This is a genomic window from Nocardia abscessus (assembly GCF_015477775.1).
Lineage (GTDB): Bacteria > Actinomycetota > Actinomycetes > Mycobacteriales > Mycobacteriaceae > Nocardia > Nocardia abscessus_A.
Window position 1 is genome coordinate 286590 of sequence record NZ_JADLQO010000004.1, and the last position, 57671, is coordinate 344260.

Below are 57671 nucleotides of genomic sequence, written 5' to 3' on the forward strand. Positions count from 1 at the left end.
GCGGGCAACAACCGGGTATCGTTCATGGGATAACCCGGTGCACACCCCTTTTGCCGGGGAATCGACTGGGAGAGCCGAAATGACTGACCTCGTGGACCGGATGACGTCCCGTAGATCGTCGTCCGAGGCCATGGCACCCGCCAAACGCGGTACCCGGCTTCCGCGCGACGAGCGACGTCAACAGCTACTCGCGGCGGCAAGCGAAGTCTTCGTGCAGCGGGGCTACCACGCCGCCGGCATGGACGAGATCTCGCAATGCGCGGGTGTGAGCAAGCCGGTGCTGTACCAGCACTTCAGCAGCAAACTGGAGCTCTACCTCGCGGTGCTGCAGAACTACGTCGACATTCTCGTGTCCAGCGTGCGCCAGGCGCTGCGCTCCACCACCAGCAACAAGCAGCGCGTGCGCGCCGCGGTGCAGGCGTACTTCGATTTCGTCGACAACGAGATGCAGGGTTTCCGCCTGGTCTTCGAGTCCGACCTGACCAGCGAGCCGCAGGTGCAGCGCCGGGTCGAGCAGGCCACCGAGGCCTGCGTGGACGCGGTCTTCGACCTGGTGGCGCACGACTCGGGCTTGGACCCCTACCGGGCCCGCATCCTGGCCGTCGGCCTGGTGGGCGCGAGCCAGTTCACCGCGCGGTACTGGCTGGAGGCCGATCGGCCGATCCCGAAGGAGGAGGCGGTCGACACCACCGTCTCGCTCGCCTGGGGCGGCCTGAAGCACGTGCCGCTGCACCCGATCGACTGAACGGGTACGACGACGAACGAGCCCCTGTCCCCGAGCGATCGGGGGCAGGGGCTCGTCGCGTATGTGGCCGGGGCCGGGGTCAGACGGCGGCGAAACCGACGCGACCGCCGGTGGTCGAGCCGATCTCGACGTAGGCGACCTTCGCCGCCTGGATCAGGAACTTGCGGCCCTTCTCGTCGGAGAGCGACAAGACTCCACCGTCGCCGCCGAACGCACCGGACACCAGCGCCTCGACCTCTTCCTGGGTCTGCGCGCTGTTGATCACCAGCTCGCGCGGGCTATCCGAAATACCGATCTTGACCTCCACGGCCAACCTCCGAACCTGAGAGTCCTGTGCTGTCGAGTCCAGGCTAGTGCTCCCCCGCCTCCCCGAATCTTCAGGCCGTACTAGTGAGTGCGCTGTCGTCGCGTTCAGGGCCTGCGTCGAGTGCCGCTCGGGTGCTGGGCGTACCCGGTGAGTTACCCATGTACCTGCGAAATCGGGTGGTGCGTTTCTGGTTCGGGGAGGGTAGCCGGTCGGTGTTCGCCTTTCGCGAACACCGTTCGGCCGTGGTGTTACTTCGGCTCGATGAGCTGGATTTCGAGTTCGATCTTCACGGTGTCGCTGAGCATGCCGGGGAGGGGGCCGCCGACGCCGAAGTCGGTGCGCTTGATGGTGCCGGTGGCGGAGAAGCCCGCGTGCCGGTCGCCGGTCGGGCCGAAGTCCTGCACGCCGCCCCACTCGACCTCCAGGGTGACCGGCTTGGTGATCGCGCCGAGCGTGGCTTCGCCCTGCACCTCGAAGGTCTCCGCGACGACTACCGGGTGGGTGGCGCGGAAGGTGAGCGTGGGGCGATTGGCGACGTCGAGGAAGTCGGCGGTGCGGATGTGCGCGTCGCGGTCGGGGTTGCCGGTGTCGAAGGAGTCGAGGTGGATCGTCGCGCCGATGGTGGCCGCGCCCGACTCGTCGACGACGAATTCGGTCTCGAACCGGGTGAACCCGCCACGCACCTTGGAGATGCCGAGATGGCGAATGGTGAAGGCGACCGAGGAGTGCGCGGCGTCCAGCGCCCACGATCCGGATTTCAGCGTGGTGGATTCCGAAGTAGAAGTCATGCCTCCGACAATGACCGGACCACGGTCCGTTAGCCAGACCGCCGTTATCCTGGACCTGACAGGGCGCGGATAACCGTCCCCGGACCGGGCACGATGGGACGTATGGCTCGTAACGGATTCGCGGAATTCCTCATCGCGCGGCGCGCCGAGCTGCGGCCGTCGGATGTCGGCATGCCCGAGGGCGGACGCCGCAGGACGCCCGGTCTGCGCCGTGAAGAAGTCGCCGTCCGCGCGGGAGTGAGCGCCGACTACCTGGCCCGGCTGGAGCAGGGGCGCGACACCAACCCGTCGGTCGCGGTGATCGACGCCTTGGCCGACGCGCTGCTGCTGCGCGGCGGCGACCGCCAGTACTTCAGCATGCTGGCGCTCGCCTCCGGCAACGAATCCCGCTGCCCTGGGAACGAATCCGCCGAGGAGCGCCTCGCCCCGACGATCGAGACGATCCTGCACGCCCTGCACCCGACGCCGGCGTTCGTGGTCGGTCGCAGGCTGAACGTGCTGGGCTGGAACCAGGCGTGGGCCGATTTAGTCGCTCCGCTGGGGCTGCTGGACGGGCCCGATCAGCCGAATCTGGCCTGGTACACGTTCATGCATCCCGCCGCGCGGCGCGTCCTGCTCAACTGGGAACAGGCCGCCGACGCCTTCGCCGCCGCGCTCGGCCGCGCCAAACTGCACTGGCCGGGCGACGACACGCTGCGGGAGACGATCGAGGCGCTGCGCGAACTCCCGGATTTCGCGGCGCGCTGGAAACCGCATCGGGTGGCCGCCGCCGGCTCCGGGATGCTGCACCTCGACCATCCCGTGCACGGCCCGGTCGAAGTACCGTTCGAGACCCTGGAGGCCGACCGCGATCAGAGCGTGGTCGTCTGGCTGGTCGACCGGGCGAGCACCCACGCGCCCGGGTTGCGGCTGGTGGCCAACCGCGCGGCGAACGAGTAGCCGGGCTCGGACTCAGATGCCGAGTGACTCAGATGCCGAGTACCGCCATCCGCTCGGCGTGACTGTCCTGCATCCGCTCGAACAGCGCCGCGATGCCGTTGAGGTCGCCGGTCGCGGTGAGCACCAGATCGGTGAGCTCGTCGCGCTGCGCCATGACGTACTGGGCCTGCGTGATCGCCTCCCCGAGCAGCCGCCTGCCCCACAGGGTGAGTCGGTCGCGCTCCGAGCGGCTTTCGGTGACCGCCCGGCGCACCTCCTCGACGACGAACTCCGAGTGGCGCGTCTCGGCGAGCACGTCGCGGACCACCGCGGCGACGTCGGGGGTCAGCGCTCCGGCGATCTCGGTGTAGAAGTCGGCGGCGATGCCGTCACCGACGTAGAACTTCACCATCGACTCGAGCCACGTGGAGGGGTCGGTGGAGGTGTGGTAGTCGTCCAACGCGCGCACGAACGGCGCCATGGCGTCGAACACATCGGAGCCGCGGGCGGCGAGCGCGGATTCGAGCGTCTTGAAATGCTCCATCTCCGCCGCGGCCATCTTCGCGACCGCCACCTTGCCCCGCAGGTTCGGTGACAGCTTGGCTTCCTCGGCCAGCCGGTAGAACGCGGAGATCTCGCCGTAGGCGAGCACCGCGAACAGATCGGTCACGCCTGGATGACTCGCGGGGATGGAGAGGCTTGCTGGGTCGGTCGACGAAACACCTAACGCGGCAGGTGACTGTGCTCCCATGCGCCCCAGCGTAATACTCACCGCCGTTCACGCGGTTTCGGCCAGGAACTTCTCCAGATAACTCCATGTCGTGTCACGCGCGGTCCGGGCGGCCAGGATGCCCAGGTGGCTGCCCGGCGCGGTTTCGTAGCGGACCGTGGCCGCTCCGGTGAGGACGCGGGCGCCCGCCTCGACGGCGGGGGCCGGGGTGATCACGTCCGACGGCCCGCCGACCAGCAGCACCGGCGCGGTCACCTTCGCCAGCTCGATCCGGCGCCCGCCCAGTACAACGACACCGCGACCGATGTCGTTGTGCAGAATGAACCGCCCCCACAGCTGGCCGTAGAAACGCCCCGGATATCCGGGCATACCGGCCATGAACCGATCGATCGTCTCCATCTTCGCCAGCGCCTCGGTGCGCGCGATATTGCTCGCGACGAACCACGGCCGGGTCAGTTCGCGATCCCAGGCGGTGACCTTGTAGCCGATTCGAGTCAGTGTCGCAGGAACGCCACCGGCCGCCCGGATGACGGTGGAGGTGGCCCGGCCGCCGGTGAGTCTCGCGACGGCGCGCAGCTGCGGAACGCCGGTCATCCGGTCGTAGTCCAGCGGCGAGCCGACGGCCGTGATCGACCGGATGGGCAGCTCGGGGTGCGCTGCCGCGGTCAGCAGGGAAAGCGTGCCGCCGAGGGACCAGCCGACCAGATCGACCGGCTGTCCGTCGCGATCGGCACTGGTGCGCAGCACCGCCTCGGGCAGGATGTCGTCGATCCAGTCCTCGAAGCCCATGCGGCGGTCGGCGAAGGTGATCTCGCCGTAGTCGACCACGTACGGGCTGCGGCCGATCTCCAGCAGGAAACGCGCCAGGCTCTGGTCGGGCCGCAGGTCGAAACAGGTGGCGGGCGCGGCGAGCGGCGGGACCAGCAGGACGGCCGAATCCCCTTCCGCCACATCGCCGTCGGCTCGTTCGAACCGCCGCAGTTGCCGATGCGGCTGGTCCCACAGCACCGTCGCGGGAGTCGGGTCCGGCGCCTCGATGCCGGAGCCGAAGGTCAGCGCCCACGCGTTGCGTGCGGCGAGGGTGACAGTGTCGGCAAGGCTCACAGCGAAAAGAATCTCACATGCCGGTACCGCTGGTAACAGGCAACTCCTCGGCCGCGCTACCTGGGTCCCATGCCGACCGGATTGAGCGGCGGCACCACCGCCTCCTGCACGTCGCGCACCAGCGGCGCGAGCGACGTGGTCAACTCGGTGATCGCGTCGGCCGACAGCACCGCGAGCGCTCCGGTCCACGCCGCTTCGTCGGTCTCGGCCTCCACCGCCGCCAGCAGATGCGCGCCGCTGCTGGTCAGCGTCGGCGTGACCGGCTCACCCGTGACCACGCCACGCGCGCGCAACTCGTCGAAGGCGGCCGCCCATTCCGCTTCCGACACCCCGCGCGCGGGCCGCATCACCGATTCCGGCGCCTTGCCCGCGGCCACCTGCGCGACCAGCGCCTGACGTCCGCTCAGGCCGTGGGTGACCAAGGCTGCGACATGGCCGTCGCCCCGATGCTCGCGCAGCGACGTGCTCAACTGCCAGAGCGCGGCCACCGGATCGGTGGGCAGCGGCAGCGCCGCGTTCGCCGCGAACAGCGCCCGCCCGGTCGGATCGGCCGCCCGCTGGACCGGCGCGAGCAACTCGACCGCGCGAGCGCACACCGCGTCACCCGCGCCGACGCCGCGCAGCAGCCCGGCGGCCAGGTCGAGCCGGGCGGACAGGCAGCGCTGCGGCGCGGCCCGCTCCCACGCCTCCGGCAGCGCCCGTCGCACCATGTCGGGGTGGAATCCGGCGAAGGTGGCCAGCACCGTCGCGGGCGTCACCGCGCCCAGCGGCGCGGCGCGAAAAGCGAAGTAGGTCTGCCAGTAGCCGCGCAAGCCGATCCCGACGCCCGCCTCCTTGACGCCGGTTCCGAAATAGACGACATCGTGTAGCGGTTCGAGCGTCGCCCAGATTTGCCGCGCCGGATGAATTCCCATGTGGCGCAGCGTACGTCGACCGTCGGCGCGGCGAAAGCACACCGCGGTCCGGCGGATTTTCATAGCGCGCCGCAGTGGCAATTCGAGCGACGCACAATATCACGCTACAATCTCCTCGGACAACGAAAAGTTTCGCTCGACAGAGTTGCCGGACGTCGCGCTCACGCACACCGCGAGGACGCCGCCACGACCGCCGACCGGTTGGCGAGTGCGAAGTTTTCGTTGGACAGGAAAATGTGCGCGCACCAGATCCGCGTCACCAGTGCGCCGCGCCGATGTTTTGCGAGGTAGCCGCCGCTTTTCGCGGCAGGCGCCCGGCATCCGGAGCGTGGCCGGGTGAAGTATCGCCTGCGGAGTCGTGGTCGTCGTGGACCGCCCGGTCCGCCCCACCTCGTGCGCGCGGGACGTGATTACGAGGAAGGCACGAACCCTGAGCAAGATCACAGTCGATCAGGAACCAGGTCTGGCGGAGACCCTGTTGACGGCCGAACTGGACGCGACACACACCGCCCCGACTTTCGCCGAATTGGGCGTGCGCGCGGAAATCGTCCGCGCACTCGGCGAGATCGGAATCGAACGTACTTTCGCCATTCAAGAACTGACCCTCCCGCTGGCGCTCGCCGGTGAGGATCTCATCGGTCAGGCCCGCACCGGTATGGGTAAAACCTTCGGATTCGGCGTGCCGCTGTTGCACCGGATCGCGACCGCGGAATCCGGCACCACACCGCTGGACGGCACGCCGCGAGCGCTGATCATCGTGCCGACGCGCGAGCTGTGCATCCAGGTCACCCAGGATCTGGAGAACGCGAGCAAGTACCTGACCAACCACCAGGGCCCGCTGCGCGTGGCGTCCATCTACGGCGGCCGCCCCTACGAGGCGCAGATCGCGGCGCTGCGGTCGGGTGTCGACGTGGTGGTCGGCACGCCCGGCCGACTACTGGACCTCGCCGACCAGCAGCACTTGATCCTCGGCAAGATCGGCGTGCTCGTGCTGGACGAGGCCGACGAGATGCTGGATCTGGGCTTCCTGCCGGACATCGAGCGCATCCTCGGCATGGTTCCGGACAAGCGCCAGACCATGCTGTTCTCCGCGACCATGCCCGGTCCGATCATCACCTTGGCGCGCACCTTCCTGACCCGCCCCACCCATATCCGGGCCGAGGAACCGCACGATTCCGCGGTGCACGACCGCACCGCGCAGTTCGTCTACCGCGCTCACGCGTTGGACAAGAGCGAGCTGATCGCGCGCATCCTGCAAGCCGAGAGCCGGGGCGCCACGATGATCTTCACGCGCACCAAGCGCACGGCGCAGAAGGTGGCCGACGACCTGGCCGAGCGCGGGTTCTCGGTCGGCGCGGTGCACGGCGACCTGGGGCAGATCGCCCGGGAGAAGGCGCTGACCAAGTTCCGCAAGGGCGCCATCGACGTGCTGGTCGCGACCGACGTGGCGGCGCGTGGCATCGACATCGACGACGTCACGCACGTCATCAACTACCAGTGCCCGGAGGACGAGAAGACCTACGTGCACCGGATCGGGCGTACCGGCCGGGCCGGACGCACCGGCGTCGCGGTGACGCTGATCGATTGGGACGAGCTCAACCGCTGGTCGTCGATCGACAACGCACTCGGACTCGGCATCCCCGAGCCGGTCGAGACGTACTCGCGCTCGCCGCACCTGTACGCGGATCTCGGCATTCCCGAGGGCGTGACCGGTGTGATCCGCAAGGCCAAGCCGGAACGGGATCCCGAGGCGGTCGTGGTCGAACGCCCGGCCCGCGCCCCGCGCAAGCGCAACCGCAGGCGTACCCGCGGCGGTCAGCCGATCGACGGCACACCGAACGTCGCCGACGCGGCCGACACCGAGGCGCTCGCGGATGCGGACGCCACGCCTTCGGAGCAGGCACCGGCCGATGCCGACGGGACCGACAAGCCCGCCCGCCGTCGGCGCAGGCGGCGCAAGCCGACCGGCGACGCGACCGACAACACCGCGAGCGACGAGTCGAGCACCGAGGTCTCGGACGACGACGTCGCGGAGGAAACCGGCGCTTCGGACGAAACCGGCACCGAGCGGCCCGCTCGCCGTCGGCGCAGGCGCCGCCGTTCCGGAGAGGGCGACGCCCCGGCCGAGGACACCGGGAGCACGGCCGAGCCCGCGGCCGCCGCGTCGGCCTGATCGGCCGGATCGGCTAGTCTCGCACTCGTGCTCGCACCCGAGCGGCGGACGCGCGCCGACATCATCTCCGCGGTCGCGATCGCGGTTCTCGTCGTGATCGCCGGGGCCGTGGTGTGGGTGCGCGGGGACGCGCACGGCACCGAATCGGTGACCGCGTCGTCCACCGTGCCGACCCCGGCCGCGGCCGACCAGCTGCCTGCTTCGCTGCGGGAACTGTGGCGCGCCCCGGCCGGCGCGAGCGCGCGAGCGCTGGTGTCCGGCGGCGCCGTGGTGACCGCTGACGGCGACACGGTCACCGGGCGCGATCCACGCACCGGCGATCAGCTGTGGAAGTACCGGCGTGACATGCCACTGTGCGGGACCGAGGTCCAGTACGGCATGGTGATCGCGGTCTACCACGACGAGCGCGGTTGCAGCCAGGCCACGATGCTGGCCGGTGACAGCGGCGCTCGCCGCACAGCGCGCAGCAGCTACATGGACGGGGACGTGCGGCTGTCGGTCGACGGCACCTACCTGCTGGCGCAGGGGCCGCGGCGGCTGGAGATGTGGCGCTCGGACCTGGTGCGCACCGTGGAGTACGGCTTCGTCGACGCACCGGTGAACGTCAAGACCCAGCCGCGCAAGGGCTGCACCCTGCTGTCGTCCGGTTCCAGCCCGGCTCGGCTCGCCGTGCTGGAGCGCTGCCCCGCGGACCCGGCCGACCGGCTCACCGTGCTCAACCCCGCTCCCAAGGACAACACCGTGCCCGAGGAGTACGGGTCGCACGTATTGACCGGTCCCGGAGCGGATTCCACCGAGGCCCGGGTCGTCGCGGTGTCCGACAGCCGGATCGTGCTCTACTTCCCCGGTATCGCGCAGGGCGCCGAGCCGTTGCCTCCGCGCCTGGCCGTCTACGACGGAAACGGTAACCCCATTGTGGTGCACCAGCTTTCGGCGTCGCTGAGCGAGACCACCACGACCACCCGCATCGGTTCGGCCTACCTGGTCTTCACCGGCAACAGCGTGATCGCGCTGAACGGCAGCACATTCGACCCGCTGTGGACCTCGGGCGGAGCCCTGGGATCCCCCGCGCTCATGGCGGGCAAACTGCTGCTGCCCGTCACGGGCGCGCTCGCGGTCCTGGACCCGGCGACGGGAGCCGAAGTGGGGCGCATCCCCGTGGAACGGCCCGGCCATTCCGGAAGCCCCATCTCCCTCGCCGTGATCGGGAACACCGTGCTGGAACTGCGCGACGGAGAGCTCCGCGCCCTCGGCTGAGGCACGGCAGATCTGTCGGTGCCGTGGCGCACACTGAGGGAATGAGCGAAAATCCCTCCGCTGCAAACGAAAACACATCCGCCGTCACGACCTATGACGACCCGGACGCACCGTGGAACCAGAAATACACCGACGAAGAGATAGCGCGCTGGAACGACGGCGTGATCCAGGAGTTCCGCGACAACGCGGGCAAGGTCGGCGGCGCCTACGAGGGCGGTGAACTGGTGCTGCTCACCACCACCGGCGCCAAGAGCGGCAAATCGCATGTGGTCCCGCTCGGCCTGTTGCGCCGCGGCGAAACCCTGTACGTGAGTTCGTTCATCGAGGACCGATACCCGGCTTGGTACTACAACGTCAAAGCCAATTCCGACGTCACCATCGAGCTGGGGGCGACCGTCCACCGAGCTACGGCACGGGCGCTGGAGGGAGCCGAGTACGACGAGTTCGCGGCTTGGGTGACGGCGAACAATCCACTGCTCGCGGACTACCAGGCCAAGGTTTCGCGGCCGCTGCCGCTGGTGGTGCTGGAGATCGGCGAGCCGATCGGGTCGTAGCCCGGTGCGCCACCGGCGCGAGCCGGCCCACAGGCGTCCGGACCGGCGCACCCCCATGATCATCGGTGGACCATCATGGAGGCATGTCCGCACTCGACGATGCCCGTGTTGTGCTGCTCCGCCACGGCGAGACCAGCTGGTCGACGCAGCGGCGGCATACCGGCCGCACCGATCTCCCGCTCACCGAGCGCGGCGAAGAACAGGCCGAGGCCGCAGGCGCCTTGCTCGCCACGCTCGAACTGCGAAACCCTTTGGTGCGCACCAGCCCACGGCTGCGCGCGATGCGCACCGCGGAGCTGGCCGGGCTCACCGGCGCCGTGGTCGACGACGACCTCGCCGAGTGGGACTACGGCGCCTACGAGGGCCTGACCACTCCACAGATCCGCGAGTCCGTGCCCGGATGGACCATCTGGACCGGCACGGCGCCGGACGGTGAGACCGCGCAGCAGGTGCGCGAGCGCGCCGACCGGGTGCTGGACGCCGTGACACCGATGCTGCCGGAACGGGATATCGTGCTGGTGGGGCACGGCCACTTCTCCCGCGCGCTGATCGCCCGCTGGGCCGAATTCGAAGTCCGGGAGGGCCGCCGGTTCGCCATGTCGACCGGCGCGCTGACCGTGCTCGGCTACGAACACGACGCGCGCGCGATCCGCGCGCACAACTTGGTACCCCACGGAGCGTCACTGTGACTCGACCTGCCCCCACCGCCGACACCACCGCCGTCGACCTCGGCGCCGCCGTCCTGCGCCGCGCCGTCGCCTCGGACATTCCCGCCCTGGTGGGCCTCATCTACGACCTGGCCGAATACGAAAAGGCCAGGCACGAGTGCACGGTCACCGCCGAGCAACTGCGCGCCGCGCTGTTCGGGCCGGAGCCCAAGGTCTTCGCGCACGTGGTGGCCGACGGGCCGGAGCTGCTCGGCTGCGCCATCTGGTTCCTCAACTTCTCCACCTGGGACGGCGTGCACGGCATCTACCTGGAGGACCTCTACGTCAAGCCGGAGACCAGGGGCAAGGGCTACGGCAAGGCGCTGCTCGCGGCCCTGGCGAAGGAGGCGGTCGACCACGGCTACAGCCGCGTGGCCTGGTCGGTGCTGACCTGGAACAAGCCCTCGATCGACTTCTACGAGTCGATCGGCGCCGTGGCCCAGGACGAATGGGCCGGCTACCGGCTGGCCGGCGAGGCGCTCGGCGAGCTGGCCGCCGAGGCGCGGTAGCGCGTGTCCTGGTTTCCGTCGCTCGATCCCGGGTCCTGGCCCGCCACTGCCGAAGCGGCGATGGCGCTGCAGGACGAGTTGCGGCCGCTGGTCTCCCCGATCACCCCGCCGGGCACCCGGTTTCGCACGGTCGCCGGGCTCGACTCCGCCTACGACGACACCGGCGCCGTGGCCGCGGCCGTCGTCGTCTTGGCCGCGGACACGCTGCACCCGGTCACGTCCGTCGTCGCGCATGGCGTCGCCGACTTTCCGTACGTGCCCGGTCTGCTCGCCTTCCGTGAGATCCCGGCCACCCTCGCCGCACTCGAAAAGCTCGGCAGCGCACCGGATCTGCTGGTCTGTGACGGCCAGGGACTCGCGCATCCGCGGCGCTTCGGCCTCGCCTGCCACCTCGGACTGCTCACCGGTGTGCCGACCATCGGCGTCGCGAAGACCGTCTGGGGCGACTACGCCGAGCCGGACCCCGAACGCGGCGCATCCACCGACATCACCATCGACGGGGCGGTGGTCGGGCGGGCACTGCGCACCAGAACCGGCGTCAAACCGGTGTTCGTCTCCGTGGGGCATCGCATCGACCTCGACACCGCCTGCGCACAGGTGCTCGCGCTCACCCCGCGTTACCGGATACCGGAGACGACTCGGCACGCCGACCACCTCTGTAGGGCCGCGCTGCGCACCGCGAGCGGGGACTATTCCGGCTCGACCCCGTAGTCCTCGGCCATCCAGCGAGTCGACGGCGGCGCGAACAGCAGCACCAGCGCGCCGACCGCGGCCACCCCGAGCAGAGTGCCGTAGACCGGCTGGTGCGAGTCGGTGAGCAGCGACCAGGTGACCGGCAGCAGCAGCAGCTGCGCGATGACCGCGATGGCGCGCCCCCAGCGTTTACCCAGCAGCAGCCCGATGCCCGCGGCCAGCACCGCACCGCCGAGGATGCCGAACCAGGCGGCCGTGCCGTACCCGCTCGTGGCGGACTGGTCGTGACCGAGGAGCCCGCGCACCACCAGGACGATCGCGACGACCACCGCGACGACCCCTTCGAGGGTCACCAGAGTGCCTGCCGCCCGCACCGTGGCCGGAACGGCCCCCGCCGAGCGCTTGTCGCTCACGACCGCGCCTCGCAGGCACTCGACTCCGCCGTGCCCGACAGCGCACGGTATCCACGCTTGCATCGCTGACGCTCGTTCACGCGGCAAGCCTACGACCCGTTCGACGCGCGTCGTCGTCCTGGCGTCTGCCCCGGCAAGCGGCGCGCCGGGCGCCGCTCGCCGCTTTTCCGGCGCAAGTCAGCGGCCAACTAGGCTGCCATCGTGCGGACGCTGCTGATCGTGAACCCGAATGCCACCTCGACCACACCGGCGACCCGGGACCTACTCGCGCACGCGCTGGAGAGCCGCACCCAGCTGACCGTTGCGCACACCCAGCACCGCGGCCACGCCGCGGAACTGGCCCAGTGGGCGGCGACCAACGAGATGGACCTGATCGTCGTGCACGGCGGCGACGGGACGGTCAACGAGACGATCAACGGCTTCCTGCCGCTCCCGGTTCTGGACGACGGCCAGGCCTGGCTGCCGCGACTCGGCGTGATCCCCGGCGGCTCGGCGAACGTCTTCGCCAGGGCGCTCGGCATCTCTCCCGATCCGGTGACCGCGACCAATCAGCTCATCGATCTGCTCACGATGGACACCGACCGCCGGATCGGCCTCGGACTGGCCGACGACCGGTGGTTCTGCTTCAGCGCTGGGGTCGGCCTGGACGCCGACGTCTGCGAGGCGATCGACGCCAGCCGCGCCCGCGGCCGCACCGCCACCCCGGCGCGTTATGTTCGAACAACTGTGCGACAATTCTTCCTGGCCAAGCGCAGGGAACCTAGCGTTCGGGTGGAAATTCCGGGCCGCACGTCCGTAGACGGTGTGCATTACGCCTTCGTTACCAACACCACACCCTGGACCTACTTGAACGCCACGCCGGTGCACACCAATCCCGGCACCCGGTTCGAAACGGGCCTCGGCGTGTTCGCGGTGCGCTCCATGGCCGTGGTCCCCACCCTGCTGCTCGCGCGGCAACTTCTGACGCCCAACGGGAATCCCAAGTCTCGCAATTTATTTCGTGAAGACGACGTTCCGACCGTACGAATCGAGTCCAAAGAACCCATCGGCCTGCAAATCGATGGCGACTTCATCGGGAAGCGCAACGTGGTGGATTTCACGGCGGTGCCCGACATCCTCGCCGTGATCGCACCACGCCCGCACTGAGGGCGAAACGCGGCGAAAAACATCGCAGTTGTGCTGCGAAAACCAGGTGGAGCGAGTACAAAGGACCGGGCAGGCTCCCCGTGCGGGGGCCTTTGGAGCGTGACCTTCCCCACGGTGCACCGCGTGCCTATTGACATCTACGGTGTTCGTGAAAGCATTCACAAGCAACCGTGCGGAAACATTCGAGTCGCACAAGTGAACGAACCACAAACCATAGGCGCCCTGCGCGGCGCCCAGCAAAGGAGCAGAGGAATGGACTGGCGCCACAAGGCCATCTGTCGCGATGAGGACCCCGAGCTGTTCTTCCCGGTGGGTAACAGTGGTCCGGCGCTCGCGCAGATTGCCGATGCCAAGCTGGTCTGCGCTCGCTGCCCCGTAACCGCTGACTGCCTGTCCTGGGCCCTGAAGTCCGGACAAGACGCCGGCGTGTGGGGTGGTATGAGCGAGGACGAGCGCCGGGCGCTGAAGCGTCGCAACGCGCGTACCCGCACCCGCACCGTCGTCTGATCAGACGACCGGCATTACCGGGCCATTCAGCCCGGCCCGGTAACGCATTTCAGCCCGGCACCCAAAGGTGCCGGGCTGTGTTGTTTTTATGCGCACGACCGCGAACTGGAAATACCCGGTCTCGCTTCGTGAGGAAACGGACGCCGGACCAATGCCGTTGCCTGCTAGGGCAATAGCCGCGGCGCCGATTACGGTGTGACAGGGCCGCGGTTCGACTCGCCTATGAGCGCGACTTATGGGAAAGTGATGGGTTTCCGAGCCGGTCGGACGGTCACGAATCCGTTCGACACCCTCGCATTCCACCCGATACGGACATTAGGGCAACCGCTGCGAAGCAAACCGCGACAGCACCCGAGCAGCGGCCGCTCGCGACATCCGAGCAACAAGTCGCAGGGCATCGGACGCGACCGAGTGCCGGAGCGCCGGATCCGGCCCCGCCCGGTCAGCGGCCCGAGCGACGGCCCAGCGGAACGCGCAGGACGGCATCGGTGCCGATATCGGCGCCGGGATGCAAGCCGATGGAGCCGCCGAGTTCGGCCGTGACCAGGGTCCGGACGATCTGCAGGCCGAGCCGGTCGGAGGATTCCAGGCTGAACCCGGGCGGCAGACCGCGGCCGTCGTCGCTGATGATCACGTCGAGCCAGCGGGCCGAACGCTCGGAACGGATTGTCACCGTGCCGTTTTCGCCCGAATCGAAGGCGTGCTCGATGGCGTTCTGCACCAGTTCGGTGAGCACCATCACCAGCGGGGTGGCGCGCTCGGCGGAGAAGACCCCGAGCGAGCCCGCGCGGCGCACCTTGATGCGCGCGGTGTGCACGGTGGCCACGTCGGCCATGATCGGCAGCAGCCGGTCCACGACTTCGTCGAGATCGACCTCTTCGTCCACCGACATGGACAGCATCTCGTGCACCGACGCGATGGAGGTGACCCTGCGCACCGACTCGGTGAGCGCGACCTGCGCCTCCTCGTTCTCGGTGCGGCGGGCTTGCAGGCGCAGCAGCGCGGCGACGGTCTGCAGGTTGTTCTTGACCCGGTGGTGGATCTCCCGGATGGTGGCGTCCTTGCTCAGCAGCGCGCGATCGCGCCGCTTGACCTCGGTGACGTCGCGGACGAGCACGGCCGCGCCGGCCAGTTCACCGTGCGGGCGCAGCACGAGGGTGCGCAGCAGCACGGTGGCTCCCCGCGCCTCGACCTCCATCCGCCGCCCGGTCCGTCCGGCCAGGGCGGCCTGGATGTCGCCGACCACTTCCTGCGCGTCGAACGGGTCGGTGATCAGTGAACGAGTGGTGACCGCGAGGTCCTGGCCGGCCAAATCGGCCTGCAAGCCCATCCGGTGGTAGGCCGACAGCGCGTTCGGGCTGGCGTAGACCACGATGCCGTCGGTGTCGAGCCGGATGAATCCGTCGCCCGCGCGCGGGCTGGAATGGGTGGCGGCGCGATCCTCTGTGGTCGGGAAGGTGCCGTCGGCGATCATCTGGCACAAGTCGTCCGCGCAGGCCACGTACGCGCTCTCCAGCTGACTGCGGACCCGGGAGCGTTGCAGATCGGTGTCCCGGCTCAGCACCGCGATCACGTCGTCACCGCAGCGCACGGGGATCGCCTCGCGGATCGCGTGCACCGGATGCGGGTGGTAGACGCCGGAGGCCTCGACCTCGCTGTCGGCGCGGACGGTCGCGCCGGTCACCAGGGCGTCGAACACCTGCGGATGGTCGGCCTTGCGGGCAGCCGTGCCGACCAGGTCCTCCTGGTGCACGGTGGGCGCTGTGGTGGGACGGCACTGCGCGACGCAGACGATGTCCGCACCCTCCACTATCGGGCCCGCACCGACCCACAGCAGCAGATCGGCGAAGGACAGGTCGGCCAGCAGTTGCCAATCGCCCACTACGCGCTGCAGATGATCTACGGCGACGCCGGGTAGGTCGGTGTGCTCGGCCAGCAGCTCGCTCAGGGTCGCCATGCAGATCTACCGCTCAATCGTTCAGGAGATGACGGCGATCAGGTGGCCCGCCTTGATCGCGTCGCCTTCCTTGACACCGACCGACGTCACAGTGCCGCTGGACTCCGCGAGCACCGGGATCTCCATCTTCATGGACTCGAGGATCACCAAAGTGTCGCCCTCCTGGACCTCGTCCCCCTCCTGGACGACCACCTGGTACACGACCGATACCAGCTCCGCGAGCACTTCCTCAGCCATGGCACCCCATTCACTCGTTGGCCTGTATCCGCTGAAGGTACAGCCAACCACACGTGAAAGAATGGCCTTCAACCAGAAGGGAGACTACTCATGGGTAAGCGCGGACGTAAGAAGCGTAGCCGCAAGGGGAACGCAGCCAACCACGGCAAGCGGCCAAACGCCTGAGCGCGACGCTCGGCTCGAAAGCACGAAGCGGCACGCACTTCCGGCTGGAAGGCGTGCCGCTCGCGTTGCACGAACCGGCCAGGTCGCACGGACCGGCTAGTCGGAGGTCTCGACCGACGTCTCGCTGGTGACGACCGTCCGGCGGATCTCGATCGTCAAGCGCTCCCGCAGCGAATCGGGCGCGCGGTCGCCGCCGCACTTGCGGCTGAGCAAGCCCTTGATCTTCTCCTCGATGCCGTAAGCCTCGATACAGGGGCTGCAGTGCTCCATGTGGTGCTGCAACCGGGCACGAGTCGCCTCGTCGCACTCCCCGTCGAGCATCAGCCACACGTCGGCGAGTACCGCCGTGCAGTCGAGCTCCATGTCGGGGTCCCGCTCGGTACTCACTGCTTGACCTCCTGGCGTTCCCCCGAACGGTTGAATCCACGCTCGCGCGCCACATCGGCGAGCAAACCCTTCAGTTGTTTCCGGCCCCGATGCAGCCGGGACATCACCGTACCGATGGGAGTGCCCATGATGTCGGCGATCTCCTTGTACGGGAAGCCCTCGACGTCCGCGTAGTACACCGCCATCCGGAATTCCTCCGGCAGTTCCTGCAGCGCGGCCTTGATGTCGTCGTCCGGCAGCGCGTCCAGCGCCTCGACCTCGGCCGAGCGCAGTCCCTGTGAGGTGTGCTCCGCGGTCGCGGCCAGCTGCCAGTCGGTGATCTCGTCGGTCGGGTACTGCGCGGGCTGCCGCTGCTTCTTGCGGTAGGAGTTGATGTAGGTGTTGGTCAGGATCCGGTACAGCCATGCCCTGAGGTTGGTGCCCTCCCGGAACGACTTGAACCCCTGAAACGCCTTGACGTAGGTCTCCTGGACCAGGTCCTCGGCATCCGCCGGGTTCCTGGTCATGCGCAGCGCGGCGCCGTAGAGCTGGTCGAGCAGCGGGAGCGCGTCCCGCTCGAACCGTTGTGCCAGCTCGGCATCGTCGACGCCGGCGACATCGTCGGCCACCACGTCATCGTCGCTCGTCACACCTGTCCCTTCGATCGCCGTACCTGCCAAATCTACCGGCATCGGCGTATCGAGGGAGAACCCGCCTTCCGTCGGGGACACCTCGGTCCCCAGCGGACGGTCGTCGAGCAGTACGGGCACAGGCATCTCCTTCACGTCTCCATAGGGCCTGCTCACGGCGGTGAAAAGCATTCCGAGCGCTATGTACCGGCTACAACATGCGCGGGGCTCCGGGTGTTCCCGGCGGGGTGTTCCCGGCGCCGCCGCTAAGGTTTCGGCCATGGCAGCAGGCTCGACTCCGGCGATCCGCGCGTTGACCCAGGCGAAGGTGTCCCACCGCGTGCACGCCTACAAGCACGATCCGCGGGCCGACTCCTACGGCACCGAGGCGGTCGACGCGCTGGCCGGCGAACTAGGGGTCGTGGCCGGGCAGATCTTCAAGACCTTGGTCATCGAACTGGGTACCGGTTCGCTCGCGGTGGCCGTGCTTCCGGTGCCGAACACGTTGTCGCTCAAAGCCGCGGCCGCGGCGCTCGGCGCGTCGAAGGCGAGCATGGCGGACAAGACCAGGGCGGAGAAGACGACCGGATACGTGCTCGGCGGCATCTCACCGCTCGGTCAGCGCAAACCGCTGCCCACCGTGATCGATGACTCGGCGCTGACCTGGGATCGGGTCCTGTGCAGCGCGGGTCGGCGTGGACTGGAGATCGAGCTGGCGCCCGCCGATCTGGTCCGGCTCACCGCGGCGGTGACCGCGCCCGTGACATCCGCGTAATTCGGCCACCACCGCCGCGATCTGTGCGTTACTGAACAGGCCAAATCGATCCGACTCGAGGATGTGATGCGAATGATGTCCACGACCCAGCGTTTGCGCACTGTGATCGTCGCGTTGTCCGGAGCTCTCGTCTTGGCCCTCGGTTCGGTAACGCTCCTCGCACCCGAGGCCACCGCCGCACCGAACACCCCGCCGGTCACGCAGGTCAGCGATTCCGTCTTCGACTTCGACGGCCAGGGCTCGAAAAGCGACGACAAGGCAGGCAAGGCCGAGAAGCTCAGCGGCAATGTCACCACCAAGCTGATCGACCTGGTCGCCGGAATCATCAAATGCGGGCTGAACATCGCCTCACCCAGCGTGAAGTGCTCGCTGTAATTTCTTGCGGTGTTGTTTTTCCAGCGCCTGCGGCGCTGGGTGTTCGCGGCCCCTTGGTGGCTCGCATCCGAGCGACCGCCGCTGGCGACTTCGTCGCGGACGCGGCGGCCGCTCGGACGCGACCCGGGCCGCGAACGGCGCATGCTCGGTCTCGCTTCGCTCGAAACCGGGAGTCGGGCTGGCGTGTTGCGCGACGCGGTCACGTCGGCATCGAGCTTGCGGCGATCGCCGGACTACGGCTGGACGCTACCGCTGCGGACTCGGCCGATCGGACACGAGCCGGGAGATCTCCGTGCTCGTAACGGCGTGGGGGACGCGGTTGGGCAGCATGCGCTCACAGCAAGCTGATCTGCTCGGCTTCCTTCTGATCCTCCACCTGGGCAAGCAGTTCCGGGCCGTTGTTGCGCACACTGTTGACCAGCGCGGGCACCGGCCGGGGCACGATTGCCGCGACCACGTCCTCCGACGGTGTCTCCAGCAGGCTCGCGGGCGCCGGGTGATCCGGGTCCAGCCACGCCTCCCAGTGTTTCTGCGGCATGGGCAGCGGCATCCGATCGTGGATGCGGGTCAGGTCGCCGACCGCGTCGGTGGTCAGGATGGTGCACGACAGCAGCGGCTCGCTCTCCGGTTGCGACCGGTCGCGCCAGATCGACCACAGACCGGCCATGTAGAGACGTGAACCGTCCGCGTTGGCCATGTAGTACGGCTGCTTGGCGACTTTGCCTTTCGCGCCCTTTTCGCCGTTCGGCTCGACGACCCACTCGTACCAGCCGTCCATCGGCACCAGGCAGCGCCGGTACTTCACCGCGTCACGGAAGGACGGCGTGCTGGCGGCTTTGTCGGCGCGGGCGTTGAACAGCGGTTTTCCCTTGACCGGGACGCCGGGCTCGGCAGCCTTGGTCCAAACCGGGATCAGTCCCCAGCGCATGCGCCGGATACGGCGCTTCGGGTCGTCGTCCTTGCGGCCGTGGTCGTGTCGCTCGACCACGGTGAGCACCTGTGTCGTCGGAGCGACGTTGTAATTGGTGAAAGCGCTTTGGTCAGCGGCCTCGGTCTCATCGATCGCATCCAACTCGACCGCGAGCCCGGCCGGGTTGGTCGTGGTCGCATATCGTCCGCACATATACCGATAGTCCCACCCGTCACCGACAGAGTCGGAGACAATTGGTCCATAGCTGGTGACCTGTTGAGAGTTGTGGCATAGCATTCTCTCATCGGAAGGACGGGCTGCCGTCCACTCGGACTCGCGCATCGACCGTCCACCGCAGACGGCAAGAGGAGATCAACTGTGACATCCACCGACACCAAACCAGCCGACCACGACACGGCACTGACGTCGGTCAATCCGGCGACAGGCGAGGTGATCGGCACGCACGTCATCGCCGACGACGACGCGGTGGCCGCCGCGGTCGCCAAGGCCCGCGCAGCGGCCGCCACCTGGGGCGCGCTGAGTTTCGACGAGCGGCGCACGCACCTGCTGCGCTGGTCGAGCAAATTGGTGCAGAACTCGGAGAAGTTCTGCGAGCTGATCCACGCCGAGAACGGCAAGCCGCTCGACGACGCCTTCCTGGAATTGATGCTCGCGCTCGAGCACATCTCCTGGGCGGCCAAGAACGCCAAGAAGGTGCTCGGCCCCAAGCGGATCTCCCCCGGCGCGCTGATGTCGAACTTCAGCGCCCGGCTCGAGCAGCGCCCGCTCGGCGTCGTCGGCGTGATCGGACCGTGGAACTACCCGGTCTACACGCCGAACGGTTCCATCGCCTACGCGCTGGCCGCGGGTAACACCGTCGTGTTCAAGCCGAGCGAATACTCCACCGGCATCGGCAACTTCCTCGCCGACGCGTTCGCCGAAGCCAATCCCGAACTGCCCGAGGGCGTCTTCATCACGATCAACGGTTACGGCGCCACCGGCGCGGCGCTGGTCCGATCGGACGTCGACAAGATCGCGTTCACCGGCTCCACCGCCACCGGCAAGCGGATCATGGCCGCCGCCGCGGAGCGGCTCACCCCCGTGCTGCTGGAGTGCGGCGGCAAGGACGCGGTGATCGTCGCCGCCGACGCCGACGTCAAGGCCGCGGCGGACGCGGTCGCCTGGGGCGCCACCGCCAACAGCGGCCAGACCTGCGCCGGCGTGGAACGGGTCTACGTGGACCGCTCGGTGCGCGAGGAGTTCGTCGCCGAGGTCAAGCGGATCCTCACCGACATCAAGCCCGGTTCCGACGACAAGGCCGCCTACGGCCCGATGACCATGCCGAGCCAGGTCGACATCGTGCGCCGCCACATCGAGGACGCGCTGAAGAACGGCGGCACCGCGGTGCTCGGCGGGCCGGAGTCGGTCAAGGCGCCGTTCATCGAACCGGTCGTGCTGGTCGACACCGACGAGAGCTCCGAGGCCGTGGCCGAGGAGACCTTCGGCCCGACCATCACCATCCGCACCGTCGACGGCGTGGACGAGGCGGTCGAGCTGGCCAACAACTCCAAGTACGGGCTGTCCTCGGCGGTCTACTCGAAGAAGAACGGCCTGGACATCGCGCGCAGGCTGCGCGTCGGCGCCACCTCGGTGAACTCCGTGCTCGCCTTCGCCGCCATCCCCGGCCTGCCCTTCGGCGGCGTCGGCGATTCCGGCATCGGCCGCATCCACGGCGAGCCGGGTCTGCGCGAGTTCGCCCGCCCGCACTCGATCGCGGTGCAGCGCTTCACCGTTCCCGGCATGGCGCTGCTGAGCTACAGCCGCACCGACTCCACGATGAAGCTGCTGCGCAAGCTCGTTCCCTTCCTGCACGGGCGGCACAAGTAGGAAACCGGTCCGAGCAGGCGGAGCGCATGCGGCGATGGCGGCTGTCGCCTGCTCGGACCGGCGCCGCGGCGGCGCGGCGAACCCACAGCGCCGCAGTCGTCGCGGAACGAGCACGTGTGATGATGGACGAGTGAACTTCTGGCCAGCGCCCCATGTCGAGGTCCCCGTACACGCGACCGTGACCCTGCCCGGATCCAAATCCATTACGAACCGGGCGCTCATCCTGGCCGCCCTGGCCGACGGTCCCTCCACGATCACCGGTGCGCTGCGCAGCCGGGACACGAACCTGATGATCGCGGCGCTGCGCGCGCTCGGCGCGAACATCGAAGGCGCGCGCGACACCCTGACCGTCAACCCGGCGCCGCTGGGCGGCGGCACGGTCGACTGCGGGCTCGCGGGTACGGTGATGCGCTTCCTGCCGCCGGTCGCCGCGCTGGCGGCGGGCGATGTCGCGTTCGACGGTGACGAACAGGCCAGAATCCGCCCGCTGCGCACCATCCTGGACGCGCTGCGCGCGCTCGGCGCCGACGTCGACGGTGACGCGCTGCCGTTCACGGTGCACGGCAAGGGCGCGCTGCGCGGCGGCACCGTGACGATCGATGCGTCCGGATCCTCGCAGTTCGTCTCCGGCCTGCTGCTGTCGGCCGCGCGCTTCGACGAGGGCCTGGTGGTCCACCACGACGGCAAGGCGCTGCCCTCGATGCCGCACATCGAGATGACCGTGGAGATGCTGCGCCGCGCCGACGTGCGGGTGCACGCGCCCGCGGACAGCTTCAAGGCGCAGACCTGGACCGTGGAGCACGGACCGATCCGCGCGGTGGACTGGGAGGTCGAGCCGGACCTGTCCAACGCCACCCCGTTCCTGGCCGCGGCCGCGGTCACGGCCGGCACGGTCAGCATCCCGCACTGGCCACGGCTGACCACCCAGCCCGGTGACGTGATCCGCGAGATCCTCGTGCGCATGGGCGCGGAGGCGCGGATCTTCGACGGCGTGCTCACCGTGCACGGCCCCGACCGGCTCGCGGGCATCGACATCGACCTGCACGACGTGGGCGAGCTGACCCCCACCGTCGCCGCGCTGGCCGCGCTGGCCGACTCGCCGTCGGTGCTGCGCGGCATCTCCCATCTGCGCGGGCACGAGACCGACCGGCTGGCCGCCCTGTCCACCGAGATCAACCGGCTCGGCGGCAAGGTCACCGAGACCGAGGACGGCCTGGAGATCGTGCCCACCGAGTTGCACGGCGGCAAATGGCATTCCTACGCCGACCACCGGATGGCCACGGCGGGAGCCATTCTCGGTCTCCGGGTGCCCGGCATCGAGATCGAGGACATCGGGACCACCGCCAAGACGCTGCCGAACTTCGTCGATCTCTGGGAGCGGATGCTCGAGCCCGCCTTATCCGACGAAGGAGCGGCGCGCTGACCCGGGGACGACGGACAGCGGCCAGCTACGACGAATCCGACGTCCGGGTTCGTCCGGGGCGTAGTTCCCGTCCCCGCACCAAGACCCGGCCGCAGCACAGCGATGCCGAGTCGGCCATGGTGGTCTCGGTGGACCGGGGCCGCTGGGGGTGCGTCCTCGGCGGTGATCCGGAGCGCCGGATCGTCGCGATGCGGGCTCGGGAGCTGGGCCGCACCCCGATCGTGGTCGGCGACCGAGTGGACGTGGTCGGCGATCTGTCCGGGCGACCGGACAGCCTCGCCCGCATCGTTCGGGTCACCGACCGCCGAACTGTGCTGCGTCGCACCGCCGATGACACCGATCCGTACGAGCGGATCGTCGTCGGCAACGCCGAACGGCTGTTCATCGTGGTCGCGCTCGCCGACCCGCCCCCGCGCACGGGCTTCGTGGAACGCGCCATGGTCGCCGCGTACGCCGGTGGGCTGCAACCGGTTCTGTGCCTGACCAAGCACGATCTGGCCATCGAGTCCGAATTCGCCGCCCTCTTCGACGATCTCGACCTCGCCATCGTCTACGGAGGCATCGACGATCCGCTCGATCCGGTACTGGAATTGCTCACCGATCACCTCACGGCGCTGATCGGCCACTCCGGTGTCGGCAAGTCCACGCTGGTCAATCGTCTCGTGCCGGACGCGGAGCGGGCGGTGGGCGAGGTCTCCGGGGTGGGCAAGGGCAAGCACACCTCCACGCAGTCGGTCGCGCTCCCGCTGCCGGGCGGCGGCTGGGTCATCGACACACCGGGCGTGCGCTCGTTCGGCTTGGCGCACATCACCCCGGACGACGTCATCGCCGCTTTCACCGATCTCGCCGACGCCATCGAGGACTGCCCGCGCGGCTGCACTCATCTCGGCCCGCCCGCCGACCCCGAATGCGCGTTGGACCAGCTCACCGGCAAGGAACACCGGGTGGCCGCCATCCGGCGGCTGCTGGTCGCCCTGACCTCGAACGACTCCTGGTAGTCCGGACTTTCAGTGCCCGTCCGGCTGCCCGGGCGCGAACGGCCATTCTTCGAACCACGTGCAGCGGCCCGCGTCGTCGAAGCGCAGGATCCACAGGTCGCGCCATCGCGAGGGCGTGTCCCGCGCGTACTCCACCTCCACCCGGACCACCGCGGTGTCGCCATCCACCGCGACGATGTCCGATCGCATGGTGAACGGCTCGCCGGGCCCGTCCCGGCCACTTTCCCAGAAATCGGCGAGCGCGCCGAGACCGGTCAGCGGCTGCGCCCACGGCGAGACGAGATACCCGGCGTCCGCGGCGAACAGGTCGGCGAGCCGGTCGGTGCCCGCCGAACGCCAGGCTCGCTCGTATCCGGCGACCCATGCCTCTACAACTGCGCGGTCCACGCGAGGAAGATACGCCGGTCCGATCGGCGGTGCGCGTATTCCGCGAACGGGCCGCGTTTTCCCGGGGCCGACCAGTCGCTCGGTGCACCCCGCGAACAGGCCGCGTTCCCCGCAGCCCGACCCGCCGCTCGGCACATCCCCGCGAATTGTCGAAGCCGTTCCTGGTTCGGGCGCGTGACGTCGGCAGACCGGTATGTGAGCCCTCGATCGTGAAGACCTCTTCGCGAACAGCGACACACCTGGGTCGAAACGGTCTGTCACCGCGGATGTGTTCGCGGCGACCGGCCGACGGCAGGGCCGACGCTCGACGGACGGACGCCGCGCTCGACGGGCACACGTCGCCGACACCGACATCTGCGCGCCGAGTACCTGCCGGAAACCCGGCTTCGGCCCGGCCGAAATTCGCTGGCACACTTGCCTGCCCGATCCGCGGGCGCGGCGCGGCTCGACACGCCACAATGGTGACCAGACCTCCTCGGCTCGAAACGCCGTGCCAGTCGCCGGGATCCGAATCGAGCTGTGAAAACGAGTAGCCCGCTACTCGGGATTACACCGGCGGTCACTCGCAGAATTCTTTAGCGAGTTCCATACCGAGTGGTCCGTGAGGGAGGCCCGATCATGCGCATGTCCGGAGCCACGGCGCCGTCCGGCGCGGGCGGGCTGGGACTGCGGCGCGCACGGTTGCTGCAACGTCTCGCGCAGGCGGACGTCGCGGTGATCACCGCGCCGGCAGGCTCGGGCAAGACCCAGCTGTTACAGCAGTACTCGGCCGGGTGCGGCGAACCGGTCGCCTGGTGCCGCGCCGATCCGGAGGACGCCGACGCGGAGCGCTTCACGGCCGGGCTTCGAGCCGCCTTGGCCACGGGACCGCGCACGCTGGTGGTCGACGACTTCCATTTCGTGGTCGGAGGACCGGCCGAAACGGCCTTCGAACGCCTCGTCCTCACGCACTCGGTCGCGGCGGAGGAACGGGTGCGCGTCGTGCTCGGCACCCGGGTACGCCCGACGGTCAATCTGGTCCGCGCCGAACTCGGGCGTGTCACCATCCTTTCCGGTGACGACATGCGGTTCCGCTGCTGGGAAGTAGAGGCGCTGTTCGCCGACTGCTACGGCCGTCCGCTGCCGCCGGAGGACGCGGCGGCGCTGTCGCGGCACACCGACGGCTGGGCCGCCGGATTGCACCTGTTCCATCTCGCCACGCAGGCGCTGGGCGCGCGCGACCGGCGGGCGGCCATCCACGCCCTCAGCGGGCGTTCGCGCTACCTGCGCGGGTATCTGGCCCGTACCGTCCTGGGCGAGCTGCCCACCGATCTGTGCGAATTTCTGCGGCGCACACACGTTTTCGAGACGGTGACCGCGCAGCGCTGCGACCTGTTGCTCGGCCGAACGGATTCCGGCGCGCTCCTGGCCGAACTCGAGCGGCGCCAGGCCATGACCAGCTCCGACGACGACGGACACAGCTACCGCTATCACGAGGTGCTGCGCCACCATCTGGCCGCGGCGTTGCAGGAGGAACTCGGCACGGCCGAGGCGGCGCGGTGGTGCGCGCGGGCGGCGGCGCAACTCGAACAGGAAGCGGCGTACGCCGAGGCGGTGCGGTTGTTCGCGCGCGCGGAACGCTGGACCGACGTGGCCAGAGTCCTGCAAGAGCACGGCGACCGGGTGGCCGGCGACCGGCACAGCCCGGTCTGGTGCGCGGGGCTGCCCGCCGCGGTGGTCGATGACGACCCGTGGCTGTGCACGGCGACCGCACGCCGGGAGGTGGCCGCCGGACGGCTGCACCGCGCGTCACAGCGCTACCGGCTCGCCGAACAGCTGTTCACCGAACCGGATCTGCGCGACGCGGTGGCCAGGGAACGCCGCCTGGTCGATATCTGGCTGGACGCTCCCGCCCGGCCGGAGCTGCACTGGATCGATCGGCTGCGCGCCGCGACGCTCCGTCACCCGGTCGATTACGTTACGGGCGAAAACGACCAGCCCGGTGACTCTTTCGCGCACGCGGGCGCCCTGCTGCTGGCCGGGCACGTCTACAGCGCCTATCACCGCGCCCAGGCAGCGGCGGACAACGGCGCGCCTTTGCTGCTCGATCTGTGGACCCAGTTCATCGGCGCCTTCGCCGCGCTCGTCTGCGGTGAGGACGTGGCGACCCGGATCGAGCATCTGGCCTGCGACGCCGAGCGGGCCGGCGCGCTCATGCTGGTGCGGCTGTGCCGCGCGCTGTCGATGCTCGGTGCGCCTCGAAGGTCCACCGAAGTCGCCGACGAGTGCGACGCCATCGGCGATCGGTGGGGCGCGGCGCTTGCCGTCGCCATCGCCGCGTGCCGGGAACTGCTCGCGGGCGAGCCGTCGTCGGCGATCTGGCGGGTGGCCGACGAGCGCTACGCCGCACTGCACGCCGACACCGCACGGGCCTGGGTGCTGGCGTTCGAGGCGATCGCGGCGCTCTTGGAGAGCAGGCCGGGCGCGGCCGCCATGCTCACCCGTGCGGAGATGTTCGCCCGGACGACGGGTGTTCCCGGCGCGCAGGTGATCGCGCTGCTCGGCGCGAGCGGCCTTCCCGCGGCCGTCGGCGCGGGGCGGCTCGCCGCGGCGCGGGCGCTCGCCACCGAGATCGGCATGCCTTGGCCGGGCACGCTGGCCGATCGTGTGCGGCGAACCGAGCCCGTAGGCGCGCAACCACCACCCGCCCCGGCGACGGCGCCTGCTCCCCGGCTGCGGGTGCGGTGTCTGGGCACCTTCGAGGTTCGAGTCGACGGCGTCGCGCTGGATTGTCAGTCGCTGCGGCCCCGGGCCGCGGCGACACTGCGGTACCTCGCGATGCGTGCCGGGCAGCCCGTGCACCGCGAGGACCTGGTCGCGGCGCTGTGGCCCGATCTGACGGCGGCACGGGCCAGGCAGAACCTTCAGGTCACCGTGTCCGCGGTGCGCCATTTCCTGGAACCCGAGATCGGACGCGGGAAGTCGACGCTGCTGGTGCGACAAGGCGAGACCTACTCCATCGCGCTGCCCGGCGACAGCAGCGCCGACGTGGTTACGTTCACCGCCGCGGTGGACGCGGCCCACCGCGCGCTGCGGACGGGTGACGACGGCGCCGCGCACTGCGCGCTCACCACCGCGCTCGCGGAGTACCGCGGCGATCTGTTGCCCGGCGACGGCGCGGCCGAATGGGTCGCGCCCGAACGGGATCGGCTCCGCACGCAGGCCGCGCTGGCAGGCGCCGCGCTGGCCGAGCTCGAGTTGCGCGGTGGCGAACCGGCCGCGGCCGTCGAGGCGCTGCTGCGCAGTCTGCGTGTCGACCCCTACCTGGATCGCGCGTGGCGGCTGCTGATCGCGGCCTACGAACGCGCGGGCGATCTCGCCGCGGCCCAGCAGGCGCGCCGCGACTACGCCCGCGTCCTCGACGAACTCGGGGTCGACGCGGCCCACCCGCTCACGTCTGCTGCGGCACCAGCTCGAACGGGACGTGCGCCGGGCGCATCGACTCGACGGCACGCGCGATCCGTGACCGGTTGACCTCGTCCCAGCGATCAGCGGGCACCCGGACCACCAGTCGCGGCGTCGGCGAACCCGGAGCGGCGGAATCCGGGATGCGGGACCACCGAGCGCCGCCGCTGTCGATCACCTCGACTTCGCAGCCACAGGTACGCCGGATATGGTCCCGCAGGGCCGCGATTCCGCCGCGGCGGGCGTGCAGCGCGACCGCTGCCGCGACGACCGCGCGCCTGCGCGGCAGCGACCACCGCTCATCGATCTCGGCGTCGACCCAGCCCGCGAGCCAGTTCAGGAAGTCCGCGGGCGCGAGGGCGGCGTCGACGTAGGCGTCCAGCCCGTCGAGCGTCAGGAAGACCGGTGCGAGCAGTTCGTCCATTCCGGCGGTCCAGCGCTGGACGAGCGGATCATCGAGGTAGATGCCGGGCAGGAATTCACTGATCGGGTGCGCCGAGGGCAGTCCGGCGACCGTGCCCCTGCTCATGACGTCACCTTGATCTGGTGGTCGAAAGAGAAGACCAATCCGTTGGGCGGCAGCGTGATTCGCTCGGCGGCTTCGCCACGGGTGCCGCTGATCGGGTCGGCGGGGTACAGGCGCAGCGTCTCGATCTGCTCGACGCCGTCGACCGCCTGCAACACCGCGAACAACTCCCCGGCCTGCACCGGTCTGCCGAACGGCCACCCGGTGCCGTCGGGCCCGTCGGAGATCGGGTGCAGGTAGCGATTCAGCGCGTGGATCGCGCGGTCCCGAACCCGGGACGGGTCGTTGGTGACCCCAGCGCGCACGGCGGCGACCACGGTGACGCCGCGATAGCGCGGCGGCTCCACGACCAAGCGCGCGCCGATCATCCGCCGTTCGTCCAGGTATCGCACGACGGTGCGCAACAATTCGTCCGTCGGCTGCAGCCGCTCGAACGGCACGCTCGCGCGCTCGTCACTGTCCACGTCCGGCACCAGCAGGACCCGGACCACCGCGGCGTCGGGGCCGGTCCCGGACAGGCAGCGGGCGCGGGCGACGCGCGGTGACGCGGCGCGCGCCAGCAGTTCGTAGTCCCGGACGGTGACCGCGCGGTCCCGAGTGCGCAGCAGCATCGGAGCACGGAGCTTGGCGTTGTCGACCGTTTCGCCGTCCACCCCACCCGATCCCGGCTTGCGGTTCTCGATGCGCGTGACGAAGGGCAGCGAGCTGCGCAGCAATCGCACGGTGCCACGGGCGACGTTGCCGCGGCGCCCGCCGCCGGTGTGGTACAGCGGCACCCGGATCGGCGCGCCCTTCGGCGGGACCGCACCGTACTGGGTGACCGAGCCGTCGGGTTGCCGGATTCCGGGCCCGAAGCAGACGGTGCCGGTGGCGGCGTCCAAGGTGAAATGCCGATCGTCCGGCCCGCTCGCGCCGAAGTGCTCGACGCGCTCCCACGGCTGCCAGCCGCTGCCCGCCGCGACCTCGATGACGACCCGCTCGCCCGGCTCGGTCACCACGGGCGGCCGATCGAGCGGAAAGCGTTGCGCGGGAATGCCTTCGGACATTCCGATCACCTCGTCCCGGACCAGCTCGGCGTAGCGGGCGTCCACGGTGCCGCCGATCGTGAAAGCCGACGCGTCGAACACCCGGGGTGAGGCGGTGTAGGGCGGCTGCCCCGGCGCGACAGGCACCACCCGGCAGCGCAGCCAGCCCGCGCTGCGCCGCTGGATCAGCGACGCCTGATGTGTGGGCGGCACGTGCAGCACCACGTCGCCAGGGCGGTTGAGCCCGCCGGTGTCGTCGCGTTCGAGTTCGCAGTCCACCCAGCCCCGCCCGTCCCATGCCTCCCACACCAGCGGAGGTTGGAGCGGATCGACGCCGACGCCTTCCACCCGGCAGTCGAAGCGCAACACGACCGCGCACGACGGAACCGGATCGGACAGTCCCAGCAACAACGTGTCGCCGGGCTTCGGCGTCGACGAGAAGCAGGTGAACTGCACACCGGTGGTGAGCCGGTCGGTGCAGTCGACCACCGGGCCGTCGACCGCGGCAGTGGCGACGGCGGACAGGGAGCAGGGCACGATGGGCAGTTCCGCGACGGTCGTGAACACCACGGGCTCGATCGTCTCGCTGCGCCAGTGCCCGGTGTGCTCGGCCTGCGCGCGGCCGGTCGCGGTCTGCGTGCCCGCGGGCACCGGCACGACCTCCGCTCGCGGCGCGGAAAGCCAGAACGTCACCGGCACCGTCGCCGCGCTCGGCGCGAACAGCTCGATGCCGAGCAGCTCCAGGAACTTCAGGTAGAGGCGGTCCGGCACCCGGTTGAGCCGGTACAGCAGCTGGTCGACCATCATGGCGTAGGTCTCCAGCAGGGTGATCCCCGGATCGGAGACGTTGTGGTCGCTCCACTCGGGACAGTGTTGCTGCACATAGCGTTTCGCGTCGTCGACGAGCCCTTGGAAGGATCGGTCGTCGAGATTGGGGGCGGGCAGGGTCACGACACACCTCCCGGGTAGTTGTCCTCGACGTGCGGCGGGATGACATAGAACGGGAACACCAGATTGCGCGGATCGTTGCGGCCACGGATGCTGTAGCGCACGTCGATGTAGAGCGTCCCGTTGTCGACCTCGTCGAAACGCACCTGCACGGTGTCGAGATCGATGCGTGGCTCCCATCGCTCCAGAGCGGCCCGCACCTCGTAGACGATCTGTCCCGCAGTGGCGGCATCGGCCGGGGCGAATGCGAATTCGTGGATGGCGCAGCCGAATTCGGGACGCATCGGCCGCTCTCCCGGCGAGGTGCCGAGAATCAGCCGGATGCTCTCCTTGATCTCCTGGTCGGCGGTCACCAGGGCGATGGCGCCGGTGTGGTCGGTCCGCATCGGGAAGAACGCCCATCCGGCGCCGATGAACTGCTCGGCCATCGCGCTACCCGCCGATCAGCACGGTCGGGCAGCCGAGCACGACCGGGGCGCCGCACGCGGACAGATCGCCGACCCGGGCGGCGGGCATGCCGCCGATCAGCACCGTCGGGCAGCCGGGCCCGGCGATGGCCGAGGGCGGGTGCACGGCCGGGGGCGGGAACGAGCACACGTGCGGCGTTCCGACGGTGGCGGCGGGCATCCCCCCGATCAGGACCGTCGGGACGCCGGGCGGCGCGATCGCACCCGGGTGGGCGGTCGGGTCACCGACCCGTGCTGCTGGTGGCATCTGCACTCCCGTTCAGTTGATCCGGACCACGCCGGCACGCACGGTCGCCGTCGCGCCCGCCGTGAGTTCCGCGCTCGCGCTGCCGTTCACCGTCACCGTCGAGCCCTGCACTCCGACGTTCGCGGTGCTGGACACCTCCACCGCACCCGCGCCGCCGTCGATCGTCACGCCGGTCTTGGCGCCCAACGCGATGTCGTTGCCGGTGAGCCGGAGCGTCCCGGTGCCCGCGTCGATCGTCACTCCGTTGCGTGCGGCGATGCTGACGGTGCCGTCGCTGTGCACGGAGATGGTCGTGGCCTTCCGGTCCAGGTCCACGGTCAGCTTGTCGTCCCCGGTGGCGAGGTGCACGCCCTGCGCGCCCGCCGCCGCTTCCCGGAACTCGAGGCGGTGGCCGGTCCGGGAGACGATCGAGCGGCGGTTCACCGCCCCGCTGACGCGGTCGACGAGATCGCCCTCCCCCTCGGGTGGCGCGTCGACGCCGTTGTAGAGTCCGCCGACGACGTAAGGGCGGCGAAAGTCACCGTGTTCGAAGGCCACCAGTACCTCGTCGCCCACCTCGGGCAGGAACAGCGCGCCGCGTTTCCCACCCGCGCCCTGCTGCACGGTGCGCGCCCAAGCGCTGACGAAGCTGTCGGCCAGCCACGGGAAGGTCACCCGGACCCTGGCCATGTTCTCGGGGTCTTTGTTGTCGCTGACCTGGCCGATCACCACCCCGCCCAGCGCCTGGCGAGCGCCCGGCGCCGAGACGCCGGTCAGTCCGGCGAGGGTGCGATCGCGGGTGCCGCTGACGATCACGCTGGTCGTGTAGCCGGTGACCGGGTCGAAGGTGTGCCGGGAGGCGGTCACGCAGTACTTGCCCTCGAACGGTTTTCCCACGTTGGCCAGCGCCACCGCCGTGCCCGCGCGCACGGTGGGATTGCCGCGCAGCAGTGCTTCCAGCTCGGTGAAGCCACCGGCGACCTGCTCGGCGAGCGCCTTGCACGCGTCGTCCACTTCGCCCTGGGTGCCGTGCGGCACACGCGCTGCGACCAGATCGGGCGCTTCGAACAGGCGGGCCAACTCCTCCGGCCGGACGCCGTTGACCGCGGTCGTTGTGCGCGCGGGCGCTTCGGCGACCACGGGCTTCTTCCGCGTGACATCCCAGCCGCGGACCTGCACCGCGGGTACCTGATCGGCGGAGGTGACGATCGCACGCAACCGCAATACGTTGCGCCCCAGTTCCAGGACCAGCGGCTCCTCGGTGGCCTTCGCGTCGGTCGCGGGCGCGGTGGCCGCGGCGGTCGGCTTGCCGAAGTCGAGTTTCCCGTCGGTCACCGCCACCTCGGCGCCGATGTCCGCGGCGAGCTGGCGCAACAGTTCCCAATCGCTCACGTTGCCCTGCGAGATCTGCTCCAGCACAGTGCCGCCCGCATCGATGCGGCCCACCTCGATCCCCGCGGCTCCCGCCACGCGGCGCGCGACGTCCGCGGCCGACATGTGCTCGAAACTCGCGACGCGCCTGCCTCGTTGCAGCCGGTGTGACCTGTCCAGCCCGCGCACCGTGGTGAAGGTACCGGTGCCGTCGAACTCCTTCTCGATGGCGGTGACCTCCGCCGACAGCAGCGGCACCGGCGTGTTCGCCTCGTTGGAGGCGACGCTGAGCGCGACCGGCGCCCCGATCTCGATCCTCGCCTTCTCCAGCACCACGTGGTTCGGATCCCGGAAGCGGAGGACGAACAGATCCGGCGCGCTGCGGCTGTCGTCCACCATGGCGTAGGTGAGCAGCGCGGCGACGTCGTCGGGCAACGGCGCGCCCGCCACCCGCACGAGCAGCTGATTGGTGAAATCCTGGGCGGGCATCGCGCGTCACCCCAGTTCTTCCGCGGCGGGGATGAGCAGTTCCGCGCCGGGGCGCAGCCGCATCGGGTCATCGATGCGGTTGGCGACGGCGACGGCACGCCACCGGGTCGGGTCACCGTACTCACGCCAGGCGATCGAGGCCAGCGTGTCGCCCGCGACCACGGTATGCACCTTGCGCGCGGTCAAACTCCCCGACGTCGGGTTCTGTTTGGCCTGATCACCGGCGATCTCCTCGATGGTGACGGTCGCGGTGCCGCGGATCGGCAGGCCGCCGGGGGTGAACAGCGTGTACTTGACCGCGACCGAACTCACGTACGCGGTGAATCCGGTCAGGCTGCCCCAGTGGAAGATCACCCATGGCGGGCTGCCCTTTTTCTTGTCGTGGCTCTCGTTGGTCGGCACGCAGCAGGCGAACAACCGCTCCACGGTGTCCACCACCTTGGTGTCGTGCTCCGCGCCTGCGTCGAGAAACATCTCGAGCGTCAATTTGGCCGGGTCCGCGCCCTTGAACTCGGGCACACCGCTTTTCTTGCTTCCCTTCTGAGCATCGCGATTCCACTTGGCGGACTTGGTGACCGACAGTTCCTTCGGGTTGAACTGGAAGTCGATCTGGCCCCGGCGCGGCCCGGGTTGCAGCGAGCCCTTCTCCACCGGCGGGTCGCGCACTTCGAGGAACGCGTGCAGGAGCTTCGGCCTGCTGCTGCCGGACTGCGCGCCACCGGCGCTGGTGGCGCTGAAGGCGATCGGCGCGGGCATGTCACGCCTTCCCCGGCTCGACGAAGCCGTGATGGGTGATCTCGATCGTTTCCAAGGCGACTTTGGGCGATTCCGCGTTCAGTGACGGGCCGGTCCAGCGCACGGGCATGACACCGAGCAGGCCCCACTGCGCGACCACCGTGCCGTCGGCCGTCATCGCCTTGATCTGGCCGGTCTTGCCGCGCACCCCGGTCGCGACGCTGCCGAACCACGCGGCCACTTTGGCCGTGTCGGGCGTGACCGGACGGCTCAGCTTGATGTTGCTGAACTTGATCCGAGTCGGCAGCTGCCATACGTACCCGTTGTTGCCGCCCTCCTCACGCTGCTCCATCACCACCTCGCAGCCGAGGCCCTCGCAGCTGTTGAACGCACCCAGGCTCATGTTGTCGATGGTCACGACGAAACAGACGCTGACAGCGGGGTCGAGATCGGTGGACATGGTCGGCTCCTCGGGTCGTGATCAGAGAGGGAGGTCCAGGGCGACGCCCGCGCGTTCCCTGGCAAGGCGCAGTTCGGCTTTCAGCTTGCGAGCGATCGGCTCGTACAGGCGGTCCACGAGACCGTCGATGTCGGTCGGCGAGGCGCCGGCTGTGGCCGACGTGGGTTGGGCGGACGCGACGGCCTGCGTCGTGGTCGCATCGGGCGCGGGTGGCGGTGCCGGGTCGGGCCCGACCGTCGAGTGCGTCGCCGCATGGTCGGAGGTGGCGGGCGGTTCCGCGGCACTTTCCGGCATGTCGCCGGTGTCTGTCGGAGTGCGCTGTAGGTGGGCCGGGTCGTCACGATCCGGGGCGGTGATCACGGCAGCTTGCGCATACGAGCGACCGGCACGGTGGAGTGTGGTGCTATCGGTGGACGAACGCACGCCCTGCCCGCCTTCCGGAGCCGACTGATCGGGCATGCCGAATGTGCGGTGCTCACGCTGGAGCACACGCGGATCCGCGATGCTCGGTAACCGCACGAAACTCGGCGTCTCCGTCCGATGCGGCGTGCCCGGCATCGGCGACTGTCCGAGCGGGGTTCGACGCTGGAGCAGCAGCGTCCCGGATTGCTTCGAAGTGGGCGGTTCGGCGCGCTGCGAGCGGGTGGGGGCCGACGTCGGATTTTCGCTGGGCTGCATCGGAGTGGATGACACGAGGTCCGACATCCGCTGCACGGGCGTCGACCCGGTCACCACCGCCAGGGCGCTCCACGAGGAAGTGCCGATTCCGGTGCGGTCACTCGGCAGCGGGGCGGAAGCGACATGATCGTGCACCGCCGCCGCTCCATGGATCGGCGGTTTCGATGCATGCCCGATGGAGGAACCCGGCAGGGTGCGGCCGGTCGTTCGCTGAATCGGGCTCCGCGTACGCGACGGGGTCGAGTCGAGTGACGCCAGCGATCGGGTCTGCTGCGCGGCGGCGACGGTGGCGGCAGACGATTCTCGTTGTCCGAGGTTCAGGGAGCCTGGTGCAGCGGACAACCCAGACGTGTCTTCCGCGCGATTCTGTCGTTGCACCGTGGGTACGGTCGATGCCGGAGCGGGCTCCGGCGTGGCACGGGGGATCGATGTAGCGACAGGCATGAATTGGCCTGTGTATCCGACAGTTTCAGCAATCTGCGGATCCGCCGAGTTCGTGGTGCCGATCATCTCGACACCGCCCATCGGCAGATCGCCGCCATCGGGCGGTGCCGTCGATGGTTCTCGGCTGTCGAGAAACGAACTTCCGGCCGGGTCCTCGGGGGGCGGTTCGGCGCTCGCCTCCGCGGCACCGTGCTGGTCTACGACAGCTCGGCGCTGAATCACGGGTAACTCCGGCACCGCGACTCGAGGGGTTCGCGCCGAATCAGCCACGCCACTCGATGCCTGCTGGATTGTGAACCGCTCGGCGTCCGCGGCACGCTGCGCGGAGAACATTTGCTGTGGACCCGCAATAGTCGGCGGCTTCGGCGCCTGCTCCCTGTGGACGGGGAAACTCGAATCCGCGGCAATCTTGAAATCGGGCTGCACATCGACAGCACGCCCTTCGCCGCCCCTCTCTCCGGCATTTGCCGTTCCGTGCACACCGATCCTCTGGCTTGCGTCGGCAGCACCCTCCTGATCGGTTTCGTGTGGGGTGCTCATCGCACCCGGCAGGCTGGCTACCTGCCCGGATTCGGCGTGCTGCGGGTCGAGCGCCTCGGCCGGAGGCGGAGCACCACCTGTGTCGATCGATCGCTGTAGGTCAGCGGCACGCTGCACACCTGCCGCGCGTTCCGCGGAGGCGGCACTCTTCTGTTCAGGAAGACGCTGTACGAAACGTTCGGCCCCGGTGCCGGTTCCGGATTCACCATCCGGGAGCGGAGCGCCGAGACCGTACCGCCGCGGACGTGCCGGTTCCGCTGCAAACTGTCGCTGTATCTGCTGAGGCGCGGCCGGTACAGACCGGTCCCGGGCATCGGCGATCGGACCCGCGCCGAGCCGATCGGTGTCGTCGAGTCGGCTCGTCCCTTGATCCGGACCGGGAGCCGCGACCGGCTCCTGCCGGTCCGGCATCGTGTCTGCGGACAATTCCGATTGCAGCTCAGCCGTATTCACGTCGACCGCCGCCGGTAAGGGTGCCGATGAATCGGCAGAAGCGGGTGCCAGATGGCGCAACGGCACCTCGACCGCGTCCGCTGCCGACACCATCGACCCCGCGTCCGCGAACGTGGCCACTCGATCGTGGCGGGTCGGCGTCTCGACCGCTGGTGGTTCGGATCGCGCGCGCAGCGCAGCGGTCGCACCGGAGTTCTCGTCCCGGTTTCGCTGCACCACTGCGGGGTTGGCGGCCAGTCCGGTGATCACGCCGGACGGCGCGTCGCCGCCGACGGCGTGCGACATCGGCCCACGGAACGAGAAATCGCGACGAGAGACCAGCGCCGACTCGAACCGGGCTGGGGCGGTGACCAGCGCGACGTCGGTGATGACGCGCTGCACGGGCGGTGCGTCCCGCCACTCCCGGGCTCGGGCTTCGCCGGTCGTCGCCGATCCGTCGACGTCACGCCGGCGCCTGGGGAACAGCCGATCCCACAGCCCCATCCGTATTCACCTCCCTCGGACTCGGGTGTTGATGCGCTCGATCTCATCGGCGAAGCGGCGCCGATCCGGGTGTTCCAGATCGAGAATTTCGCCCAGTGGCCAATGGAAGTGGTAAGCGACGTACGAGATCTCCTCGAGCAGCGGGTCGACCCCGTACGTCACGATTCCCCCACGCGGCTGCCCGCGAGGTCGATGGTGAACTCGTGCGAACAGGACGGGCAGCTGACCGCCGCGCGACTGTGCCCCTCAGCGTTGATTCGCTGGTACAGGTCCTGCAGGAAGGCGAGATCCGAGGCGAACAGGTCCTCCACGATGCCGGCGTGGATGTCGGTGAACGTGCCGAGCCGGGTGATCACCCGTGCGATAAGCACCACCGACAGGTACGCCGGATTCTCACGCACCCGGTCGTCGCGCAGCGGAACCAGTTCATCCCGCGCGGTCGCCAGCCGCATCGCACCTGCGCGGTGCACGGTGCCCGAGGGGTCGAGGTAACCGCGTGGCAGCACGAACGGGAACTCCGTTCGCATCCCCTCCGCCGGGGCCGCGGGCGCGACGGGCGCGTCCGTGACCGCGGCGTTGTGCACGCGGCGCACTACTCGACCTCGATGTTCTCGTAGGTGACGACCAGTTTCTCGGTGAGCACGCTCGTGTCGCCCGCCTTCAGCGCGCCGATTTCCAGCGACTTCGGCCACGCGTTGGTCAGCTTGTACCGCTTGAGCGCCTGGCCTTCGTAGTCGTAGACGATGATCGCGCCGCCCTTGCGCGCGGCGCCCATCTTGCCGAACCGGCTGTCCTTGACCCACTTCTCGAAGCTGTTGTCGCCGGTGAGGCCGCGCGTCAGCGTGACTTCTCCCGCCTTGTACCGGCCGGGCAGTTTCTTCACGACGTACTTGCCGTCGGCGGTGTTCTGCTTGAGCTCGATCACGTCCTGTTCGAGCTTGAGCCCGGAGACCTCCGAAATCTGTTTGATGACCACACCGTCGATTTCCAGTCCGAACGAGTGGCCGACCGAGGTGTCGAGATCGGGGAGCGCCATGATGTCCTACTTCCTGTGCTGCTGCGGGTCATTCGTTGACGAGGCTGGTTCCGCCGGAGAACTGAGCGAGTCGGAACACGACGAACTCGGCGGGCTTGACCGGCGCGACACCGACCTCACAGATCACTTGCCCTACGTCGATCGATTCGGCCGGGTTCGTCTCGCGGTCGCATTTGACGTAGAACGCCTCATCGGGCGTCAGGCCGAACAGCGCGCCCTTGCGCCACTCGTTCACCAGGAAGGCGCTGATCGTGCGCCGGATGCGGGCCCACAGCGCGTCGTCGTTGGGCTCGAACACCACCCACTGCGTGCCGTTGAGGATGGACTCCTCCAGGTAGTTGAACAGCCGCCGCACGTTCAGGTAGCGCCAGGACGGGTCCGAAGACAGCGTGCGCGCACCCCACACCCGGATGCCGCGCCCCGGGAAGGATCGAATGCAGTTGACTCCGATGGGATTCAGCAGATCGTGTTCGGGCTTGGTGAGCTGCACCCCGAGCGTGAGCGCCCCGCGAACCACCTCGTTGGCCGGCGCTTTGTGCACACCGCGAGACTCGTCGTTGCGGGCCCAGATACCGGCCACGTGACCGCTCGGCGGGACGAACCTGGCCGTTCCCGCGGCCGGATCGAACACCTTGATCCAGGGGTAGTACAGCGCGGCGTATTTCGAGTCGTACCCGGCCTTTTCGACCCGCCACTCCTTGACCTGCTGCGGGCCCAGGCCGGGCGGCGGATCCAGGATCGCCACCCGGTCACCCATGAGTTCGCAGTGGGTGATCATTTCCTGCTGTACCGCCTGCACCGACTCGAGATCGATCGCCCCGCGCTCGTAGGCGCTCATCAGGTCGGGCACCGCCACCATCGTCACCTCGTCGATCGCGGCCAGACCGGAGAACCCGGTCCGCTCGTCGACGTCGCCCACGTAGTCCTCGGCGCAGATCCGCTCCGGAGTGGGCGGCGGCACGACCGCGGCCAGGGTGACCGACCCGAAGTCCGGCCGGGCCTGCGCGCCACCCGTCTCCTCGATCGTGATGAGCTTGGATTGCGCCCGCACGACCGTCACCACGTTGTCCTTGCCGCGCTTGATCGTGACCGGTCCGATCGACTCCTCGACCTTCGAACCGCGCTTGACCACGACCGAGAACTGATCCTCGGGCGCCGCGTCGCCTTCCACCGGCTTGATCTCGACGGTGAGGTCGGCTTTGCCGTCGGCGGAGTCCAGCGCGGAGATCCGGTAGCCGCCCACTTCCGCCTGCCGTGCGCCCGCGGGCAGCTCGCCGCGCCTCGTGCCGTTGGCACTCCCGTCCAGCCCGACCCGGATCACGTAGCAGGCGCCGCCGCCGTTGGCGAAGTATCCGTACACCGCGTGCGCGAGATAGCTGCCCTCGACGAAGGCACCGAACTGCTGGGTGAACTGGCTCCAGTTGGTGCACAACGTCGGTTCGTTGAAAGGTCCGTCCGCGGCGAACCCGACGAAGGCCGCCACGGCCGTGCCAACCCCCTCGATCGGTCGCGACCCGGCCTCCACCTCCTCGACATACACGCCGGGTGACAGATAGGTCGGCATAACGCCTCCTCGCTAGAGGTGAACTGTTCTCCTACAGCGTCTTACGAAGCGCGAGAGCGTTGTACGGCCTAACGGATGTGTGTTCGGGAAGCGGAGACTGCCTCATCGGGCAACCTGAGCTGCTCGGCCTTACCCCTCGCGCTCCACGGCCTGCGCGACCAACTCGGCGACCGCACCGTTACCCGCGGAGCCTTGTTGCCGCTGCAGCACGACCGCTCCGCCCGTCGCCTGCGCCGCTCCGCCGACTGAATGGCGCGACTTCGCGGTCCGTGGCCACCGCGCGGGCACGGACATCTCGGTTCCGGCAAGGTCTCGGGCGGCCTAGGCGGGCTGCTCCTCTTCCTCGCTCTCGGCGCGCTGCACGTAGGTCTGGGCAGTCGTCTCGTCCTCTGCCGGTTCCTCGGTGCGCTGAGCGACGTGGTTGTCCGCGCAGCGTTGGACTTCGTTGCCGTGGGAAACCTGCGGCGACGGGGGCGCGGACAGGACGCGGTCGGCATTGGCCACCGCCTCGCGTTCGAAGCGGTCGGACGGATCGCTGACCTTCAGCCCGCCGCCCGCATCGGTGCCGTCGACCGGTCCGCTGCGCTGCTGCACCACGTGGGTCAGTTCGTGGGCGAGGGTATGGCGCCCGGCCGTGGAGGACGGATCGTAGGCGTCGCGCTGGAACACGATGTTCGAGCCGACGGTGTAGGCGTGGGCGTCGACCGATTTCGCGGATTCGTGTGCGGCGCCATCGGTGTGCACCCGGACATCGCCGAAGTCCTGACCGAATCGGGATTCCATGTCGGTGCGCACCTCGGGTTCGAGCTGCCGTCCGCCGCCGGAGGCGACAACTTGGTGGACCGGCGACGGATCTTCGAACAACGTTGCGGTGCCCGCGTTCCCGGCCGCGCGTTGCAATCCGATCAGGCCGCTCGGTGAGGCGGCCTCCAGCCGCCCCGACAGTGCCGCCCGCAGCTGCAACGCGGTCTCCGGCTCCTCCACACGGCCGGACTTCGGCCGCAGCGCGCTCTCGACGTTCTCGTGCTCGTGTTCTCGCATGATTGCCTCACTTGACGTGTCGGTCTTTGTCGGCGGCGTTGTCGGCGGCCGCGTCCGCACGGGACTGAGTGGGAACGCAGACGTGGTCGTTCGGCACCGCCTCACGCCAGACGTAGCCCTGAACACAGGTGTCGGGACCATAGGAGTGGTCGGTGGCGCTCACCCGGAACTTCGCTTGTTCGTTCTCGTTCTTCGTGCGGTCCGCGGTCGTCTGGACGACGCAGATCGGGTCGTCGGGAGCGGCCAACCGGAAGACGAAACCGGTTGCGCAGGGGCGACCCTGGGACACCACCACGGTGACCTCGGTCCCCGGTCGCACCTCGGCTCCGGCAGCGGGTGCGGTGGACAGCACGGTGCCCGCGGCCACCGTGGTGCTGGGCTTCCCGCCGATCTTGGTCTCGAGCCCCAGAGCCTCCAGTGCCGAGAGCGCTTGCGCCTTCGGCTTTCCGGCCAGACCGGGCACCACGACCGGTTTCGGGCCACTCGACACCGTCACCGTGACCGCGGCTCCCTTGGTCACCATGGTTTGCGCCGCCGGGTTCGTGGCCAGCACGACCCCCTTCGCCACGGTGTCGTCCGGCTTGCCGACCCTGGTCACGGTCAAGCCCTTGCTCTCGATCTTCGCGACAGCTTCCGCTTCGGGGAGCCCGGCGACATCGGGCACCGGCACCTGCTCCTTGCCCGTCTCCGTCCCGTCCTTGCCCGATCCGTCCTTGCCCGCCTCGTCCTTCTTGTCGACGGGATCGGTGCCCGACGTCGGACCTGCCGGGGTCGGCGTGGGCGCCGGGCCCGACGACACGGCGAGGGCCACCTCGCTACCACGGGCTTTCTGCTCGCCTGCCGCGGGCGTGCTCGCGATGACCGTGCCCTTGGCGATCTCCGGGCTCTGCTGTTCGAAATGCCGGACGCCGAATTCGGCTTGCTCGAGCGCCTTCTGCGCATCCGCCAGGGGTAGACCCAAGACGTTGGGCACTTCGATCAGGCATTCGCCCTCGCACGGCCCGATCGAGACGTGCATGTTGACCGGTGAACCACGCTCGAGTTCCTCGTTCGCCCGAGGTTCGGTTCCGATGGCCTGCCCGAAGGGGATCCCGGCATCGACCTTGGGGACGTACACCGGCCGGTACCCGGCTTCCTGAAGTGTGCGTTCGGCATCCGCCCTGCTCTTGCCCGCGATGCTCGGCACCTTGTCCCCCGGCCACAGCGCGACCACCGCGAGCGCCAGTGCGAGCGCCACCGCCGCCGCCACGGGGACCCACCAGGGGAAGATCGGCACCTGGTTGCGGACGCCGTTCAACGTGACCGGTGCGCCACCGCCTGCGCGATCGACCTGTGCCGTGAACGCATGCGATTCGGTGCGCCCGAACCACTTTCGCCCGCCACCGACCAGTACGGGAGTTTCCGCCGCCGCGCCGGGGCCAAGCTGCGCGACCGCTCGAGGCGGCTGGAACGTCAGGGCGCCCGTGCGGTCGGTGAGCACGATCTGCACCGCAAGCGGGACATTCCCCGCGTTCGTGGTCGTGACCGTATGCTTCCCCGGTTTGCGACCACGGCTGGTCTCCGGCCGCAGCGCCGCCTGTACCTCGGTGAACGAGCCGACCGTCAGCGTGCCCGAGCCGCTGTCGGAGACCCGCGCGTTCACCCGGGACCGGACGCCGACCAGGAACGGCGCCTGCCCGGCCGGGATCCCGGGATCTCGGGGCGGTGCGAACCGCAGCACCGCGGTGGCCCTGTCGTCCGGGAAGACACTCAGTACAGCGGGTTCCAGGTGCGCGAACGGGCGCATGGGGCCCGCCACGCCGAGCTCGAATTCCTCCACCCGGGTGCCGGTGTTGTGCACGGTGAGCGTGGTGACCACCGCCGAGCCGGGATCGACGGTCAACTGGTTCTGCTCGATGGACAGGTGAACGCCGTAGCGCTGCCGATTCCCCGGCGTGGCCGTCGGTGCGGTGGCGGGCCGGGGCGGACCCGGGGCCACCCCGGCCGGCACGGGAGCGTCGGCGCGGGCTCCGCTGGGCTGCTCGCGTACCGCCGCGATCGTGCTCGTCGCCCAGCCCAGGTAGGTGCGGCACTGCGGGTTGACGCAGAACTCGGCATCTGTGGAATTGGACGTCCCGCAGGTCGAGCAATCGCGCACGGCTCACCTCCTCATGTCGGTGAGTCGAGTATCGGCCGGGGTGGCGACGCGGACAGTCGACCGACGTGACGTCGCCAGGGAAGTCCTTCCTGCCCGTTCGGGCACGGATATCCGCCCTGACGGGCAATTTGCCGCCGCGCTACTGACGCACGGACTCGTGATAGGGGCCGAATTCCCTGGCCAGGGTGAGCCTTCCGAGCTTGCGGTACTCCCGGTGCACCCCCGCGACGAGATCGGCGGTGCACAGCTCGCGTCCGGCGCCCGCGGCCAAGTAGGCGGCGGTGATGACCGCCGAGCGAATATTGCCGCCGGACAACTCGAAGGAGCGGGCGCAGAAGTGCAGATCCAGGTCGGCGCTGCGCGGAATCCTGGTGCCGACGCAGCGCTCCCACAGGCTGCGGCGTGCGTCCTCGTCGGGCGTCGGGTAGTTGACCACCACGTCGAGACGCCGGGTGAACGCGTCGTCCAGATTGGCGCGGAGATTGGTCGCCAGGATCGCGAGGCCGTCGAACGACTCCATCCGCTGGAGCAGGTACGCGCTTTCGATGTTCGCGTACCGGTCGTGCGAGTCGCGCACCTCGGTACGGCGGCCGAACAGCGCGTCCGCCTCGTCGAACAGCAGCACCGCGTTCACCCCGGCCGCCGCGACGAAGATGCGTTCCAGGTTCTTCTCGGTCTCGCCGATGTACTTGTCCACCACGGTCGCGAGGTTCACCGTGTACAGGTCGAGGCCGAGATCCGCGGCGATCACCTCCGCCGACATCGTCTTGCCCGTCCCGGAGTCGCCGGTGAACAGCGCGGTCACGCCGCGCCCCCGCCCGCCGCCCGGCCGCATCCGCCATTCGTCGAGCACCACGGTGCGTTGCCTGGCGCGCAACGCCACCTCGCGCAGCTGGCTCAGCACCGGTTGCGGCAGAACCAGATCCGGCCAGCCGACCGCCGGCTCGATCCGCCGGGCCAGCCGCTCCAGTCCGGCGCTGTTCTGGGCGCGGGCGCCGAAGCGCAGGTCTTCGGCGGACATCGGGCGGCCGGCGAGCTCGGCCCTGACGGTCGCCGCCGTGGCCGCTCGCGCGAGCTGTTCCGGCGTCAGCACGAACTGCATGGTCGCCTCCGCCGCGTCGGACCCGTCGGACAGCGGGTCGGCGAGCACGGCGCGCCACATCCGGGAGCGGTCCGCGGCGCTGGGCGGAGCCACGTCGAGCGGCACCGGTTGACGCCGGGCCCAAGCCGGGTCCCAGACCGCGCTGCCCACCAGCACGACGGTCGCCTGCGCGTCCGCGAGCGCGCGGATGGTCTCGGGCCGCTCGGCGAATCCGTCGACGCCCGCGGCCACCAGCACGGCACCGCGCAGCCGCGCCTCCAGCACCGCCGTCGCGATCGTGCTCGGCTGGTCGGCGACCAGCGGCAGGTCCACGATCAAGACTTCGCGACCGATTCGGCGAGCTGCCGCCGCGGCTACCGCCGTACCGCCGCCGCCGGGCCGTTCGCGCAGGTACACCAGCATGTGCCGGCCGGACAAGGCGGCGACCAGGCCCGGGTCCGGCTGGGCGGGCTCCGGTGGTGCGGGAGCGATCGCAAGGCACAGCTCGGGATCCGGCGCGTCATCCCCGAGCAGATACCCGACCACACGATCCGGTATGCGTAAGGTCCGCGCCAGCAGCGGGCGGTCGCTCTCCGCTATCGTCACGAGCCCGCTACCGACCAGAGCGCTCTCGGCGCTGAAGCGCGCACGCCCGGCGGCGGCCGCCGCGGGCACGCCGCACAGCGAAAGAGCCAGTCCCACAGTCGCTCTGCGTCGCGTCACATCGTCGTTGAGATAGCCGTAGAGCCATTCGAAACGGGAGTCCACGTCCGGCGCCAGCGCTACCAGGAGCACCTCGGCGTCGAGCCCGTCCAGCCCGAATTCCTCGATCACTCGGGCCAAACGAACGTGCTCGCCCTCCGAACGCGCCGCGGCGGCGATCACTTCGGCATCCGCTGCCCGCCGCGATTCCAGCGGGTCGGGGACGAGCGGCGCACGCGCCGAGTTCAGCAGGCGGTCGACCGTGTCGTCGGACAGGTACAGGCCGCGGAACGGGTCGTCGGGTTGCGGATCGTCCGCGCGGCGCTGCGCCACCGCCCGCCGCACCCGTGCCTCGATCACGGCCAGACGGGCGAGTAGATAGCGCAGGCTCGCGGCGCTCACGGCCGCCGCTCCGTGCGCTTGCCCCGCGGCGCGTCGGCGGCCGCGCCGTGGCGGTCCCGCATGCCCACCGAAACACCATCGTGCGCGGGCACGGCCGCCGGTATCGCCCGCCCGGTGTCCGCGGGCGCGGTGACCACCAGATCCAGCGACGGCTTCAACTCGCCGCCCAGCGCCGACCACACGTCCGCGAACGACCGGTCCTCCGGCGGCGGCAACGCGATGTTCAGCGCTACGGGGAGACCGATCTCGGCCAGCGTTCCGCTCAGCGACTCGCCCGGAATCGAGTCGTGGCGCAGGAAGCAGGACAGCAGCGCGGACAGCAGGCGGTGCTCGTCCTCCGGCCGCTGCGTCCACGCCGTGATGAGGTAGGACAGTTTGAAATATCGCGGTCCCTGGTGCCTGCGCACGACCACTCGGTTCTCGTCGTACTCGTTGATCAGGCCGCGCTGCCGCCTGCGCAGGTCCTCGCGGATGTCGTAGAGAAACATGTTGACGGTGGGCGCGTTCCGCCGCGCCGCCCACTCCTTGGTCGGCGCGTCGAACACCACGTCGACCTCGTTGCGGTCGACGGCGTCCGCGCCGACCAGCGCCCGCAGCGCCTCGTCCACCTCGACGAACACTGTGCCACCGCCCTAGATCAAGCCTTGGCGCAGCGCGTACGCGACCGCGTGTGACCGATTGCGCAGCTGCAGCCTGCTGGTGATGTCGTGCAGCGCGTTCTTGATGGTGCGCTGCGAATAGCAGAGCTTGGCGGCGATCTCGGCCGTGTCGTCGCCCTCGGCGACCAAGCGCAGGATTTCGATCTCCCGGTGGGTCAGCCCGGTGAGGCTGAGCCCCCGCGGATGCAGCATCTGCCGCTGCAGCCGCCCGACCTGGTCGAGCAACCTGCCGAGCAGATCGGGCGGTACGGTCCCCTCGCCACGCGCCGCGGCGCACACCGCGTGCGTCAGACGTTCCGAGGTCGCCTCCTGGCGTCGCACCAGCCCCGCGATCCCGGCTTCGACGGCGGCGGCGAGACTGTGTTCGTCGAAATCGGCGGCCACCAATACCGGGCGCCTGCCGTCTCGCTGCATGCGGCGCAGCGTCCGCAACGTGTGTTCGTCGACCGTGTCGGCGACGACCAGCGCGACCACCGCGCGTGCCGGGTCGTCGACGACGAGGATCTCCGTGCGCGGCCGCAACTGGGCGATCAGGCCCGCCCGCGAGATCGGGTCGCGCGCTTCCACGTAGATCGCGGTTCTGTCCATCGTGCACCTCTCGGATACTTCCGCGCCGGCCCTCCCCGACGCCTGTCACCGAGCCTGCGCGGACCACTAACCGTGCATTGAACGAGGACTAAACGCGCAGGTCGTTGCCCGTTCGGGCACGGTACCTCCGGGCATCGGCGCAGGTGAGAAACGGCGACGGCGGTCGAGCGTGCCGTGCGGCGCCCGGGATCTCGCCGACACGGGTGGGTGCGGGCGCCCCGCTGAGGCGCGACGCTGTGTGGCGTCCGCCTTCGTCTACCGGGGGAACCGACGATGCTCCGACACCGACGCGGAACCTTCCGCCGCTCCGGCACCCTGACGCTGCTCATAGCGGTGACGGTGTCGGTCGTGTTCGTCTGCGTTACGCAAACGCCCCTCGGCGCCGATCGAGGAGCGCGTGCCTGGGCCGAGCCGATCACATCCCAGCCGCCGGCCACCCCGGCTCCGACCCAGGCCCAACGATCCACGCCGGTGACCACCGAACCGGTTGCCACCACACGGTTCCGACCGCCGACCACCACGGTGGGCGGTGCGGCCGGTTCGACCAGCACGAGCACGCAGGCCGAAACGTCCGTCACCGGAACCACGGCCGCACCGTCCACGACGGGGGTCTGCGACCCGGTAGGTCCGACGAACGCCGCGGGCCGAGCCGCTTGCCCGGTGACGCCACCCACCTGCCCGACGACCACGACCACCGCCACGGCGACGTCCGTCCCTTGCACGACGACCACCACCGGCACGACCACCACCAACACGACGACCACGACCACCCGTCCGACCACGACCGCGCCCGATACGACCACTTCGGAGCCACCCCCACCGCCGCCTCCCTCACCTGATCCGCAGCGGCCGCCGGTCCCAGTGCACTACCGTCCTCCGGACCGTGCTCTGCCGCTGGATCTTTCGCAACCGCCGCCGTGTGTCGTGCTCAACGGGCCGATGGCAAAGGGCAGCTACACCGTCTCCTCGGCCTTCGGCATCCGCGGCGGCGAGTTCCATCGCGGCATGGACCTGGCGGCCAAACGCGGCACGCCGATCTTCGCCGCGCTGGACGGCAAGGTGGCGGCGGCGGGACAGGCCACGGGATTCGGCAACTGGATCGTCATCGACTCCACCACGTCCGACGGGCTGGTCTCGACCGTCTACGGTCACATGTACGACGACGGCATGCACGTCGCCGCCGGTGACGTCGTCAAGGCGGGCCAGCACATCGCCGACGTCGGCAGCAACGGCGCGTCCAGCGGTCCGCACCTGCATTTCGAACTGTGGCAGGGCGGCAGGCTGCAGAACGGCAAATTCGTCGACCCGGCTCCGCTGCTCGACCAGGCCGCCCCGACGGCCGATCAATCGGCGTTGAAGATGGCGCACTCGATCGCCGATTGCGCCGTCCGCCCCGGCGCGGGCCTCGCTCCGGGCAAGGTTCCGGCGGAATTCGTGCCGTGGCTGCGCAAAGGCGCCGCCGACTGCCCCGGCAGCGGCATCACCGCGCCGCTGCTGGCCGGGCAACTCAAGGCGGAGAACAACTTCCGGCACGGCGCCACGGCGCCCGTGTCCTCGAGCGGAGCCATGGGACCGGCGCAATTCCTGCCGGGCACCTGGGAGACCTGGAAGGTCGACGCGGACGGCGACGGCCGCAGCGACATCAACAGCATCGCCGACGCCGTTGTCGCGCAAGCGCATTTCATGTGCAAGAACTGGCGGGACTCCACGGCGGGCATCACCGGCGGGCAGTTGCGCGGTGACGCCGTCGACCTGGCACTGGCCGCGTACAACGCCGGGTTCGGGGCGGTGCAAGCGGCGCGCGGCATGCCGTCGGGCGGCGAATACACTACCCAGACACAGCCCTACGTGCGCAAGATCCGAGCTTACGAACGCGAGTTCGCCGCAGCCGACTTCGCCGAGAGCGCCGGCCGCAACGCCGAGTCCAGCGCGAAGGCGTTGCGGGCGGTCCAGCAGTACCTCGGCGCCGCGTACACCTGGGGCGGCGGAAACACCAAGGGCCCTACAGAAGGCGGCTTCGACTCGCCGGGCCTGGCGACCTACGTGGCCTACGTCGCGACCGGTGGCGCGGTGACGCTGCCCCGCACCGTGCAGCAGCAGTGGACGAAAGGACAAGAGCTGCCCACCGACCGGGCCGGTCCGGGGCACCTCGTCTACACCGACTTCGGGCCGAACGGAGTGCCACGCCACGTCGGCATCACGGTCGGCGACGGCAAGATGGTCCACGCGTCGGCCGAGGACGGCAAAGTCGTGGAGGCGCCGATTCCACCCGGCGCGAAGATCCGGAGCATGTCATGACCCGAACCCTGTTGCTCTTCTGCGCCGCGACGCTGGCCGTGCTGGCGGTGGGCGGCTGCGCGGGAACCGTGCCCGGCTTGCCGCTGCCCGCCCCGCTCGGCGCCGCCGAGACCGCCGACCCACACGTGGTGTTGCGCGCCGCTTTCGCGACGATGTTCGGCTGGCGGCCCGCCACCGACTCCTCCCCCGACGACGCCTATGCCCGCGCTCGCCCCTACCTCACCGACGAGCTCGGAGCGCGTGCGCGCGACCGCACCGAAGGCGGCTCCAAGACCCAGTGGAACGCCTGGGCGAAGGCCGGCGCGACGGTCCGGGTCGCGGTCGAGGTCTCCACCGACGAGCACCCACCCGACAAGCCCGGCCGGATCGACCGCGTCGTGCTGATCCACCAGACCGTCACCGATCCGGGCGGGCGGCCGATCGACACCATCGACCTGACCGCCTGGGCCACACTGATCGAGACCGAACAAGGCTGGCGCATCCAAGCGGTGCGCTTCTGAGGAGATTGCCGTGTCCATCCTTCGGTTTCCGCTCATGATCGCGGCGCTGCTCATCGCCACCCTCGGCGCCGGCTGCTCCGACCACACCGGCAGCGACGTGCACGAGGGCGACAAGGAGGCCATCGCCACCATCCGCTCCGGTCTGCAGACGATGTTCACCTGGCATCCCGGCCCCGACCAGGGCCGAACCGACGCCTATCGCCGCGCTGCCCCGTGGCTCACCGCCGACCTGGCGGCCAAGTCGGGCAACAACACCGAACGGGGCCCCGGCGCGCAATGGGACCAGTGGGCCCGCGACCGCTCGACCGTGGAAGCGACCGTCCTGGTCATGGGCACCGAACACGATCCCGACACCGCGGACCGCATCGACCGGCTCGTGCTGATCACCCAGGCGGTCAAGACACCCGAAGGAACGATCGTCGAAACCACCAACCTCGACGCCCGTGTCTTCGTCCAACGCACCCCCCAGGGATGGCGCATATCATCGATCGACTTCGTCTAGCGACACCCAGAATTCGCGACGGCAGAGAGCGATACGGAAATGCGAAGGCGCCCAGGGGAAACCCTGGGCGCCTTCGGAGTTCAGCGGATCAGTGGCGGCGGCGGGACTTCGGGCCGCGCCTGCCCTTCGCCTCCGCGCGGGCCGCCTCGCGGCGCTCGCGGCGGGTGGGCTGCGGACCGCCGTCCGCGCCGTACTCTTCGGCGTCGCTGTGCACCGCTGCTCGGCCGCCCTCGTCGGGCCCGGAGTAGCTGAAACCGCGCGGGGCGGTGTCATCGATGCCCCTGGCGCGCAGGGCCGCCGGTGCGGCGTGCCCGTTCGCGGCAGGCGCCTCCTCGGTGGGCAGCGGACGGGGGGCGGCCATCGCGCCGACCGGCGAACGCAGGCCGGGTCCGACCTCGACGCCTTCCGGCTGCGGCTGCTGCACCTCGACCTGCAGGTTGAACAGGAAGCCGACCGACTCCTCCTTGAGGCCGTCCAGCATGGCGGTGAACATGTCGAAGCCCTCGCGCTGGTACTCCACCAGCGGGTCGCGCTGGGCCATCGCACGCAGGCCGATGCCCTCCTTGAGGTAATCCATCTCGTAGAGGTGCTCGCGCCACTTGCGGTCGAGCACCGACAGCAGCACCTGGCGTTCCAGATTGCGCATGCTGCCCTCGCCCGCGAGGCCGTCGATCTCGGCCTCCCGGCGCTCGTAGGCGTCGTGCGCGTCGTCCAGGAGCGCTTCGAGCAGCTCCTCGCGGGTCAGCTCGCCCGCCTCACCGATTTCGGTCTCGCCGGTCAGGTCCCGGTAGTCCAGGCTCACCGGGTACAGCGTCTTCAGCGCCGTCCACAGCTTCTCCAGATCCCAGTCCTCGACGTAGCCATCAGCGGTGGCGCCGTCCACGTAGGCGCTGACCACATCGGTGATCATGCCCTGGACCTGGCCCTCCATGTCCTCACCGCGCAGGATCCGGTTGCGCTCGCCGTAGATGACGGTGCGCTGCTGGTTCATCACCTCGTCGTACTTGAGGACGTTCTTGCGGATCTCGAAGTTCTGCTGCTCGACCTGCGTCTGCGCGCTCTTGATGGCTTTGGACACCATCTTCGCCTCGATCGGGACGTCGTCGGGCAGGTTCAGCCGCGTCATGATCGCCTCCAGAGCGGCGCCGTTGAACCGCCGCATCAGCTCGTCGCCCAGCGACAGGTAGAAGCGGGACTCGCCCGGGTCGCCCTGGCGGCCGGATCGGCCGCGCAGCTGGTTGTCGATGCGGCGCGACTCGTGCCGCTCGGTGCCGAGCACGTAGAGGCCGCCCGCATCGCGGACCGCGTCGGCGTCCTCGGCAGTCTGGGCCTTGACCTGGTCCAGCGTGGGCAGCCAGGCGCGCTCGTACTCCTCCGGCGTCTCGACCGGGTCGAGACCCTGCTTGCGCAGCAGGATGTCGGCGATGATGTCCGGGTTGCCGCCGAGCACGATGTCGGTACCGCGACCGGCCATGTTCGTCGCGACGGTCACCGCGCCCGGCCGACCGGCCTCGGCGATGATCTCCGCTTCCTTCTCGTGGAACTTCGCGTTCAGCACGTTGTGCGGGATGCCGCGCTTGGTGAACTGCTTGGACAGGTACTCCGAGCGCTCCACGCTGGTGGTACCGATCAGCACCGGCTGGCCCTTCTCGTGCCGCTCGGTGACGTCGTCTACCACGGCGGAGAACTTGGCTTCCTCGGTCTTGTAGATCAGGTCGGACTGGTCGGCGCGGACCATCGGCTTGTTGGTCGGGATGGGGACCACGCCGAGGTTGTAGATCTGGTGCAGCTCGGCGGCCTCGGTCTCGGCGGTACCGGTCATGCCGGAAAGCTTCTCGTAGAGACGGAAGTAGTTCTGCAGCGTGATCGTGGCCAGGGTCTGGTTCTCCGGCTGGATCTCCACCCCTTCCTTCGCCTCGATCGCCTGGTGCATGCCCTCGTTGTAGCGGCGCCCGACCAGGATGCGGCCGGTGAACTCGTCGACGATGATCACCTCGCCGTCGCGGACGATGTAGTCCTTGTCGCGGGTGTAGAGCTCCTTGGCCTTGACGGCGTTGTTCAGGTAGCTCACCAGCGGCGAGTTGGCGGCCTCGTAGAGGTTGTCGATGCCGAGCTGGTCCTCGACGAACTCCACGCCCGCCTCGTGCACGCCGATCGTGCGCTTCTTGATGTCGACCTCGTAGTGCAGGTCCTTCTTCAGCAGCGGCGCGATGCGGGCGAACTCGGCGTACCACTTCGAGGAGGCGTCGGCCGGGCCCGAGATGATCAGCGGGGTACGCGCCTCGTCGATCAGGATGGAGTCGACCTCGTCGACGACGGCGAAATTGTGCCCGCGCTGCACCAGGTCGTCCAGCGAGTGCGTCATGTTGTCGCGCAGGTAGTCGAAGCCGAACTCGTTGTTCGTGCCGTAGGTGATGTCGGCGTTGTAGGCCGCTCGCCGCTGGGCGGGGCTCATGCCGGACAGGATGACGCCGACTTCGAGACCGAGGAAGCGGTGCACGCGACCCATCCACTCGGCGTCGCGCTTGGCCAGGTAGTCGTTCACCGTGACCACGTGCACACCGTCGCCGCTGATCGCGTTCAGGTAGGCGGGGAGCACACAGGTGAGGGTCTTGCCCTCACCGGTCTTCATCTCGGCGATGTTGCCGGTGTGCAGCGCGGCGCCGCCCATGACCTGCACCTTGTAGTGCTTCTGGCTGAGCACCCGCCAGGACGCCTCGCGCGCGACCGCGAACGCCTCGGCCATCAGCTGGCCGAGCGGATCGCTCTCACCCTCTTCGACCATCTCGGCGTAGCGCTCGCGGAACTCGTCGGTCTTGGCCCGCAGCTCCGCGTCGCTGAGATCCTCGTACTCCGGTTCGAGGGCGAGGACCTGGTCGGCGAAGTGCGAGAGCCGCTTGACAATGCGACCCTCACCAATCCGTAGCAACCTCGTCAGTGTCAGCGCAGGCACGGGTCTCGTCAGTCCTCTGGTCGGTGTGTCAAAACGTGTCGTCGGCCCCCGGGCCGGTGCGGCCCCACGCGGTTGCGCGGAATCCGCTGCATGCTTCATGGTAATGGTCCGGCCGATGTGCAGCTGTGCTGGTTCGGCTGTGTTTGTTTTGCATGCTCGGTCTCGCTTCGCTCGAAACCTGGGGTTGAGGTCAGCAGGGGGCGTGAGGTGGTCGCCGCACGATCGGGTGGATGCCGATGCCTTCGTTCGGCGCGAGGCAAGCGGCGCGTTCGACACGGCGGGTGGCCCGGTGCTTCGACCGTGCATCCCGGTTCGCGCTGTGATCGAATCGGTTTACCGAACTCGAACGGACCAGCGTGCCACGGGACCACTCCGGGGCGCGGAAAAAGTGCACCGAATCCATCAGAAATGCCACAACGGCCGGGGTAACGGTTGATGCGGCAGCACAATGAGCGGGGGGACGGCATCGGGAAAAGGAGTACCGGGCAGCGTGATCACGAGACTGACGCCGCAGGACACGGCGTTCTACCGACTCGAGTCGAGCAGCAACCCGATCCACATCGGCTCTCTCGCGATCGTGCGGAACACCGAATCCGGCGACAGCTCCGGACCGGCGATCCTGGACTACGACCGGCTGGTCGACCTGGTCGAGAGCAGGCTCCCGCTGGTGCCGAGGTACCGGCGCAAAGTGCGCGAGATCCCGCTGTCGCTCGGGCGACCGGTCTGGGTCGAGGACAGCCGTTTCGACATCACCTACCACATCCGGCGTTCGGCGCTCCCCGGTCCTGGCACCGATGAACAACTGCACGACCTGGTCGCCCGGCTCACCTCCCACCCCTTGGATCCGGCCCGGCCGCTGTGGGAGATGTACCTGATCGAGCGGCTGTCCGAAGGTCGCTGCGCGATCTTCACCAAGACCCATTCCGCGCTGGTGGACGGGGACACCGCACTCGAGATCGGCCACGTGATCCTCGACGCCGGGCCCGCGCCCCGCGTGCTGGCCGACGAGGACTGGATCGCGCCGCGCGAACCCGGTGAGGTCGAACTGCTGGTGGGCGCGCTGGCCCATCTCGCCGCACAGCCGGGCAAAGCCCTGGAAGTGGCCAGGGACGCGAGCGCGGGCGCGTTCGCGATGCTCGGGACAGCGGGCAGGGCGGTCGAGTCGGTGGTCGCCGCGGTGCGCACCGCGGCGACCGGCGCGCCCGCCAGTCCCCTGAACACCCGCACCTCGCGGAACCGGCGCTTCGACGTGGTACGCACCGACCTGGCGGACTACCGCACCATCCGCAGCCGTTTCGACTGCTCGATCAACGACGCGATCCTCGCGGTGGTCACCGGCGCCCTGCGCAACTGGCTGTTGTCGCGCGGCGAAGCGCTCACCGAGTCGACCACGCTGCGGGCGGTGGTGCCGATGTCGGTGTATGTCGAGGGAGCCGACGGCGAGCAGGCCCCATCGGCGAGCGAGGTGTCGTCGTTCCTGCTCGATCTGCCGGTCGGTGAGCCGAATCCGGTGATGCGGCTGTCGCACATCGCGCACGCCACCGAATTCAACGGACGTCAGCGGCGCGGCGTGCGCGCGCGTACCCTCGTGCATCTGGCCGGATTCGCTCCGGCCAGCCTGCACGCGATGAGTGTGCGCGCGGCGAGTACGTTCGCAGAACACACGTTCAATCTGGTGATCACCAACGCGCCGGGTCCGCAGGCGCCGATGTACATCGGCGGCGCGCGGATGCTGGAGATGTACCCGGTGTCGCCACTGCTGCGCAATCAGGCGTCGAGTATCGGGATCACGTCCTACGACGGACGTGTCTTCTACGGTCTCAACGCCGACCGCGACGCGATGGCCGACATCGGCGTGCTCGCCACGGCGGTGCGCGATTCCATGGAGGAGATGCTCGGTGCCTGCGTCTGATCAGAAGAAGCTGCGGGTCTACATCCCGGCTACGGTGCCGATGCTGCGCGAGCTGGTCGACAACCGGGAGCTGGCCCCCGTCGGCGGTACCGCGTTCGCGGTGACGCCCGCGCTGCGCGAGGCATACGCCTCCGGCGACGAGGAGGAGCTCGGCGAAGTCGCCATGAACGAGGCCGCTCGCGCCTCGCTGCGACTGCTCGCCGCCGAGCGCGAGGCGATCGGGTCGGCGGAGGACTCCGAAGACGACGCCGCGCCGGTCGCGGGCGGCAGTCCGGTCTACCGGCGCGCGGTGATCGCCGCCGACGTGACCGGCGCGAAATTGCGACCCGACCTGGACGACGCGGTGGTCCGGCTCGCGGGTCCGATCAGCTATCAGCAGATCGCCTCGGTGCACGTCGACCTGGCCGACGCCGAACCACAGGTGGCCAAGGCCGTCGACGTGGTCGACGCCGCCGACCTCGGCGACACCGACGCCGAGTTCGTCCTCGGGGACGCCGAGGACCATCAACTTGCCTGGTACGCCGCCCAGGAGCTGCCGTTCCTGCTCGAACTGCTCTGACTCGCGGCGCCGTTCGCGGGCTCACCCACCGCGGTAACCTACGATGCCGTAACCTTGCTGGCGTGGCCTCCGCTCGGGGAGACGGCGGCCTGCGCATCCGACGACAGGGAGACCAACGGCAGCGATGGGTTCGAAAATTGGGAGCTTCTCCGTGCGAGGCGTCCGCGCGTGGCTGGAGGCGCCCGCCGCAGGCGTCGCCGAGCGCGGCGGCAAGCTGAACGTGCTGCGCGGCGCCGTGGCGCGGGTGACCACGCCGCTACTGCCCGACGACTACCTCCACCTGGCCAATCCGCTGTGGTCGGCCCGTGAGCTGCGCGGACGCATCGTGGAGGTGCGCAAGGAGACCGCCGACTCCGCGACGCTGGTGATCCAGCCGGGGTGGGGCTTCGACTTCAAATATCAGCCCGGCCAGTACATCGGCATCGGCATCCTGGTCGACGGACGCTGGCACTGGCGTTCCTACTCGCTGACCTGCCCGCCGAATTGGTCCGCACCCGGCCACGGCGGAAAGCGGCTGATCTCCATCGCCGTGAAGGCCATGCCGGAAGGCTTCCTGTCCAGTCACCTGGTCAGCGGCGTGCCGGTCGGCACCGTCGTCCGGCTCGCCGCGCCGCAGGGCGGATTCGTGCTGCCGTACCCGCCGCCGGAGAAGGTGCTGTTCCTGACGGCGGGCAGCGGCATCACCCCGGTGATGTCGATGCTGCGCGCGCTGGACCGCCGTGAGCTGTTCACCGACGTGGCGCACCTGCACTCGGCGCGGACCGCCGACGACGTGATGTTCGGCGCGGAGCTGAGCGCCCTGCACGAGCGCAATCCGAGCTTCCTGACCCGCCTGCATCTCACCGCCGAGCAGGGCAAGTTCGCGCTCGCCGATCTGGACACCGCGTTCCCGGACTGGCGCGAACGGGACACCTGGGCGTGCGGGCCCGCCGGGATGCTCGACGAAATCGAGAACCACTGGCGCGAGGCGGGCCTGTCGGACCGGCTGCACGTGGAGCGCTTCGAGATCGAGCGCTCCGCGGTGGGCGCGGGCGGCACCGTCACCTTCGGCAAGACCGGACGCACCGTCGAGGCGGACGGCGCGACCAGCTTGCTCGAGGCCGGTGAGTCCGCGGGCGTGCAGATGCCGTTCGGCTGCCGGATGGGCATCTGCCAGACCTGCGTGGTCACCCTGAGTTCCGGCCACGCGCGCGACTTGCGCAACGGTGAGGAGCGCCGCGAAGGCGACAAGGTGCAGACCTGCATCTCGGTGGCGGCGGGCGACTGCACCCTGGACGTGTAGTCCGGCAGGTACTCTCGACGGGGAATCGCGTAAGGAAAGGACCCCGGTGGCCATCACCGACATCAAGACGTTTGCCCACCTCACGGCGGCCGATATCGAGACACTGGGGCAGGAACTCGATTCCGTCCGGCGTTCGGTGGAGCTGTCGCGTGGAGAGCGCGACGCGAAGTACATCCGGCGCGCGATCGCGGCCCAACGCGGTCTCGAGGTGGCGGCCCGCGCCGTGCTGTTCGGCAGCCGCAACCGCTGGGCCTGGCTGACCGGCACCGCGCTGCTTTCGGTCGCCAAGATCATCGAGAACATGGAGCTCGGGCACAACGTCAGCCACGGGCAATGGGACTGGATGAACGACCCGGAGATCCATTCCACCTCGTGGGAATGGGATATGACGGGCCCCTCGGCGCAGTGGCGCCGCGCGCACAACTACTCCCATCACACCTACACCAATGTGCTGGGCAAGGACGAGGATCTGGGCTTCGGCATCCTGCGGATGACCCGCGACGAGCCGTGGCGGCCGATCCACCTGGTGCAGCCGCTGGCGAACCTGCTGCTCGCCGCGACCTTCGAGTGGGGCATCGCGCTGCACGACTGGAGCATCGAGAAGGAGCTGTCGGACACCCCTGCCCGGCAGCTGATGTCGGAGCCGAATGTGGCGTTCGGACGCAAGATCCGTCGTCAGGTGGCCAAGGACTTCCTGTTCTATCCCGCGCTGACCGGACCGGCGTTCAAGCAGACGCTGAAGGCGAACGCGACGGCGAACCTGGTGCGCAATCTCTGGGCCTACGCGGTGATCTTCTGCGGCCATTTCCCCGACGGCGCGGAGAAGTTCACCATCGAGCAGCTCGAGAACGAGACCAGCGGCGAGTGGTATCTGCGCCAGATGCTCGGCAGCGCGAACTTCAAGGCGGGGCCCGCCATGGCGTTCATGAGCGGCAACCTCTGCTATCAGATCGAGCACCACCTGTTCCCCGACCTGCCGAGCAACCGGTACCCGGAGATCGCGGTGCGAGTGCGCGAGCTGTGCGACAAATACGACCTGCCCTACACCACCGGGTCGCTGGGCAAGCAGTATCTGCTCGCCTTCCGCACGATCCACAAGCTGGCGCTGCCGGACCGGTTCCTCAAGGCGACCGCCGACAACGCGCCCGAGACCTCGTCGGAACGCAAGTTCGCCGGGATCACGCTGCCGTCGCGGGGCACGGAGTCGACGCACTGGCTGCGCATCGATCCGGAGACCGGCAAGCGGCGCGGCCTGCGCTCGGCGCTGCACGAGGCGAAGATCGTGCTGCAGGAGAAGGCGCGGCAGGAGAAGGAGATGCTGCGCGAGGCCAAGGCGTCCCTGAAGGTGAAGGCCGAGCACGAGCGGCAGGTGCTGCGCGAGGCCAAGCACGCACTCCAGGAGCGGGCCCGCCATGAACAAGCGGCGCTGCGCGAAAAAGCCATGCGGGACAAGCGCTTTCGCATTCGACGAAGGGCGCGCTAACCTACCATCAGACAGCCGGGATCGCAATAGGGTATTTGACACATCCACACGGCCGACTTCGCAACCTACGGTCTCGTAACTTACGATAAAGTAACCCGTATGGCGATCTCGGATGTCAAGGAATATGCGCACCTCACCGAGGCCGACGTGGAAGCACTCGGCGCGGAATTCGACGCGATCCGGCGAGAAATCGAAGCCTCGCGCGGCGAGCGCGACGCGAAGTACATCCGCAATGTCATCAGGTTGCAGCGAGTTCTCGAGATAACCGGCCGTGCGGTGCTGTTCGCCAGCCCGAAACGTCCCGCGTGGCTGGCCGGCGTGGCCCTGCTCGGCACCGCCAAGATCATCGAGAACATGGAGATCGGGCACAACGTCATGCACGGCCAGTGGGACTGGATGAACGATCCGGAGATCCACTCCAGCTCGTGGGAATGGGACAACACCGGCGCGGCCAAGCACTGGAAGCACACCCACAACTACCTGCACCACAAGTACACCAACGTGCTCGGCATGGACGACGACATCGGCTACGGCCTGCTGCGGGTGACGCGCGACCAGCGCTGGAAGCCGTTCAACCTGGGCAACCCGGTCTACAACCTGGTACTGCAGCTGTTCTTCGAGTACGGCGTGGCCATCCAGCACCTGGAACTCGGCAAGCTGGTGGCGGGCCGGTACAAGCCCGGCTCCCCCGAGCGGGCCGAATTCGAGCGTAAGCGCAACGAGGCGCTCACCAAGATGGGCAAGCAGGTCCTGAAGGACTACGTGATCTTCCCTGCGCTCACCGGGCCCGCGTTCTCCTCCACGTTCACCGCCAATCTGGCCGCCAACGCGATCCGCAACGTCTGGTCCAACGCGGTGATCTTCTGCGGCCACTTCCCCGACGGCGCGGAGAAGTTCACCAAGGCCGATATCGACGGTGAGACGAAGGGCCAGTGGTACCTGCGCCAGATGCTGGGCAGTGCCAACATCTCCGGCGGCCCGGTCGTGCACTTCATGACCGGCAACCTGAGCCACCAGATCGAGCACCACCTCTTCCCCGATCTGCCGAGCAACCGGTACGCCGACATCGCGGTGCGGGTGCGCGAGCTGGCCGACAAGTACGACCTGCC

At 69.2% G+C, this 57671-nt stretch carries 57 protein-coding genes (1 of these 57 only partly in view); 27 read left to right on the plus strand and 30 right to left on the minus strand.

All coding sequences use genetic code 11. The annotated features are described in order from the left end of the window. Positions 1-79: 79 nt before the first annotated feature. Positions 80-745, plus strand: coding sequence for a TetR/AcrR family transcriptional regulator (locus IU450_RS14305; RefSeq protein ID WP_195150283.1), 666 nt, complete (start codon positions 80-82; stop codon positions 743-745). A 79-nt stretch (positions 746-824) separates the two neighbouring features. Here the strand turns inward: IU450_RS14305 and IU450_RS14310 are convergent, their stop codons facing one another. Both IU450_RS14310 and IU450_RS14315 read right to left on the minus strand, forming a co-directional pair. Then, positions 825-1052, minus strand: a complete 228-nt coding sequence (locus IU450_RS14310) for a DUF3107 domain-containing protein (RefSeq protein ID WP_043696705.1) — start codon at positions 1050-1052, stop codon at positions 825-827. A gap of 248 nt (positions 1053-1300) precedes the next feature. Then, positions 1301-1840 carry a YceI family protein gene (locus IU450_RS14315; protein WP_195150284.1) on the minus strand — a complete coding sequence of 180 codons (540 nt, stop codon included), beginning with the start codon at positions 1838-1840 and terminating at the stop codon, positions 1301-1303. Between the two features lie 102 nt (positions 1841-1942). On the opposite strand from IU450_RS14315, the gene IU450_RS14320 reads away from it, so the two are divergent. After that, positions 1943-2779: a helix-turn-helix domain-containing protein gene (locus IU450_RS14320; RefSeq protein ID WP_195150285.1), complete on the plus strand. Its 837-nt coding sequence runs from the start codon at positions 1943-1945 to the stop codon at positions 2777-2779. Positions 2780-2807: 28 nt separating this feature from the next. Here IU450_RS14320 and IU450_RS14325 read toward each other — a convergent pair whose 3' ends face one another. Genes IU450_RS14325 through IU450_RS14335 form a run of 3 tightly spaced genes read right to left on the minus strand, consistent with a single transcriptional unit; the run spans position 2808 to position 5506 of the window. Then, positions 2808-3509 carry a ferritin-like fold-containing protein gene (locus IU450_RS14325; RefSeq protein ID WP_181719192.1) on the minus strand — a complete coding sequence of 234 codons (702 nt, stop codon included), beginning with the start codon at positions 3507-3509 and terminating at the stop codon, positions 2808-2810. 27 nt (positions 3510-3536) lie between these two features. Beyond that, on the minus strand, positions 3537-4592 hold the full coding sequence (locus tag IU450_RS14330) for an alpha/beta hydrolase (RefSeq protein WP_195150286.1): 1056 nt from the start codon (positions 4590-4592) through the stop codon (positions 3537-3539). A gap of 56 nt (positions 4593-4648) precedes the next feature. After that, positions 4649-5506 carry an SCO6745 family protein gene (locus tag IU450_RS14335; protein WP_195150287.1) on the minus strand — a complete coding sequence of 286 codons (858 nt, stop codon included), beginning with the start codon at positions 5504-5506 and terminating at the stop codon, positions 4649-4651. 409 nt (positions 5507-5915) lie between these two features. Between IU450_RS14335 and IU450_RS14340 the strand changes: the two genes are divergently transcribed. The 6 genes from IU450_RS14340 to IU450_RS14365 all read left to right on the plus strand — a co-directional run bounded on the left by IU450_RS14340 (position 5916) and on the right by IU450_RS14365 (position 11417). Next, complete coding sequence (locus IU450_RS14340) at positions 5916-7679, plus strand: DEAD/DEAH box helicase (protein ID WP_195150458.1); 1764 nt, start codon at positions 5916-5918, stop codon at positions 7677-7679. Positions 7680-7706: 27 nt separating this feature from the next. After that, positions 7707-8936 (plus strand): PQQ-binding-like beta-propeller repeat protein, encoded by a 1230-nt coding sequence (locus tag IU450_RS14345; protein WP_195150288.1) that lies wholly within the window; start codon positions 7707-7709, stop codon positions 8934-8936. Between the two features lie 41 nt (positions 8937-8977). Beyond that, on the plus strand, positions 8978-9490 hold the full coding sequence (locus tag IU450_RS14350; RefSeq protein ID WP_195150289.1) for a nitroreductase/quinone reductase family protein: 513 nt from the start codon (positions 8978-8980) through the stop codon (positions 9488-9490). Between the two features lie 83 nt (positions 9491-9573). Continuing rightward, positions 9574-10179 carry an acid phosphatase gene (locus tag IU450_RS14355; RefSeq protein ID WP_195150290.1) on the plus strand — a complete coding sequence of 202 codons (606 nt, stop codon included), beginning with the start codon at positions 9574-9576 and terminating at the stop codon, positions 10177-10179. Continuing rightward, entirely contained in the window at positions 10176-10706 is a 531-nt protein-coding gene (locus tag IU450_RS14360; protein ID WP_195150291.1) for a GNAT family N-acetyltransferase, read from the plus strand. Before IU450_RS14355 ends, IU450_RS14360 begins: the two co-directional genes overlap by 4 nt. Positions 10707-10709: 3 nt before the next feature. Then, on the plus strand, positions 10710-11417 hold the full coding sequence (locus tag IU450_RS14365) for an endonuclease V (protein ID WP_324197670.1): 708 nt from the start codon (positions 10710-10712) through the stop codon (positions 11415-11417). On the opposite strand, the gene IU450_RS14370 is transcribed toward IU450_RS14365, so the two are convergent. Further along, a complete protein-coding gene (locus tag IU450_RS14370; protein WP_195150292.1) occupies positions 11396-11812 on the minus strand; it encodes a hypothetical protein in 417 nt (138 codons plus the stop codon). The two genes, IU450_RS14365 and IU450_RS14370, sit on opposite strands and share 22 nt — an antisense overlap. Positions 11813-12013: 201 nt before the next feature. On the opposite strand from IU450_RS14370, the gene IU450_RS14375 reads away from it, so the two are divergent. Both IU450_RS14375 and IU450_RS14380 read left to right on the plus strand, forming a co-directional pair. After that, positions 12014-12958: a diacylglycerol/lipid kinase family protein gene (locus tag IU450_RS14375; RefSeq protein ID WP_195150293.1), complete on the plus strand. Its 945-nt coding sequence runs from the start codon at positions 12014-12016 to the stop codon at positions 12956-12958. Between the two features lie 252 nt (positions 12959-13210). Beyond that, entirely contained in the window at positions 13211-13465 is a 255-nt protein-coding gene (locus tag IU450_RS14380; protein ID WP_011211115.1) for a WhiB family transcriptional regulator, read from the plus strand. A 442-nt stretch (positions 13466-13907) separates the two neighbouring features. Here IU450_RS14380 and IU450_RS14385 read toward each other — a convergent pair whose 3' ends face one another. Continuing rightward, on the minus strand, positions 13908-15422 hold the full coding sequence (locus IU450_RS14385; RefSeq protein WP_195150294.1) for a sensor histidine kinase: 1515 nt from the start codon (positions 15420-15422) through the stop codon (positions 13908-13910). A gap of 21 nt (positions 15423-15443) precedes the next feature. Further along, the gene (locus tag IU450_RS14390) at positions 15444-15659 is read right to left on the minus strand and encodes a biotin/lipoyl-binding carrier protein (RefSeq protein WP_043696739.1); all 216 of its coding nucleotides are present in this window, start codon (positions 15657-15659) and stop codon (positions 15444-15446) included. A 90-nt stretch (positions 15660-15749) separates the two neighbouring features. On the opposite strand from IU450_RS14390, the gene IU450_RS41305 reads away from it, so the two are divergent. Beyond that, positions 15750-15824, plus strand: a complete 75-nt coding sequence (locus IU450_RS41305) for a 50S ribosomal protein bL37 (protein ID WP_022597109.1) — start codon at positions 15750-15752, stop codon at positions 15822-15824. A 96-nt stretch (positions 15825-15920) separates the two neighbouring features. On the opposite strand, the gene rsrA is transcribed toward IU450_RS41305, so the two are convergent. Next, complete coding sequence (rsrA, locus tag IU450_RS14395; RefSeq protein WP_051169213.1) at positions 15921-16187, minus strand: mycothiol system anti-sigma-R factor; 267 nt, start codon at positions 16185-16187, stop codon at positions 15921-15923. A gap of 20 nt (positions 16188-16207) precedes the next feature. Beyond that, on the minus strand, positions 16208-16840 hold the full coding sequence (locus IU450_RS14400; RefSeq protein ID WP_195150460.1) for a sigma-70 family RNA polymerase sigma factor: 633 nt from the start codon (positions 16838-16840) through the stop codon (positions 16208-16210). Between the two features lie 259 nt (positions 16841-17099). Here IU450_RS14400 and ybaK point away from each other — a divergent pair, with 259 nt between their 5' ends. Together ybaK and IU450_RS14410 are read left to right on the plus strand one after the other, a co-directional pair. Continuing rightward, positions 17100-17594, plus strand: coding sequence for a Cys-tRNA(Pro) deacylase (gene ybaK / locus IU450_RS14405; protein WP_195150295.1), 495 nt, complete (start codon positions 17100-17102; stop codon positions 17592-17594). A 72-nt stretch (positions 17595-17666) separates the two neighbouring features. Next, a complete protein-coding gene (locus tag IU450_RS14410) occupies positions 17667-17969 on the plus strand; it encodes a hypothetical protein (RefSeq protein ID WP_195150296.1) in 303 nt (100 codons plus the stop codon). A 334-nt stretch (positions 17970-18303) separates the two neighbouring features. Here IU450_RS14410 and IU450_RS14415 read toward each other — a convergent pair whose 3' ends face one another. Next, positions 18304-19092, minus strand: a complete 789-nt coding sequence (locus IU450_RS14415; RefSeq protein WP_195150297.1) for an SOS response-associated peptidase — start codon at positions 19090-19092, stop codon at positions 18304-18306. A 165-nt stretch (positions 19093-19257) separates the two neighbouring features. Here IU450_RS14415 and IU450_RS14420 point away from each other — a divergent pair, with 165 nt between their 5' ends. The 3 genes from IU450_RS14420 (at position 19258) to rsgA (ending at position 23187) form a co-directional block, all read left to right on the plus strand. Beyond that, a complete protein-coding gene (locus IU450_RS14420; RefSeq protein ID WP_195150298.1) occupies positions 19258-20766 on the plus strand; it encodes an aldehyde dehydrogenase family protein in 1509 nt (502 codons plus the stop codon). 130 nt (positions 20767-20896) lie between these two features. Beyond that, positions 20897-22189 (plus strand): 3-phosphoshikimate 1-carboxyvinyltransferase, encoded by a 1293-nt coding sequence (gene aroA / locus IU450_RS14425; protein ID WP_324197671.1) that lies wholly within the window; start codon positions 20897-20899, stop codon positions 22187-22189. Further along, on the plus strand, positions 22186-23187 hold the full coding sequence (rsgA, locus tag IU450_RS14430) for a ribosome small subunit-dependent GTPase A (RefSeq protein WP_228834612.1): 1002 nt from the start codon (positions 22186-22188) through the stop codon (positions 23185-23187). The genes aroA and rsgA overlap by 4 nt, the downstream gene beginning before the upstream one ends. A gap of 9 nt (positions 23188-23196) precedes the next feature. On the opposite strand, the gene IU450_RS40920 is transcribed toward rsgA, so the two are convergent. After that, positions 23197-23574 (minus strand): nuclear transport factor 2 family protein, encoded by a 378-nt coding sequence (locus tag IU450_RS40920; protein ID WP_324197672.1) that lies wholly within the window; start codon positions 23572-23574, stop codon positions 23197-23199. Positions 23575-24192: 618 nt separating this feature from the next. Here IU450_RS40920 and IU450_RS14440 point away from each other — a divergent pair. Then, positions 24193-27087 (plus strand): BTAD domain-containing putative transcriptional regulator, encoded by a 2895-nt coding sequence (locus tag IU450_RS14440; protein ID WP_195150301.1) that lies wholly within the window; start codon positions 24193-24195, stop codon positions 27085-27087. On the opposite strand, the gene IU450_RS14445 is transcribed toward IU450_RS14440, so the two are convergent. The 8 genes from IU450_RS14445 to IU450_RS14480 are packed head-to-tail and all read right to left on the minus strand — an operon-like array spanning position 27005 to position 34078. Next, the gene (locus IU450_RS14445; protein ID WP_195150302.1) at positions 27005-27547 is read right to left on the minus strand and encodes a phage tail protein; all 543 of its coding nucleotides are present in this window, start codon (positions 27545-27547) and stop codon (positions 27005-27007) included. The two genes, IU450_RS14440 and IU450_RS14445, sit on opposite strands and share 83 nt — an antisense overlap. Next, a complete protein-coding gene (locus IU450_RS14450; RefSeq protein WP_195150303.1) occupies positions 27544-29520 on the minus strand; it encodes a putative baseplate assembly protein in 1977 nt (658 codons plus the stop codon). Before IU450_RS14450 ends, IU450_RS14445 begins: the two co-directional genes overlap by 4 nt. Continuing rightward, on the minus strand, positions 29517-29945 hold the full coding sequence (locus IU450_RS14455) for a GPW/gp25 family protein (protein WP_195150304.1): 429 nt from the start codon (positions 29943-29945) through the stop codon (positions 29517-29519). Before IU450_RS14455 ends, IU450_RS14450 begins: the two co-directional genes overlap by 4 nt. Positions 29946-29949: 4 nt before the next feature. Next, positions 29950-30231: a PAAR domain-containing protein gene (locus IU450_RS14460; RefSeq protein WP_195064902.1), complete on the minus strand. Its 282-nt coding sequence runs from the start codon at positions 30229-30231 to the stop codon at positions 29950-29952. A gap of 12 nt (positions 30232-30243) precedes the next feature. Continuing rightward, positions 30244-32070 carry a VgrG-related protein gene (locus IU450_RS14465; protein WP_195150305.1) on the minus strand — a complete coding sequence of 609 codons (1827 nt, stop codon included), beginning with the start codon at positions 32068-32070 and terminating at the stop codon, positions 30244-30246. 6 nt (positions 32071-32076) lie between these two features. Beyond that, positions 32077-32826 (minus strand): LysM peptidoglycan-binding domain-containing protein, encoded by a 750-nt coding sequence (locus IU450_RS14470; RefSeq protein WP_195150306.1) that lies wholly within the window; start codon positions 32824-32826, stop codon positions 32077-32079. Position 32827: 1 nt separating this feature from the next. Further along, positions 32828-33265: a phage tail protein gene (locus tag IU450_RS14475; RefSeq protein WP_195150307.1), complete on the minus strand. Its 438-nt coding sequence runs from the start codon at positions 33263-33265 to the stop codon at positions 32828-32830. A 21-nt stretch (positions 33266-33286) separates the two neighbouring features. Further along, complete coding sequence (locus tag IU450_RS14480) at positions 33287-34078, minus strand: hypothetical protein (RefSeq protein WP_195150308.1); 792 nt, start codon at positions 34076-34078, stop codon at positions 33287-33289. Positions 34079-34765: 687 nt separating this feature from the next. Here IU450_RS14480 and IU450_RS14485 point away from each other — a divergent pair. After that, on the plus strand, positions 34766-35026 hold the full coding sequence (locus IU450_RS14485; RefSeq protein ID WP_195150309.1) for a hypothetical protein: 261 nt from the start codon (positions 34766-34768) through the stop codon (positions 35024-35026). Positions 35027-35869: 843 nt separating this feature from the next. Here IU450_RS14485 and IU450_RS14490 read toward each other — a convergent pair. The 9 genes from IU450_RS14490 to IU450_RS14530 form a co-directional block, all read right to left on the minus strand. Next, positions 35870-36025 (minus strand): DUF6760 family protein, encoded by a 156-nt coding sequence (locus IU450_RS14490; RefSeq protein WP_174185831.1) that lies wholly within the window; start codon positions 36023-36025, stop codon positions 35870-35872. Continuing rightward, positions 36022-36456, minus strand: coding sequence for a hypothetical protein (locus IU450_RS14495; RefSeq protein ID WP_195150310.1), 435 nt, complete (start codon positions 36454-36456; stop codon positions 36022-36024). The genes IU450_RS14490 and IU450_RS14495 overlap by 4 nt, the downstream gene beginning before the upstream one ends. After that, positions 36456-36899, minus strand: coding sequence for a phage tail protein (locus tag IU450_RS14500; RefSeq protein ID WP_174185829.1), 444 nt, complete (start codon positions 36897-36899; stop codon positions 36456-36458). Before IU450_RS14500 ends, IU450_RS14495 begins: the two co-directional genes overlap by 1 nt. 28 nt (positions 36900-36927) lie before the next feature. Beyond that, positions 36928-38463, minus strand: coding sequence for a phage tail sheath family protein (locus IU450_RS14505; RefSeq protein ID WP_195150311.1), 1536 nt, complete (start codon positions 38461-38463; stop codon positions 36928-36930). A 321-nt stretch (positions 38464-38784) separates the two neighbouring features. Continuing rightward, a complete protein-coding gene (locus tag IU450_RS14510) occupies positions 38785-39504 on the minus strand; it encodes a DUF4157 domain-containing protein (RefSeq protein ID WP_195150312.1) in 720 nt (239 codons plus the stop codon). 7 nt (positions 39505-39511) lie between these two features. Beyond that, complete coding sequence (locus IU450_RS14515; RefSeq protein WP_195150313.1) at positions 39512-41641, minus strand: PASTA domain-containing protein; 2130 nt, start codon at positions 41639-41641, stop codon at positions 39512-39514. A gap of 139 nt (positions 41642-41780) precedes the next feature. Then, entirely contained in the window at positions 41781-43826 is a 2046-nt protein-coding gene (locus tag IU450_RS14520) for an ATP-binding protein (protein ID WP_195150314.1), read from the minus strand. After that, positions 43823-44446 carry a DUF4255 domain-containing protein gene (locus IU450_RS14525; protein WP_195150315.1) on the minus strand — a complete coding sequence of 208 codons (624 nt, stop codon included), beginning with the start codon at positions 44444-44446 and terminating at the stop codon, positions 43823-43825. The genes IU450_RS14520 and IU450_RS14525 overlap by 4 nt, the downstream gene beginning before the upstream one ends. A 12-nt stretch (positions 44447-44458) precedes the next feature. After that, on the minus strand, positions 44459-45073 hold the full coding sequence (locus IU450_RS14530) for a response regulator transcription factor (protein WP_195064914.1): 615 nt from the start codon (positions 45071-45073) through the stop codon (positions 44459-44461). Between the two features lie 653 nt (positions 45074-45726). Here IU450_RS14530 and IU450_RS14535 point away from each other — a divergent pair. The 4 genes from IU450_RS14535 to IU450_RS14550 all read left to right on the plus strand — a co-directional run bounded on the left by IU450_RS14535 (position 45727) and on the right by IU450_RS14550 (position 48373). Next, complete coding sequence (locus IU450_RS14535; protein ID WP_195150316.1) at positions 45727-45912, plus strand: hypothetical protein; 186 nt, start codon at positions 45727-45729, stop codon at positions 45910-45912. 100 nt (positions 45913-46012) lie between these two features. Next, entirely contained in the window at positions 46013-47371 is a 1359-nt protein-coding gene (locus IU450_RS14540; RefSeq protein WP_195150317.1) for a M23 family metallopeptidase, read from the plus strand. Further along, positions 47368-47871 (plus strand): hypothetical protein, encoded by a 504-nt coding sequence (locus tag IU450_RS14545; RefSeq protein ID WP_195150318.1) that lies wholly within the window; start codon positions 47368-47370, stop codon positions 47869-47871. Before IU450_RS14540 ends, IU450_RS14545 begins: the two co-directional genes overlap by 4 nt. Before the next feature lie 10 nt (positions 47872-47881). Further along, positions 47882-48373: a hypothetical protein gene (locus IU450_RS14550; protein ID WP_195150319.1), complete on the plus strand. Its 492-nt coding sequence runs from the start codon at positions 47882-47884 to the stop codon at positions 48371-48373. A gap of 88 nt (positions 48374-48461) precedes the next feature. Here IU450_RS14550 and secA read toward each other — a convergent pair whose 3' ends face one another. Next, the gene (gene secA, locus IU450_RS14555) at positions 48462-51326 is read right to left on the minus strand and encodes a preprotein translocase subunit SecA (RefSeq protein WP_195150320.1); all 2865 of its coding nucleotides are present in this window, start codon (positions 51324-51326) and stop codon (positions 48462-48464) included. A 490-nt stretch (positions 51327-51816) separates the two neighbouring features. Here secA and IU450_RS14560 point away from each other — a divergent pair, with 490 nt between their 5' ends. The 5 genes from IU450_RS14560 to IU450_RS14580 all read left to right on the plus strand — a co-directional run. Next, a complete protein-coding gene (locus IU450_RS14560; RefSeq protein WP_195150321.1) occupies positions 51817-53238 on the plus strand; it encodes a WS/DGAT/MGAT family O-acyltransferase in 1422 nt (473 codons plus the stop codon). A 10-nt stretch (positions 53239-53248) separates the two neighbouring features. Continuing rightward, positions 53249-53797, plus strand: coding sequence for a DUF6912 family protein (locus tag IU450_RS14565; protein ID WP_195150462.1), 549 nt, complete (start codon positions 53249-53251; stop codon positions 53795-53797). Between the two features lie 124 nt (positions 53798-53921). Beyond that, positions 53922-55079 carry a ferredoxin reductase gene (locus IU450_RS14570; RefSeq protein WP_195150322.1) on the plus strand — a complete coding sequence of 386 codons (1158 nt, stop codon included), beginning with the start codon at positions 53922-53924 and terminating at the stop codon, positions 55077-55079. A gap of 46 nt (positions 55080-55125) precedes the next feature. Next, a complete protein-coding gene (locus IU450_RS14575; protein WP_195150323.1) occupies positions 55126-56562 on the plus strand; it encodes a fatty acid desaturase in 1437 nt (478 codons plus the stop codon). A gap of 99 nt (positions 56563-56661) precedes the next feature. After that, on the plus strand, positions 56662-57671 hold the 5' portion of the coding sequence (locus tag IU450_RS14580) for a fatty acid desaturase family protein (protein WP_195150324.1). The gene runs 247 nt beyond the window's last position; 1010 of the gene's 1257 nt are visible here — the first part of the coding sequence; the start codon lies at positions 56662-56664; its stop codon lies off the right edge, out of view.

What these genes read in the sequence shown, in the direction of transcription:
- IU450_RS14305 (WP_195150283.1), top strand. Translation starts at nt 80, where the DNA reads ATGACTGACCTCGTGGACCGGATGACGTCCCGTAGATCGTCGTCCGAG.
- IU450_RS14315 (WP_195150284.1), bottom strand. Translation starts at nt 1,840, where the DNA reads ATGACTTCTACTTCGGAATCCACCACGCTGAAATCCGGATCGTGGGCG.
- IU450_RS14320 (WP_195150285.1), top strand. Translation starts at nt 1,943, where the DNA reads ATGGCTCGTAACGGATTCGCGGAATTCCTCATCGCGCGGCGCGCCGAG.
- IU450_RS14325 (WP_181719192.1), bottom strand. Translation starts at nt 3,509, where the DNA reads ATGGGAGCACAGTCACCTGCCGCGTTAGGTGTTTCGTCGACCGACCCA.
- IU450_RS14335 (WP_195150287.1), bottom strand. Translation starts at nt 5,506, where the DNA reads ATGGGAATTCATCCGGCGCGGCAAATCTGGGCGACGCTCGAACCGCTA.
- IU450_RS14350 (WP_195150289.1), top strand. Translation starts at nt 8,978, where the DNA reads ATGAGCGAAAATCCCTCCGCTGCAAACGAAAACACATCCGCCGTCACG.
- IU450_RS14355 (WP_195150290.1), top strand. Translation starts at nt 9,574, where the DNA reads ATGTCCGCACTCGACGATGCCCGTGTTGTGCTGCTCCGCCACGGCGAG.
- IU450_RS14380 (WP_011211115.1), top strand. Translation starts at nt 13,211, where the DNA reads ATGGACTGGCGCCACAAGGCCATCTGTCGCGATGAGGACCCCGAGCTG.
- IU450_RS14385 (WP_195150294.1), bottom strand. Translation starts at nt 15,422, where the DNA reads ATGGCGACCCTGAGCGAGCTGCTGGCCGAGCACACCGACCTACCCGGC.
- IU450_RS14390 (WP_043696739.1), bottom strand. Translation starts at nt 15,659, where the DNA reads ATGGCTGAGGAAGTGCTCGCGGAGCTGGTATCGGTCGTGTACCAGGTG.
- rsrA (WP_051169213.1), bottom strand. Translation starts at nt 16,187, where the DNA reads ATGGAGCTCGACTGCACGGCGGTACTCGCCGACGTGTGGCTGATGCTC.
- ybaK (WP_195150295.1), top strand. Translation starts at nt 17,100, where the DNA reads ATGGCAGCAGGCTCGACTCCGGCGATCCGCGCGTTGACCCAGGCGAAG.
- IU450_RS14410 (WP_195150296.1), top strand. Translation starts at nt 17,667, where the DNA reads ATGATGTCCACGACCCAGCGTTTGCGCACTGTGATCGTCGCGTTGTCC.
- IU450_RS14415 (WP_195150297.1), bottom strand. Translation starts at nt 19,092, where the DNA reads ATGTGCGGACGATATGCGACCACGACCAACCCGGCCGGGCTCGCGGTC.
- IU450_RS14440 (WP_195150301.1), top strand. Translation starts at nt 24,193, where the DNA reads ATGCGCATGTCCGGAGCCACGGCGCCGTCCGGCGCGGGCGGGCTGGGA.
- IU450_RS14445 (WP_195150302.1), bottom strand. Translation starts at nt 27,547, where the DNA reads ATGAGCAGGGGCACGGTCGCCGGACTGCCCTCGGCGCACCCGATCAGT.
- IU450_RS14455 (WP_195150304.1), bottom strand. Translation starts at nt 29,945, where the DNA reads ATGGCCGAGCAGTTCATCGGCGCCGGATGGGCGTTCTTCCCGATGCGG.
- IU450_RS14460 (WP_195064902.1), bottom strand. Translation starts at nt 30,231, where the DNA reads ATGCCACCAGCAGCACGGGTCGGTGACCCGACCGCCCACCCGGGTGCG.
- IU450_RS14465 (WP_195150305.1), bottom strand. Translation starts at nt 32,070, where the DNA reads ATGCCCGCCCAGGATTTCACCAATCAGCTGCTCGTGCGGGTGGCGGGC.
- IU450_RS14470 (WP_195150306.1), bottom strand. Translation starts at nt 32,826, where the DNA reads ATGCCCGCGCCGATCGCCTTCAGCGCCACCAGCGCCGGTGGCGCGCAG.
- IU450_RS14475 (WP_195150307.1), bottom strand. Translation starts at nt 33,265, where the DNA reads ATGTCCACCGATCTCGACCCCGCTGTCAGCGTCTGTTTCGTCGTGACC.
- IU450_RS14500 (WP_174185829.1), bottom strand. Translation starts at nt 36,899, where the DNA reads ATGGCGCTCCCCGATCTCGACACCTCGGTCGGCCACTCGTTCGGACTG.
- IU450_RS14505 (WP_195150311.1), bottom strand. Translation starts at nt 38,463, where the DNA reads ATGCCGACCTATCTGTCACCCGGCGTGTATGTCGAGGAGGTGGAGGCC.
- IU450_RS14510 (WP_195150312.1), bottom strand. Translation starts at nt 39,504, where the DNA reads ATGCGAGAACACGAGCACGAGAACGTCGAGAGCGCGCTGCGGCCGAAG.
- IU450_RS14530 (WP_195064914.1), bottom strand. Translation starts at nt 45,073, where the DNA reads ATGGACAGAACCGCGATCTACGTGGAAGCGCGCGACCCGATCTCGCGG.
- IU450_RS14540 (WP_195150317.1), top strand. Translation starts at nt 46,013, where the DNA reads ATGGCAAAGGGCAGCTACACCGTCTCCTCGGCCTTCGGCATCCGCGGC.
- IU450_RS14545 (WP_195150318.1), top strand. Translation starts at nt 47,368, where the DNA reads ATGACCCGAACCCTGTTGCTCTTCTGCGCCGCGACGCTGGCCGTGCTG.
- IU450_RS14570 (WP_195150322.1), top strand. Translation starts at nt 53,922, where the DNA reads ATGGGTTCGAAAATTGGGAGCTTCTCCGTGCGAGGCGTCCGCGCGTGG.